The organism is uncultured Pseudomonas sp. (genome assembly GCF_913777995.1).
Taxonomy (GTDB): Bacteria; Pseudomonadota; Gammaproteobacteria; order Pseudomonadales; family Pseudomonadaceae; genus Aquipseudomonas.
In genome coordinates, this window is the sequence record NZ_CAJYVE010000017.1 from 1 (window position 1) to 41,811 (window position 41,811).

Below are 41,811 nucleotides of genomic sequence, written 5' to 3' on the forward strand. Positions count from 1 at the left end.
AAGGGGGTAAGCCGGCAGGGAAGCCGGCTTAGGCGCACTGGGCCAGGGACGGCCCATTGCGCCGACCCCCTGGAATGGCGCCGGAAGGAGGGAAGTCTGCCCGCAGGGCAGACCCAAGCCAGGAGCAGTGGCTTTTGGTTACTTTTGGCCGAAACCAAAAGTAACCCGCCGTAAAGGCGGAAAGGTGACTCAAGGGCACTGATGCAGCGACGGGTGTACCCGCTCCAGATAGCCTTCCATTCGCGAGCAAGCCGCAAGGCGCTTAATCGAACCGTATTGGCTTTAGCCGCGAAAGCGCCAGGCAATTCACTGCATTTGTTGTGGTCATGCGGTCGCTTCGCGGCTGAAGCCGCTCCTATCCAGTCTAACTGACCAGTATTGCGGCTAGCCGCTTCTGCCGAAGCGGGGCTTATGGGGCGGTGAATCGAGCCAGGAAAAAAACCATGTGGACAAGATGATGGCCAGGCGCTTATCGTGCGCGCAGGCCGCCTCATGTGGCCAACGTCGCTCGGACGGTTCCGGGCGCTTACGTCTGCGAGATTCTCATGGCTGACCAAGGTTTGCCGCGCCGCTTTGCGCGCATCGATCGACTCCCTCCCTACGTCTTCAACATCACCGCCGAACTCAAGATGGCCGCGCGTCGTCGTGGCGAAGACATCATCGACCTGAGCATGGGCAACCCCGACGGGGCTACGCCGCCGCACATCGTCGAAAAGCTCGTCACCGTCGCCCAGCGCGAAGACACCCACGGCTATTCCACCTCGCGGGGTATTCCGCGTCTGCGCCGGGCCATTTCCAACTGGTACAAGAAGCGCTACGAAGTCGATATCGACCCGGAGAGCGAAGCCATCGTCACCATTGGCTCCAAGGAGGGCTTGGCGCACCTGATGCTCGCCACCCTCGACCAGGGCGACACCGTGCTGGTGCCCAACCCCAGTTATCCGATCCACATCTACGGTGCCGTGATTGCCGGCGCCCAGGTGCGGTCGGTGCCGCTGGTGCCGGGCGTGGACTTCTTCGCCGAGCTGGAGAAGGCCATTCGTGGCTCGATCCCCAAGCCGAAGATGATGATCCTCGGTTTTCCGTCCAACCCCACTTCGCAATGCGTGGAGCTGGACTTCTTCGAGCGTGTGGTGGCGCTGGCCAAGCAGTACGACGTGCTGGTGGTCCACGACCTGGCCTATGCCGACATCGTCTACGACGGCTGGAAGGCCCCGTCGATCATGCAGATCCCCGGCGCCAAGGACATCGCGGTGGAGTTCTTCACCCTGTCCAAGAGCTACAACATGGCCGGCTGGCGGATCGGCTTCATGGTCGGCAACCCCGAGCTGGTCGGCGCCCTGGCGCGGATCAAGAGCTACCACGACTACGGCACCTTCACCCCGCTGCAGGTGGCGGCCATCGCGGCCCTGGAAGGCGACCAGCAATGCGTGCTGGACATCGCCGAGCAGTACCGCCAGCGCCGCAACGTGCTGGTCAAGGGTCTGCATGAGCTGGGCTGGATGGTCGAGAACCCCAAGGCCTCGATGTACGTGTGGGCGAAGATCCCCGATGCCTACGCGCACCTCGGCTCGCTGGAGTTCGCCAAGAAGCTGCTGGCCGAAGCCAAGGTGTGCGTCTCGCCAGGCATCGGTTTCGGTGAATACGGCGACGACCATGTGCGCTTCGCGCTGATCGAGAACCAGGACCGCATTCGCCAGGCGGTACGTGGCATCCGCGCCATGTTCCGCGCCGATGCCCAGCAGGCGAGCCAGCCGGCTTCCTGATCGACCGGCCTCCTGCGCCGCGCGTGCGGGAGGCCTCTGCTGTAGGGCCGGCTTGAGCCGCGATACTGGTCAGTTGGACGCTCTTCGGCCTTTGTTGAGCGAGCTTGCTCGCGAACAGGTCGGCAAACCCCATGCATCTGCTGTGAACGTGACGCCGCCTTCGCGAGCAAGCTCGCTCCCACGGTCCAACTCACCTGTATTGCGGCTAAAGCCGCTCCTGGCGGCCAGCTGCGCCGATAGCATCGCTCCCCCTCCTTGTATCGCCCGCCCGACTTGTCTGAATACGCCATCGGCATGCTGTGCCCAGTGCTCTGGCGTGCCTGAACAGCCCCCCTGACGAGCTCTTCCAGGCAGCCCGCCGACTGCCGGAAAAGCCCCTGCAGCCGGGCTTTTCGCCGGATCGGGGGTTCGCTTGCGGTTGGTCTCGACGGCCTGGCGTGGCGGATTGTTCCGTGGTCTGTCGCGCATGTCGTAAACGCGCCTTTGCGTGGCGCGCGCAGGCATCTGGATCGCCTTGGCCGGCCCTACCATCGCAGTCACTGGGTAGCCAACCCTCCCGATCAATAATGAAAGGCGCCGCGACGCCGCTGGGGATACGCGATGTTCAGCAAACAAGATCAGATTCAGGGTTATGACGATGCACTGCTGGCGGCCATGAATGCCGAGGAGCAGCGCCAGGAAGACCACATCGAACTCATCGCCTCTGAGAACTACACCAGCAAGCGCGTGATGCAGGCGCAGGGTAGCGGCTTGACCAACAAATACGCCGAAGGCTACCCGGGCAAGCGTTACTACGGCGGCTGCGAGCACGTCGACAAGGTCGAGCAACTGGCCATCGACCGCGCCAAGCAGCTGTTCGGTGCCGATTACGCCAACGTCCAGCCGCACTCCGGTTCGTCGGCCAACTCCGCCGTCTACCTGGCGCTGCTGCAGGCTGGCGACACCATCCTGGGCATGAGCCTGGCCCACGGCGGCCACCTGACCCACGGTGCCAAGGTGTCGTCTTCGGGCAAGCTGTACAACGCCGTGCAGTACGGCATCGACACCACCACCGGGCTGATCGACTACGACGAAGTCGAGCGCCTGGCGGTCGAGCACAAGCCGAAGATGATCGTCGCCGGCTTCTCGGCCTACTCCAAGACCCTCGACTTCCCGCGCTTCCGCGCCATCGCCGACAAGGTCGGGGCGCTGCTGTTCGTCGACATGGCCCACGTGGCCGGTCTGGTCGCCGCTGGCCTGTACCCCAACCCGATTCCGTTCGCCGACGTGGTCACCACCACCACCCACAAGACCCTGCGCGGTCCGCGTGGCGGCCTGATCCTGGCCAAGGCCAACGAAGAAATCGAGAAGAAGCTCAACGCCGCAGTGTTCCCTGGCGCCCAGGGCGGCCCGCTGATGCATGTCATCGCCGCCAAGGCCGTGTGCTTCAAAGAAGCGCTGGAGCCAGGCTTCAAGGCCTACCAGCAGCAGGTCATCGATAACGCCCAGGCCATGGCCAAGGTGTTCATCGAGCGTGGCTACGACGTGGTCTCCGGTGGCACCGACAACCACCTGTTCCTGGTCAGCCTGATCCGTCAGGGTCTCACCGGCAAGGACGCGGACGCCGCCCTGGGCCGCGCGCACATCACCGTGAACAAGAACGCCGTACCCAACGACCCACAATCACCTTTCGTGACCTCGGGCCTGCGCATCGGCACCCCGGCCGTCACCACCCGTGGGTTCAAGCAAGCCCAGTGCATCGCGCTGGCCGGCTGGATCTGCGACATCCTCGACAACCTCGGCGATGCCGATGTCGAGGCCAATGTCGCCGGCCAGGTGGCCGCCCTGTGCGCCGATTACCCGGTCTACCGCTGAGTCAGGAGTCGCCTACCATGCAACGTTATTCAGGCTTCGGCCTCTTCAAGCACTCCCTCAGCCACCACGAGAACTGGCAGCGCATGTGGCGTACGCCCACGCCCAAGCAGGTCTACGATGTGGTCATCGTCGGCGGTGGCGGCCACGGCCTGGCCACGGCCTACTACCTGGCCAAGGAACACGGCATCACCAACGTCGCGGTGATCGAGAAGGGCTACCTGGGCGGCGGCAACACCGCCCGTAACACCACCATCGTGCGCTCCAACTACCTGTGGGACGAGTCGGCCCACCTGTACGAGCACGCCATGAAACTGTGGGAAGGCCTGTCGCAGGACCTCAACTACAACGTGATGTTCTCCCAGCGTGGGGTGTACAACCTGTGCCACACCCTGCAGGACATCCGTGACTCCGAGCGTCGGGTCAGCGCCAACCGCCTCAACGGCGTGGACGGTGAACTGCTCAATACCGAGCAGGTCGCGGCGGAGATTCCGTACCTGGACTGCTCGAAGAACACCCGCTACCCGATCCTTGGCGCCACCGTGCAACGGCGCGGCGGCGTGGCCCGTCACGACGCCGTGGCCTGGGGCTTCGCCCGTGCTGCCGACGCCCTGGGCGTCGACCTGATCCAGCAGACCGAAGTCACTGGCTTTCGCAAGCAGAACGGCGTGTGCATCGGCGTGGAAACCACCAAGGGCTTCATCGGCGCCAAGCGCGTCGGCGTGGTCACGGCCGGTAACTCCGGGCACATGGCCAAGCTGGCCGGCTTCCGCCTGCCGCTGGAATCCCACCCGCTGCAGGCGCTGGTGTCCGAGCCGATCAAGCCGATCATCGACAGCGTGATCATGTCCAACGCCGTGCACGGCTACATCAGCCAGTCCGACAAGGGCGACCTGGTCATCGGTGCCGGTATCGACGGCTGGGTCGGCTACGGCCAGCGCGGTTCCTACCCGGTGATCGAACACACCATCCAGGCCATCGTCGAGATGTTCCCGGTGTTGTCGCGGGTGCGCATGAACCGCCAGTGGGGCGGCATCGTCGACACCTCGCCGGACGCCTGCCCGATCATCTCCAAGACGCCCGTGCCGAACATGTTCTTCAACTGCGGCTGGGGTACCGGCGGCTTCAAGGCCACCCCTGGCTCGGGCAACGTGTTTGCCGCGAGCCTGGCCAAAGGCGAAATGCACCCACTGGCGGCACCGTTCTCCATGGATCGTTTCCACAATGGTGCGCTGATCGACGAGCACGGCGCTGCTGCCGTGGCTCACTAACAGGAGGATTGCGAACATGCTTTATATCTTCTGTCCTCACTGTGGCGAGCATCGCTCCGAAGAGGAATTCCACTCGGCCGGCCAGGCGCACATCCCGCGCCCGCTGGACCCGAACGCCTGCTCCGACGAAGAGTGGGGCGACTACATGTTCTTCCGTGACAACCCGCGCGGCATCCACCACGAGCTGTGGGACCACGCGGCCGGCTGCCGGCAGTACTTCAACGTCACGCGCAACACCGTGACCTACGAAATCCTCGAAACCTATCCGATTGGCGCCAAGCCACAGTTCACCGCCGAGGGAGACAAGGTATGAGCCAGAGCAACCGACTGCCCAATGGCGGCCGTATCGACCGCAGCAAGGTGCTCAACTTCACCTTCAACGGCCAGACCTACCAGGGCTTTGCCGGCGACTCCCTGGCCTCGGCCCTGCTGGCCAACGGCGTGGACGTGATCGGCCGCAGCTTCAAGTACTCGCGCCCGCGCGGCATCTTCGCTGCCGGTGCCGAAGAGCCGAACGCCGTGCTGCAGCTGGGCGCCACCGAAGCCACCCAGATCCCCAACGTGCGCGCCACCCAGCAGGCGCTGTATTCCGGCCTGGTGGCCAGCAGCACCAACGGCTGGCCGAGCGTCAATACCGACGTGATGGGCATCCTGGGCAAGGTCGGCGGCAGCATGATGCCGCCCGGTTTCTACTACAAGACCTTCATGTACCCGCAGTCCTTCTGGATGACGTACGAGAAGTACATCCGCAAGGCCGCCGGCCTGGGCCGTTCGCCAACCGATAACGACCCTGACCGCTACGACAACATGAACCAGCACTGCGACGTGCTGGTGGTCGGTGCCGGCCCTGCCGGCCTGGCCGCTGCCCTGGCCGCCGGCCGCAGCGGGGCGCGGGTGATCCTCGCCGACGAACAGGAAGAATTCGGCGGCAGCCTGCTCGACAGCCGCGAAAGCCTCGATGGCAAGCCGGCCAGCGAGTGGGTTGCCAGCGTGGTGGCCGAGCTGGCTGGGCTGGACAACGTCCTGCTGCTGCCACGGGCCACCGTCAACGGCTACCACGACCACAACTTCCTGACCATTCACGAACGCCTCACCGACCACCTCGGTGACCGTGCGCCGATCGGCCAGGTGCGTCAGCGCATCCACCGGGTACGCGCCAAGCGCGTGGTCCTGGCCACCGGCACCCACGAGCGTCCGCTGGTTTACGCCAACAACGACGTGCCGGGCAACATGCTCGCCGGTGCCGTGTCCACCTACGTGCGCCGCTACGGTGTGGCACCGGGCAAGAAGCTGGTGCTGTCGACCAACAACGACTACGCCTACCGCGTCGCCCTGGACTGGGCCGACGCCGGTCTGCAAGTGGTGGCCATCGCTGATGCGCGCCACAACCCACGCGGTTCGCTGGTCGAGGAAGCCCGCGCCAAGGGCCTGCGCATCCTCACCTCCAGCGCGGTGATCGAGGCGCGTGGCAGCAAGCGCGTAACCGGTGCCCGCGTCGCGGCCATCGACCTGAAAACCATGAAAGTCACCAGCCCCGGCGAGTGGCTGGATGCCGACCTGATTGCCAGTTCCGGCGGCTACAGCCCGGTGGTGCACCTGGCTTCGCACCTGGGTGGCCGTCCGGTATGGCGTGAAGACATCCTCGGCTTCGTGGCCGGCGATGCGCCACAGAAGCGCGTCTGCGTCGGTGGCCTGAACGGCGTGTACAACCTGGGTGACACCCTGGCCGATGGTTTCGAAGGGGGCGTGCGCGCCGCCAGCGAGGCCGGTTTCTCGGCCGTCGAAGGCGTGCTGCCGAAAGCCGTCAACCGCACCGAAGAGCCCACCGTGGCGCTGTTCCAGGTGCCCCACGACAAAGGCACGGCGCGTGCGCCCAAGCAGTTCGTCGACCTGCAGAACGACGTCACCGCCGCGGCCATCGAACTGGCCACCCGCGAGGGCTTCGAGTCGGTCGAGCACGTCAAGCGCTACACCGCGCTGGGCTTCGGTACCGACCAGGGCAAACTGGGCAACGTCAACGGCCTGGCCATCGCCGCCCGCTCGCTGAACGTGACCATCCCTGAGATGGGCACCACCATGTTCCGCCCGAACTACACCCCGGTGACCTTCGGCGCCATCGCCGGCCGCCACTGCGGGCACATCTTCGAGCCGGTGCGTTTCACCGCCCTGCATGCCTGGCACGTGAAGAACGGTGCCGAGTTCGAAGACGTCGGCCAGTGGAAACGCCCCTGGTACTTCCCCAAGAATGGCGAAGACATGCATGCCGCCGTGGCTCGCGAGTGCAAGGCCGTGCGTGACAGCGTCGGCCTGCTGGATGCCTCGACCCTCGGCAAGATCGACATCCAGGGCCCGGATGCCCGCGAGTTCCTCAACCGCGTGTACACCAACGCCTGGACCAAGCTGGACGTGGGCAAGGCCCGCTACGGCCTGATGTGCAAGGAAGACGGCATGGTCTTCGACGACGGCGTGACCGCCTGTGTCGCCGACAACCACTTCGTGATGACCACCACCACCGGCGGCGCCGCCCGGGTGCTGCAGTGGCTGGAGCTGTACCACCAGACCGAATGGCCGGACCTGAAGGTGTACTTCACCTCCGTCACCGACCACTGGGCGACCCTGACCCTGTCCGGCCCCAACAGCCGCAAGCTGCTGGCCGAGCTGACTGACATCGACCTGGGCCGCGAAGCCTTCCCGTTCATGACCTGGAAGGAGGGCAACGTCGCCGGCGTACCGGCACGGGTGTTCCGTATCTCGTTCACCGGTGAGCTGTCGTACGAGGTCAACGTGCAGGCCGACTACGCCATGGGCGTGCTGGAAAAGATCGCCGAGGCCGGCAAGAAGTACAACCTGACCCCGTACGGCACCGAGACCATGCACGTGCTGCGCGCCGAGAAGGGCTTCATCATCGTCGGTCAGGACACCGACGCCTCGATGACCCCCGACGACCTGAACATGGGCTGGTGCGTAGGCCGTACCAAGCCGTTCTCGTGGATCGGCTGGCGTGGCATGAACCGCGAAGACTGCGTGCGCGAGCAGCGCAAGCAGCTGGTCGGCCTGAAGCCGGTGGACCCCAAGCGCTGGCTGCCTGAAGGCGCCCAGCTGGTGTTCGACCCGAACCAGTCGATTCCGATGAAGATGGTCGGCCACGTGACCTCCAGCTACGCGCACAACTCCCTGGGTTATTCCTTTGCCCTGGCAGTGGTGAAGGGCGGTATCAACCGCATGGGCGAGAAGGTCTACGCGCCGCTGGCCGATGGCAGCGTGATCGAGGCGGAGATCGTTTCGTCGGTGTTCTTCGATCCGAAGAACGAGCGCCAGAACGTCGAATGAGGAATGTGGGAGCGGCGCCAGCCGCTCCCACCGGGCAACACAACAGAATTCATAACAGGTGCGTCATGACTACAGTCAACGTATACCAGCAACGCCCCACCACCGGTGCCAAGGCCGAGCAGCCGCTGTACCACGCCGGCCTCGACAAGCTGGTCGGCAAGGGCCACACCAATCCCGGCGTGTCACTGCGCGACAAGAAGCTGCTGGGCCACCTGACCATTCGTGGTAATGGCCACGACGCGGCGTTCGCCGCTGGCGTCAAGCAGGCCCTGGGCCTGGAACTGCCTGGCCCGCTGGGCCTGGTGATCGACGGCGAGCGCTCGCTGCAATGGCTCGGCCCGGACGAATGGGTACTGATCGTGCCGACCGGCGAAGAGTTCGAAGCCGAGAAGCAACTGCGCGCTGCGCTGGACGGCCAGCACATCGCGATCGTCAATGTCAGCGGCGGCTGGTCGATCCTCGAACTGACCGGTCCGAACGTGATCGACGTGCTGAAGAAGTCCACCAGCTACGACGTGCACCCGAGCAACTTCCCGGTCGGCAAGGCCGTGGGTACGGTGTTCGCCAAGTCGCAACTGGTGATTCGCCGGACCGCCGAAGATACTTGGGAGCTGCTGGTACGCCGCAGCTTCTCCGACTACTGGTGGCTGTGGCTGCAGGACGCCGCAGCGGAATATGGCCTGGGCATCAAGGGCTGATTGCCCACGGTGCAATTGACGTCAGCCAGACTCGGTAGGCGTGGCTTCAGCCGCGAAAAGCTCAGCAAAGCCAATCTTCGCGGCTGAAGCCGTTCCTACAGGGGGCGGCGCCTCGCTGTATCTGTTTAAGGAATGACCTTCATGAGCCGTGCCCCCGATACCTGGATCCTCACCGCCGATTGCCCCAGTGTGCTGGGCACGGTGGATGCGGTGACCCGCTACCTGTTCGAGCAGGGCTGTTATGTCACCGAGCATCACTCCTTCGACGACCGGTTGTCTGGGCGTTTCTTCATCCGTGTGGAGTTCCGCCAGCCTGACGGCTTCGACGAGGCCGCGTTCCGTGCGGGCCTGGCCGAGCGTGGCGCTGCGTTCGGCATGCTGTTCGAGCTGACCGCCCCCCACTACCGGCCCAAGGTGGTGATCATGGTCTCGAAGGCCGACCACTGCCTGAACGACCTGCTGTACCGCCAGCGCATCAATCAGCTGTCCATGGACGTGGTTGCGGTGGTCTCCAACCACCCGGACCTGGAACCGCTGGCCAGCTGGCATTCGATTCCCTACCACCACTTCCCGCTGGACCCGAACGACAAGCCGGCCCAGGAAGCCAAGGTCTGGCAGGTCATCGAAGACACCGGCGCCGAGCTGGTGATTCTCGCCCGCTACATGCAGGTGCTGTCGCCAGAGCTGTGCCGCAAGCTCGACGGCAAGGCGATCAACATCCACCACTCGCTGCTGCCCGGTTTCAAGGGCGCCAAGCCCTACCACCAGGCTTACAACAAGGGCGTCAAGCTGGTGGGCGCCACCGCGCACTACATCAACAACGACCTGGACGAAGGCCCGATCATCGCCCAGGGCGTCGAAGTGGTGGACCATTCGCACTACCCCGAGGACCTCATCGCCAAGGGCCGCGACATCGAGTGCCTGACCCTGGCCCGCGCGGTGGGCTATCACATCGAGCGGCGGGTATTTCTGAACGCCAATCGCACCGTGGTGCTCTGAGCGCCAGCCTCTTCTACGCTTGTCACACCTGTTTGCAATCGATCCGTGCCCGTCTGGGCACGTGTCGTTTTTGGAATGCCCGAAGGCGGTGTGACTGCAAGCGTTTTTGCCGATTCGGCGCATTCTTGCCAGCAGGACCCCCAGGGTTGTCAGGTATCGGCAGGCTCGTTCGGCCAATGCAGGCAGCCCTCCCTCGTCAATAACAAATAGAGAGGTGACATGCATGTCTGGAAACCGCGGTGTGGTGTATCTCGGCGCTGGCAAGGTCGAAGTACAGAAAATCGATTACCCGAAAATGCAGGACCCGCGCGGTCGCAAGATCGAACACGGGGTGATTCTGCGGGTGGTGTCCACCAACATCTGTGGCTCTGACCAGCACATGGTGCGCGGTCGCACCACGGCGCAGGTCGGCCTGGTGCTGGGCCACGAGATCACCGGTGAGGTGATCGAGAAAGGCTCGGACGTCGAGAACCTGCAGATCGGCGACCTGGTTTCGGTACCCTTCAACGTGGCCTGTGGCCGCTGCCGCTCCTGCAAGGAAATGCACACCGGCGTGTGCCTGACCGTCAACCCGGCGCGTGCCGGCGGTGCCTACGGCTACGTCGACATGGGCGACTGGACCGGTGGCCAGGCCGAGTACGTGCTCGTCCCTTACGCCGACTTCAACCTGCTGAAACTGCCTAACCGCGACAAGGCCATGGAGAAGATCCGTGACCTGACCTGCCTGTCCGACATCCTGCCGACCGGCTATCACGGTGCTGTCACTGCCGGTGTAGGCCCGGGCAGTACTGTCTACGTGGCCGGTGCCGGCCCTGTCGGTCTGGCGGCCGCTGCCTCGGCCCGCCTGCTGGGCGCTGCGGTGGTCATCGTCGGCGACCTGAACCCGGCGCGTCTGGCGCACGCCAAGGCCCAGGGCTTCGAAATCGCCGACCTGTCCAAGGACACGCCGCTGCACGAGCAGATCGCTGACCTGCTGGGCGAGCCGGAAGTGGACTGCGCGGTCGACGCCGTGGGCTTCGAAGCCCGTGGCCATGGCCATGAAGGCGCCAAGCACGAGGCTCCCGCCACCGTGCTGAACTCGCTGATGCAGGTTACCCGCGTAGCCGGCAAGATCGGTATTCCGGGCCTGTACGTGACCGAAGACCCGGGCGCGGTGGATGCCGCTGCCAAGGTCGGTGCCCTGAGCATTCGTTTCGGCCTGGGCTGGGCCAAGTCGCACAGCTTCCACACCGGCCAGACCCCGGTGATGAAGTACAACCGTGCCCTGATGCAGGCCATCATGTGGGACCGCATCAACATTGCCGAAGTGGTGGGTGTGCAGGTCATCAGCCTGGATGACGCGCCGCGTGGCTACGGCGAGTTCGATGCCGGCGTGCCGAAGAAATTCGTCATCGACCCGCACAAGATGTTCAGCGCCGCCTGATGTGAATAGGGCGGTTCAGCCGCGCGCTCGTCGCGGCTGAACCGCCCCATAGGTGCTCTTGGGCTTTTGTAGGAGCGAGCTTGCTCGCGAAAGGGCCGTTAGCGCCGCAGCATCTGGGGTGAACGTGAGGGACTCATAGCGAGCAAGCTCGCTCCAACAAAAGCTCGTCTAACTGAGTTCCTCGCGGCTGAAGCCACTCCTACCGATGTTCTACAGATTCTGGAATTCCTGCCTGAGCTGCGCGATGCGCGCGTTCTTGTCCAGCCACAGCTGGTTCACCCACTCCTGCACCTGGCTGCGGAAGGCCGGGTCGTTCTCGTAGTCACCCTGCCACAGCGCCGGGTCGAGTTCGCGGGTGCGAATGTCGACGATCACCCTCGGCACCGTACCGCACAGCAAGTCCCAGAAACCTGGGGTCTTGCCTTCTGGATACACCACCGTCACGTCGAGAATGGCATCGAGCTGTTCTCCCATCGCCGCCAGTACGAAGGCCACTCCGCCAGCCTTGGGCTTGAGCAGGTGCTCGTAGGGTGATGCCTGTGCGCGGTGCTTGGCCGGGGTGAAACGCGTACCTTCAAGGTAGTTGACGATAGTCACCGGCTGGCGCTTGAACAGCTCGCAGGCGGCCTTGGTGATTTCCAGGTCCTTGCCTTTGAGTTCTGGATTCTTGGCCAGGAAGGCCTTGCTGTAGCGCTTCATGAACGGATAATCCAGCGCCCACCAGGCCAGGCCCAGGAAAGGCACCCAGATCAGCTCTTTCTTGAGGAAGAATTTGAAGAACGGCGTGCGGCGGTTGAAGACCTGGATCAGCGCCGGGATATCGACCCACGACTGGTGGTTGCTGATCACCAGATAGGAGGTGTCGCGGCGCAGGCCGGCGTCGCCACGGATGTCCCAGCGGGTGGGAATGCACAGGGCGAAGATGCGCTTGTCGATCTCGGCCCAGGTTTCCGCGATCCACATCACCGCCCTGGAACAGTGGTCGCGCATCTCGCCCTGAAACACCAGCTTGAGCAGGGCGAAGACCAGCAGCGGGCCGATCAGCGTCAGGGTGTTGAGCAACAGCAGAAGGGTGACGAAACAGCCGGTGAGCACGCGGCGCATAGCGATCTCTGCGATTCGGTAGGGGCAGTCATGATAAATAGACCGCCTTGAAGCGCCAATGACACAGATGCGCACAAATGTTTCCTGTGCGCGAACCATGTCCGGTGGCGCTGTCTAAAAACGGGCGCCAACCGGGCGCCTGACACCTGCAAGGAGTCCACCACGTGAAGAAGATTCTGGCGCTGTTGTCTGTGCTGGCATTGCCGGCGCTGGCTGCCGAACCGACCCTGTACGGTCGCTACGAATACATCAAGGTCCCTGAAGTGGGCCAGACCTTCAAGGCCAAGATGGACACCGGGGCACTGACCGCCTCGCTGTCGGCCAAGGACATCGAGCTGTTCCAGCGCGATGGCGAGCAGTGGGTGCGCTTCCGCCTGGCGGCCGAAGGCGCGAGCAACCAGGTGTTCGAACACAAGCTGGCGCGCATCAGCAAGATCAAGGCACGCGCCGAAGGCGATGATGAAGACGAGGACAAGGGCGAGATCGATCCGGCCAAGCGCCCGGTCATCGAGCTGAAGCTGTGCCTGGGCAAGCAGCAGCGTACCGTGGAGGTCAACCTGGTGGACCGCAGCCACTTCAACTACCCGCTGCTGATCGGTGCCAAGGCCCTGCGCGAGTTCGACGCCGCAGTGAACCCGGCGCGCCGCTACACCGCCGACAAACCGCAATGCGATTGACGGCCACGCGCTGATCGCGCACCGTTCGCGCACTGTCCACCGGTGCCCGATGCCATGCCGCACATTCTGATCGTCGAAGACGAAGTCGCGATTGCCGATACCCTGGTCTACGCCCTGCAGGGCGAAGGCTTCACCACCACCTGGCTGAGCCTCGGCCAGGCGGCGGTGGAGCACCAGCGTGCCACGCCGGCAGACCTGGTGATTCTCGACGTGGGGCTGCCGGATATCAGCGGTTTCGAGGCCTGCAAGCAGTTGCGACGCTTCACCGAGGTGCCAGTGATGTTCCTCAGCGCCCGCAATGGCGAAATCGACCGGGTGGTGGGCCTGGAAATCGGTGCCGATGACTACGTGGTCAAGCCCTTCAGCCCCCGCGAGGTGGCGGCGCGGGTCAAGGCCATTCTCAAGCGCCTGCTGCCCCGCGAGCTGCCTGTTGCCGTCAATACGCCCGGGGTCTTCGAGATCGACCTGCCGCGTTACCTGATCCGCTACCGGGGCCAGCCGCTGACCTTGACCCGTCATGAATTCCGTCTGCTGCAATGCCTGCTGGATAACCCGCAGCGGGTCTTGAGCCGCGAACAATTGCTCGACGCCCTGGGCGTGCCCTGCGACGCCGGGTACGAACGCAATATCGACAGCCATATCAAGAGCGTGCGCGCCAAGTTGCGCGCCGTGGCCGCCGAGGCCGAGCCGATCCAGACCCATCGCGGCCTGGGTTACAGCTTCAGCCCGGACCATGCCTGAATGTCGCTGAGTATCCGCATCTTCCTGGTCTATGCGGCCTTCATTGCCCTGACCGGTTACTTCGTGCTCAGCACGGTGATGAAAGAAGTACGCCCCGGCGTACGCCAGTCCACCGAGGAAACCCTGGTGGACACCGCCAACCTGCTGGCCGAGATCTTCCGTCGCGACGTGCGCGACGGCACGCTGGGGCAGAGCCGCTTCAACGAGGTGCTCAGGGACTACGGCCTGCGCAAGCCGGGGGCGACCATCTGGGAGCTGCCCAAGGACCAGGTCAACAACCGCATTTACGTGACCGATGCCCGTGGCATCGTGCTGTTGGACTCCAGTGGTGAGGCCGTGGGCCAGGATTACTCGCGCTGGAACGACGTGTACCTGACCTTGCGCGGCCAGTACGGCGCCCGTTCGACACGCAGCGACCCCGACGATCCCAATTCTTCGGTGATGCATGTGGGCGCACCGATCCGCGACCAGGGGCGCATCATCGGCGTGGTGACGGTGGCCAAGCCCAACAGCTCGCTACAGCCCTACATCGAACGCGCCGAACGGCGCCTGCTGTGGTACGGCGGCGGCCTGATGGTCCTGGGGCTGTTGCTGGGCGCGGTGTTCTCCTGGTGGCTCAGTTCGGCACTGCGCCGTCTGACCCGCTATGCCCAGGCCGTCAGCGAGGGCCGTCGCGCCGAGTTACCGCATTACCGTGGCGGTGAGCTGCAGCAGTTGTCTGGCGCGGTGGAACACATGCGCGTGCAGCTCGAAGGCAAGGCCTATGTGGAGCGCTACGTGCACACCCTGACCCATGAGCTGAAAAGTCCCCTGGCGGCCATTCGCGGCGCCGCCGAGCTGCTGCAGGACGAGATGCCGCCCGCGCAGCGCCAGCGTTTCGCCGGCAATATCGAAGATGAAAGTCGGCGCATGCAGCAATTGATCGAACGGCTGCTGAACCTGGCGATGGTCGAGCAGCGCCAGGCGTTGGAAGAGCGGGTCAGCCTGCCGCTGGCCGAGCTGCTCGACGACCTGCTCGGCGCCCGCCAGCTGACCGTGGAGCGCCTGGGCCTGCGCGTCGAGCGGCAGGTTGCGGCTGACCTGGTGCTGCATGGTGAGCGCTTTCTGCTCGGCCAGGCGCTGGCCAACCTGCTGGACAATGCCCTGGACTTCACGCCAGCGGGTGGCCTGCTGCGCATCGAGGCCGTGTCGCGGGCTGGGCAGGTGCGCGTGAGCCTGTTCAACAGCGCCGCGCCGATTCCCGACTACGCACTGCCGCGTCTATGCGAGCGCTTCTACTCGCTGCCGCGTCCGCACACCGGGCGCAAGAGCACGGGCCTGGGTTTGAATTTCGTTGCCGAGGTGGTGCAGCTGCATGGCGGCGCACTGCACATCGACAATGCCGAGGGCGGTGTGCGGGTGGTGCTCGACCTGCCCTGAGCCTGCGACCCGGCAGCGCCAGGCCATGAGTACGCATCTCCACACAAACTCCACGCAGCGCTCACGCTGCGCCCATGCAGCCCTTGCAGACTGTCTCCCATCGCAATCAGGGAGAGTCCCCATGAATCGAAGCCTGGCCATGAAGTTGGGCATGATCGCCTTGTTGATCATGCTGTTGTTGATCCCGCTGCTGATGATCGGCGGCTTGATCGGTGAGCGGCAGTTACAGCGTGACGGGGTGCTGGATGACATCGCCCGCAGCTCCAGTTACAGCCAGCAGATCACCGGCCCGCTGGTGGTGGTGCCGTACCGCAAGACGGTGCGGGTATGGAAGACCCACGCGCAGAACAACGAGCGTTATCAGGAAACCCAGACTGAGCGGGGCGAGTTGGTGTTCCTGCCTGAGCGCTTCGAACTCGATGGCAAGGTCAGCACCGAGCTGCGCTCACGCGGCATCTATGAAGCGCGGCTGTTCCATGCCGACAGCCGTATCAGTGGGTACTTTCAGTTGCCGGAAAAGCTCGGTCTGGAGGAGGGCTTCGATGACTACCGTTTCGAGCGCCCGTACCTGGCGGTGGGGCTGAGCGACGTGCGCGGCATCGAGAATGCCCTGAGCCTGCAACTCAACGACCAGACCCTGGCATTCGAGCCCGGCACCCGGGTGGCCCGCCTGGGCGATGGCGTCAGCGCCGACCTGCCGATGCTCGACGGCCACCAGGCCGCCCGCCTGGCATTCAGCTTCGACCTCAAGCTGCAAGGCACCGGCCAGCTCAGGGTCACGCCGGTGGGCAAGTCCAGCGAGGTCAGCCTGACCGCCGACTGGCCGCACCCGAGCTTCATCGGCAATTACCTGCCTGCGCAGCGGGAGGTTTCGGCGCAAGGCTTCACGGCACGCTGGCAGACCTCGTTCTTCTCGACCAACCTCGAAGAAGGGCTGCGCACCTGCCTGCATACCGAGAACTGTGAAGGACTGTACGGGCGCAGTTTCGGGGTCAGCTTCATCGAGCCGGTGGACCAGTACCTCAAGAGTGACCGAGCGATCAAATACGCTTTGCTGTTCATCGCGCTGACCTTCGCCGGGTTCTTCCTGTTCGAAGTGCTCAAGAGCCTGGCAGTGCACCCGGTGCAATATGCCCTGGTGGGGGCGGCGCTGGCGCTGTTCTACCTGATGCTGCTGTCGCTGTCCGAACACCTGGGCTTCGCCCTGGCCTACCTGGTGTCGGCCGCTGCCTGCGTGACGCTGATCGGCTTCTATGTCAGCCATGTATTGCGTGGCGCGCGCCACGGCGTGGGCTTCGCCGCAGGGCTGGCGGCGCTGTACGGCCTGCTCTACGGGCTGCTGAGTGCCGAGGACTACGCGTTGCTGATGGGCTCGCTGCTGCTGTTCGGCCTGTTGGGCGTGTTCATGGTGCTGACCCGCAAGCTGGACTGGTACGCCATCGCACCGGGTATCAAGAGTCGCACCGGGGAGCAGCCATGATGCGCACGCAAGGCCTGCTGCGCCAGGAGCGGGACCAGGCGCGCCGGTTGCTGGAGGAGCTGCTCGGCCTGCTGCCCGCATCACCACGGGCAGCCTTGCCAGCGGTCAGGCCGAGGGCTGGGTGGCCTGCATCGAAGGGCGTTTGCTGACTTCGAAGTACCAGTTGGCCAGGCGTGGGTAGCTGTTGCGCCAGTTCAGGTCGGGCTGGCGGAAGTCCAGGTAGCCCAGCGCCGCCGCGACGCTGATGGCGGCGATGTCGAAGTTGGCCGACAGCTCGGTGATCGCGTCCTGCTCGAAATAGGTGAGGGTGCGCTCGATCTTGCGCTGCTGGTTGTCGAGCCAGGGCGCCCAGTGCAGCTCGGCGGGGCGCAGGGCGGTTTCGTAGCGGATCAGCAGGGCGGCATCGAGCAGCGCATCGGCCAGCGAGGCCAGGGTCAGGCGCCGCCAGCGGGCCGGGCCGTCGCGGGGGATCAGCGGCGTGCCGTCGTGCTGGTGATCGAGGTAGTCGAGAATTACCCGGCTGTCGTGGATGACGTTGCCGTCGAGCAACAGCAGCGCCGGGATCTTGCCGGCCGGGTTGTCGAGGTTCAGCTCCGCCGAAGGGCTGACCGGAGTCAGCGTGGTGGGCTTGAGGTCGACCTTGTCGAGTTGCCCGGTTTCGCGCAGCAGGATGAGCACCTTGCGGGCGAAGGGGGAGGCCGGGTTGGTGTACAGGGTCATGGCCGGTGCAGACATGGGCGTTCCTCGTATATGACACTCCATAGCCTAGCCAGCCCCTCGTGGCTCTGCAATCGGGCCAGGGTACGGCACTGCACGGTTCAGAAAGAATGTGACAGCGTGCGCCTTTTCCACTGGTTCAACTGTTGCTCCAGACGTGCCGGGCTGTCGAGCTGCTGGCGCCGCGCGTAGCTGAACAGGATCAGCGCCAGTTCGGCGGTCACCAGGGCGTCGGCGCTGGCGTGGTGGCGCTCTTCGGCGTACAGGCCGAAATGACGGGTCCAGTCGTCCAGGCCGGCCTTGCGCAGGTTGGCCTGCTCGCACAGCATCGGTGCCAGGTCGGCGACGTCCAGGAAGCTGTGTTGCAGGCGGTAGTCCAGGCTTTCCTTCAAGGCCCGGCCAAGCATGTGCTGGTCGAACGGCGCGTGGAAGGCCAGCACCGGGCTGTCGCCGAGGAACTCCATGAAGTCCAGCAGGGCCTCCACCGGGTCGCTGCCGGCGGCGATGGCGCTGGGTGCCAGACCGTGAATCAGCACGGCGGGGCTGACCTTGTGGTCGCTGCGCTGCAGGGTGCATTCGAACTGCTGGCCCAGGTCGATGGCGCCGTCTTCGATGACCACCGCGCCGATGGACAGCACCTGGTCGCGGTTCATGTTCAGGCCGCTGGTTTCCAGGTCGAGCACCACCCAGCGCTGCTCGCGCAGCGGGCGCTCGTCCAGCGCGGCACGGGCGGGCAGGGCGGCGAGGCGCTGCTTCTGGGTGTCATCGAGAGTGGGTTTGCTGACGACGGGGCGCAGCCACTGGAACAGGTTCATAGTTGATAGCGCAGGCTGAGGCTGGTTTGCAGGCGCTGGGCCTGGCGAAAGGATTCGCGCAGGATTCGCCGGTCCAGATGGTTGAGGGTGTCCGGGTCGATGCGGTTGGAGTACGGCAGGTTTTGCCGGCTCTGCAGCTGGTGCTGCTGCATGCGGGTCTGCTGAATGAAGTGGTAGGCCTCTTCGTAGGCCGCGCCATCCAGCGGGTCGATGACTTCGCGCTCCACCAGCTGGCGCAGGCGCTCCAGGGTGTTGATGGCGTCGACGCCGTTGGCCAGGGCCAGCAGGCGCGCACCGTCGACGAACGGCGTCAGGCCCTCGGTCTTGAGGTCCAGGGTGTCTTTGTCGCTGCCCTTGCGGGCCAGCACGAAGTCCTTGAAGCGCCCCACCGGTGGCCGCTGACGCAGCGCGTTTTCGGCCAGCATGCGCTGGAACAGGCGATTGTCGGCGACCTGGTCGAGGATCAGGCGACGCAGGTAGGCGCCGCCGCTCTCTTCGCCCCACACCACGCGCAGGTCGAAATAGATGCTCGACGCCAGCAGGTTTTCGGGCGTCGCTTCACGAATGAACGCCGAGAAGCGCCGCGCCCACTCGCTGCGCGACAGGCACAGCTCTGGGTTGCCGGCCATGATGTTGCCCTTGCACAGGCTGAAGCCGCACTGCGCCAGGGCCTGGTTGATGCGCTCGGCGAGCGGTAGCAGGCGGGTGCGGAACTCTGCGGCCTGCTCGGCGTCTGTCGCTTCGAAGAGAATGCCGTTGTCCTGGTCGGTGTGCAGGGTCTGCTCGCGCCGCCCCTCGCTGCCGAAGCACAGCCAGCTGAAGGGAATGCCGGGGTCGCCCTGTTCTTCGAGGGTCAGTTCGATGACCCGGCAGACGGTGTGATCGTTGAGCAGGGTGATGATCTGGGTGATCTGTGTGGACGACGCGCCGTGCGCGAGCATGCGGTCGACCAATTGCACGATGTCGCCACGCAGATGTACCAGGGTTTCGATACGCGGCGCGTTGCGAATGGTGCGCGCCAGGTGCACCAGGTCGACGCGTTGCAGGGAAAACAGGTCGCGTTCGGAGACCACGCCGCACAGGCGCCCGTCGCGCACCAGGCAGACATGGGCGATGTGTCGGCCGGTCATGGCAATGGCGGCGTCGAAGGCGCTGGCGTCCGGGCTCAGGTAGAACGGCGACGGGCTCATGAACTGTTCGATGCCCTGGCTGAAATCGGCGCTGGCATCCGCCACCGCCTCGCGCAGGTCGCGCAGGGTGAAGATGCCCAGCGGCGCCTGACGCTCGTCGACGATCACGATGCTGCCGACCTGTTGCTCGTGCATCAGCTTGACCGCTTCACGCATGGGGGTGCCGGGGCGGCACATGACCGGGTGGCGCATGGCCAGTTCGCCGAGCCGGGTGTTCAGCGAGTACTGGGTGCCCAGGGTCTCTGCCGCGCGTTGCTGGACCTGCTGGTTGACCTGCTCCAGCAGGCTGCTGACCCCGCGCAGGGCGAAGTCGCGAAAGCAGGTGGAAAGGGAAAACAGTTTGATGAAGGCCTGCTTGTTCAGTTGCAGGCAGAAGGTGTCTTCGGCCGCCAGGTGTTCGGTGCGTGTGGCCCGTTCGCCCAGCAGTGCCGCCAGCGGAAAGCATTCGCCGGTGGTGATTTCGAAGGTGGTTTCGGTGCCGCGGCGTGCCGAATGCGGACGCTCGCCCACCACACGTCCCTGCTTGACGATGTGGAAGTGTTCCACAGGGCCGTCGGCGGGCTTGATGATGCTGTCGCCAGCCGCATAGAAGCGCAGTTGGCATTGCTCGACCAGATACGCCAGGTGCGCGCTTTCCATCTGGTTGAACGGAGGAAAGCGTTGCAGGAACTGCATGGTGCCGTGGATGTTTTGCAGGACAGCGGTTTTTCCTGCCTCGGTGAAGGCATCTGCTTTACTCATGTCGTGCACCGCTTTTTTTGTTGTTCATGACCATGGTCGGTCGCTTGTCGTCCAGTGCCCATTGGACGTAAGTCTATAAGGATGCGAGCCGTGCAGGGCTGCCCAAGGAGTGGCGCGCCGGGTGAGTCAACTGCCTGGCAGCGTCACGGTTTGTTATTGAAGGATTGGCAGAATACGCCCAGGCAATGATGAGATTCCAATGACCGATCACGACATTCTCAGCGACGAGGAACTCGACGCCCTCCAGGAAGTGATGCTGACCCAGACCCGTGAGGTCGCGCAGCGGGTGCTCATCGTCGACGATGACCTAGATGCTCGCGAGCTGCTGGCTGAAATTCTCAACCTCCACGACATCAGTTGCATGACCGCGCCCGGCAGTGCCGAGGCGCTTGAAGTGCTGAACAGCCGCGAGTCCATCGGCCTGTTGATCACCGACCTGCGCATGGCGCCCTGCGATGGCCTGGAGCTGATTCGCCGGGTACGCGATTCTGCCCGCGCGGAATTGCCGATCATCATCGTTTCCGGTGATGCCAGCGTGCGCGACGCCATCGATGCGATGCACCTGAGCGTGGTGGATTTCCTGCTCAAGCCGATCAACACCAAGCAACTGGTGAAGCTGGTCAGGCGCGAGCTGGGCATCAATGCCTGACAACCCCCGTAGAAGCGGCTTCAGCCGCGACAAGCTTGCGGGCTGAAGTCGTTTCTACGGAGGCAGTTCCCTAGCGGTTGGCGGCCTTGAACTCGCGGCGCCGACGGTGCAGCACCGGCTCGGTGTAGCCGTTGGGCTGGCGGGTGCCTTCAAGTACCAGTTCCAGCGCGGCCTGGAAGGCGATGTTGCTGTCGAAGTCCGGCGCCAGCGGGCGGTACGCCGCGTCACTGGCATTCTGCCGGTCCACCACCACGGCCATGCGCCGGAAACTCTCCAGCACCTGCTCGCGGCTGACCACGCCATGGCGCAGCCAGTTGGCGATGTGCTGGCTGGAGATGCGCAGGGTCGCGCGGTCTTCCATCAGGCCGACATCGTTGATGTCCGGCACCTTCGAACAGCCCACGCCCTGGTCGATCCAACGCACCACGTAGCCGAGGATGCCCTGGGCGTTGTTGTCCAGCTCGTTGCGCAGCTCGTCGGCACTCCAGTCGGTGTGCGGCGCCAGGGGGATGGTGAGGATGTCGTCCACCGACGCCGGTTCACGGCGCGCCAGTTCCGCCTGGCGGGCGAACACATCGACCTTGTGGTAGTGCAGGGCATGCAGCACCGCCGCCGTGGGTGAAGGCACCCACGCGGTGTTGGCCCCGGCCAGCGGGTGAGCGATCTTCTGCTCGAGCATCGCCGCCATCAGGTCGGGCATCGCCCACATGCCCTTGCCGATTTGCGCACGGCCCTGCAGCCCGCAGCGCAGGCCAACGTCGACGTTGGAGTTCTCGTAGGCACCAATCCATTTCTCGGCCTTCATCTGCGCCTTGCGCACCATCGGGCCGGCTTCCATGGAGGTGTGGATCTCGTCGCCGGTGCGGTCGAGGAAACCGGTGTTGATGAACACCACGCGTTCGCGGGCGGCCTGGATGCAGGCCTTGAGGTTGACCGAGGTGCGCCGCTCTTCGTCCATGATGCCGACCTTCAGCGTGTTACGCGGCAGGCCCAGTACGCCCTCGACGCGCTCGAACAGCAGGTTGGCGAAGGCCACTTCCTCGGGGCCGTGCATCTTCGGCTTGACGATGTACACCGAGCCGCTGCGGCTGTTGGCCCGCGAGGTGTTGCCCTTGAGGTCGTGGATGGCCACCAGGCTGGTGACCAGGGCGTCGAGAATGCCTTCCGGTACTTCCTGGCCGTCACGGTCGAGAATGGCGTCGATGGTCATCAGGTGGCCGACGTTGCGGATGAACAGCAGCGAACGGCCATGCAGGGTCAGCTCACCGCCGTCTGGCGTGGTGTAGCAGCGGTCGGGGTTCATGGTACGGGTGAAGGTCTGCCCGCCCTTGGTCAGCGTCTCGGCCAGGTCGCCCTTCATCAGGCCCAGCCAGTTGCGGTACACCAGGGTCTTGTCGGCGGCGTCTACGGCGGCAATGGAGTCTTCGCAGTCCATGATGGTGGTCAGCGCCGCTTCCAGGAGGATGTCCTTGACCCCGGCAGCGTCGGTCTGCCCGATGGGGCTGCTGGCGTCGACCTGGATTTCCAGGTGCAGGCCATGGTGCTTGAGCAGCACAGCGATCGGTGCGGCGGCATCGCCCTGGAAGCCGACCAGTTGGGCAGGGTCCTGCAGCAGGGTCTGGCTGCCGTCGCGCAGGGCCACTACCAGCTTGCCGTCGATCAGGTGGTAGGCGGTGGCATCGACGTGCGAGCCGTTGGCCAAGGGTACGGCTTGGTCGAGCAGGGCGCGGCCGAAGGCGATGACCTTGTCGCCGCGCACCCGGTTGTAGCCCGGCCCGCGCTGTGCGCCGCCTTCTTCACCGATGGCGTCGGTGCCGTACAGCGCATCGTATAGCGAGCCCCAGCGGGCATTGGCGGCGTTGAGGGCAAAGCGGGCGTTCATCACCGGCACCACCAGCTGCGGGCCGGCCATGCGGGCGATCTCGTCGTCTACGCCGGTGGTGCTGACGTCCACGCTGCCGGGGTCTGGCAGCAGGTAGCCGATGTCCTGCAGAAAACGCTTGTAGGCCGCCGCATCCAGCGGCTGGTCTGCGTGTTCGCGGTGCCAGGTGTCGATCCTGGCTTGCAGCTCGTCGCGCTTGGCCAGCAAGGCGCGGTTCTTGGGAGCCAGCTCGTGAATCAGTGCATCCGCCCCGGTCCAGAAGGCCGCGGCATCGACGCCGGTCCCGGGGACTGCTTCGTTCTGCACGAAGTCGAACAGGATCTTGGCGACCTGCAGGTCGCCGACTTGAACGTATTCAGTCATTGCACTTGCCTCACTCAGCTCAGCGGTGGAGCGCCCGGTTCGCGAGCACGAAAATTGGAAAGGGTTTACTTATGTAGTGCGCGCCGGGGAATACTACATGAGGAATGCGCGCGTGAAAATGCGACCAAATACGTCATTAAACGACTGGATTTTTCCATTGGGTCACGCATGTCGTGGCGACGTCGTGCGTTGATTGGAGTTTTCCCTACTCAAGCCAATGCCGTTCGATGAGACCGGGTAGGAGTGCCTTCAGCCGCGAAGTCATTCATGTTTGTAGCAAATTGAGTGAATTTCCCGGCGATTTCGCGGCTTAAATGATCAGTATTGCGGCTAGAGCCAATACTGGTCAGTTAGGCCGTGGGAGCGAGCTTGCTCGCGAAGGCGGCGTCACGTTCACAGCAAATTCAGCGACTTTGCCCGCTTTTCGCGAGCAAGCTCGCTCCCACAAAGCCGCAAGGCTCTTAATCGAACAGTATTGCGGCTAGAGCCGCTCCCAGTGTGTCAGTTAACCTTCGGCAAAGGCCAGGCCGCGAGGCCTGCCTATACTTGCCGGAAAGTGTGCTGCGCATCCAACAAGAGGAATTGCCTGTGGATCATTTGGTCGTCACCGTGGTTGCCCCTGACAAACCGGGGCAGGTGGAACGCATCGCCCACTGTATCGCCGAACAGGGCGGCAACTGGCTGGAAAGCCGTATGTCGCGCCTGGCCGGGCAGTTCGCCGGGATTCTGCGCGTCAGCGTGCCAGCAGAGCGCCACGCGCAATTGGTGGCCGCGCTGCACGAGTTGTCGGCCCACGACATTCGTGTGCTGCTCGCCGAAGACAGCGAACAGCAACCCGCCGCCAGCATGCCCATCCACATGTCGCTGGTGGGCAACGACCGCCCGGGCATCGTTCGCGACATCACCCGCCTGCTCGCCGGGCAGGGCGTCAACGTGGAGCGCTTGGTGACCGACGTACACACCGCCCCGATGAGCGGCGAGTGGCTGTTTCGCGCCAACGCCGTACTCGGCGTGCCCCACGGCCTGACCCTGGAAGACCTGCAGGCGCACCTGGAAACCCTGGCCGACGACCTGATGGTGGAGCTGCGCGAAGAGGAATGACGCTGTACGGCGCCGAGACGCGAAGCTCGGCGCCGCCGTTATTCAGGTGGGCGTGGCTGCCCGGCGCAGGAGTGCCTGGAAGGGCGCGTCCTGAGTCAGGTCGACATGGCCGCCCAGCGTTTGCTGAAAGGCCGAGATGGCCTGCTCGATGCTGTTTTTGAGCGTCGCATAGGCTATGTCGACCACGGCGCTGGCCTGCGGCCCCAGAGCCCCGCTGATTGATGTATTGGCCCCAAGCCTGGCGGCCTCGAGGCGGGCCTGTTCTTCAGCCTGGTGCAGCGCCGGCAGGCGCGTCGCTTCCTCTTGCTCGCGCTGTGCTCGTTGCCTGGAGTCTTCGAGCTCCAGGCGAGCGCGTTGACGAGCTTCTTCCACTTGCCTGCGGGCCAGTTCACGCGCGGCCTCTTCAGCCTGTTGCTCGGCCAGACGGCGCGCGGCCTCCGCCGCCAGCCGTTCGGCATGCTGACGGGCCATTTCTTCGGCATGGCGTACGGCGGCCAAATGTTCCTCATGGCGCAGCCGCCCGACGATGGGCGCTACGCGCTGGGCGAACTCGTTCAGGAAGCGCGTGGACTCCAGGACAAAGTGGGCATTCTGGATCGACGGCAGAAGACCGATACCCGTGATGCCCTGGTTACGGTGGTGCAGGTAATGTTCGATGCCAGGCTTGGTGTAAGGCTGGTTGCCCAGAAACTGGCGGGCGTCGGCGATATCCTGCGGAGCAAGCTCGGCGTACTTCCTGTGCGCCAGTTGCTCGGCGGCGATACGGTGGCGGTCGACGACGTGTGAGCCGGGCAGGCCAGGGGTGTGCTCGACCAGCGCGCTGACCTCATGTTGCAGGAAATCAGGTAGCTGGCTGAAGTGATGGTGAAATTCTTCCATGAAGTGTGTCCTCGGTGTGATCGTGTGGTGTTGAGTGATTTCAGTGGTCGGAGCTGTCGCTGTCAGGCGCCTTGAAGCCCGGCTTGCCGTTTTGTGCGCGCCAGTCCTTGATGGACTTCAACACACCGTCAGGGCTGTCCTCCTGGTCGGCTGCGGGCCAGAAGATCAGGTCGGAGCCGGCAGGGTGTCCAGTCACTTTCCTGAAATGAGCTACGAACTTCGTTGTATAGCGATCCAGTGCTTTTCCAGACATGCCCTTCGGGGGGCTAAAGAGCGGGTCTATAAGCGCTCGGAACTCTTGTTCTGTATAATCTTCAAGTTTCTCTTTAAGGTTCATTTTTTTGTGCTCGGTGTAGTTCGATGTGTTGTTTGGGTGTCATGATGATCAAGTTATCGATGTCATACACTTCTCCACCTTTAGCGATTTCCTCGATGTGGTGAATCTCAAAGCGATCCCGTCCGCCTACTTTTCCCTGTTCGGATGTATAAGGCGCATTCGTCAATGCCATTCTGCGTATATTCGTCTCATCGAATTGCTGACTAAGCTCAGGATCACGAGAGACTGCCAACCACACCGCTTGCCTGAACTTGTCAAAACTCGCAAAGCGTCGCCCCCTTAGCTGATCCGCGATATGCGCCGGTAACGGCGCGCCCTGGCCATGAGCCGCTTCGCCCAGCCAGGTGCCGGTCACCGGCTGTCCATAGCCCGTGGCAACGCCCGGTAGACGACGCGGGTCCTTGAACAGCAGGTAGGTGTTCGGCAGGCCGGAGCCTGGTGGGAACACCAGGATGTAGTCGTCTGGTGCGAGGGTGACACCGGGCAGGCTGGTGGCCCAGGCCGGTTGTGGCTCCAGGTCCTGGCCGGGGTCGGCAGGTAGCGCGGGCTGCTGGCCGGGAAACCCGGTGGAACTGTCGGCCGGCTTGTGTAGTGGAGTCCAGATCAGTGCCGGTGTCGTGTCGCCGTCACGGATGAACTCATAGGTATTGTTCTGAAGGTTGTGCGTGACGTTTCGCACGCGCACGCGCTGGCCGGCTTCCAGCCCGTCGGCAAGTGTCCAGCGCGTGATGGCGCCGGCGCCTTCGTCGACCTCGACCAGCCGATAAGGAACCGCGATGCTGCCCCGCGTGTTGCCGACATGTTGCAGATCGACCGCGTCGCTCAGGCCCAACTGAGAGACCGGGCTGGCCAGGATCGGGCTGGGCAGCTCGGCGTCTGCCAGGCTGGGTGAGTAGGCCAGCAGGGAAAAGGCCGATGGTCTTTTCAGCGCTTCGCGCGCGGCCTGGTAGAACAGCTGCTTGCCGATCTGCGTGGCCCTGTCCAGGGCGTCGCTGGAGGCTGGAGCGTTTGCCGGGTGGTCCGCCGTTGCAATCAGCGACCACAGGCGATCCAGTACCGTTGGCGCGGGTGGCGCATCGACAGGCAGGCGTTGCGCGGCCTGTGCTGCCTGCCAGGCTTGGGCGTGGCGTGCCGAGAGCGCTGCGCTGCGGTGCTCCAGGTACACCACAGCCTCGGCCAGCAGCCGGGTTTCGTGGGCGTTGTCGTGTGCCTGCAGCCAGGTCTGGTGGGCCTGCTCGACCCGGGCAGCCTCCCCCAGGCTGCGACTGGCCAGGTAGTGCCGGTATTGCTCAGGCGTAACGGTCGCCAGCTCGGCCTGCCAGTGTTGCGCCTTGAGGTTGCGTTGCTGCAGTTCGGCCTGCTTCTGCGCCAGCAGGTAGTTGATCCTGGTTTTCTCCTCCAGGATCGGGTCCGTGGCCGTCGAAGTACCGAACAGGTCGGCCAGGAAAGGTGTCAGTGCATCGAGCTCTGCGTTCAGCTCGGTGGGCTGGTCGACACTGGCTTGCTCAAGGTGGCGGACGAGTTCGGACTGGAACGTTTGAAAGCTGCTGCTGCGGCTATCCAGCGCCTGTTGCCAGGCCTGCTCGCGCTGTGCACGAGCCTGGGCTTCGGCTTCGAGGCGTGCTTGCTCAGCCAGACGGGCCTGTTCGGCTAGACGCGCCTGCTCGGCCAGTCGTGCCTGCTCCTGCGCATGGGCCAGGGCTTCGGCCTCGGCTTGAGCACGAGCCTGCGCTTGCGCGACCGCCTGGGCCATGGCCAGCTTGCGTCTGCGTTTACTGCCTCGTGACGAACCGGTATTGCTGAAGAATCCACCGGATGGTCCGGCGTGGATCATCCAGCCGCCACCTATGTTGCGGCCCGTAGGAAGTGGGTCTGGCTGGTTCGGGGTGATAATGACAGGTGGAAGTTCCAGGGGGGGCCCGGACGTACCATTTCCTTTTTTCATTTCTTTCCATCCTGGAAATATGGCCGTGCGGGTTCGTGGCGCGGAAAGTTATTCCGGACCTTGATAGGCACGTGCCGTATTGATGAGGTTTTATTGATGGCGGACGTATAAAGCCGTTATCCATCGACCGGTTCAGGATGAAATGAATGCGTTGATAAAGTGCGGTACTTAGTTATCTTGTTTTAGCGTCATTTGATGATTAATTGAGTTGGGGGAGCCGCTTTTAATACCAATACTGGTCAATTAGACCGTTGGAGCGAGCTTGCTCGCGATGGCTGCGTCACGTTCACAGCAGATTCATGGAGTTTACTGACCTGTTCGCGAGCAAGCTCCAACAAAAGCCGAAGAGCTCTTAACTGACCAGTATTAGCTTTAGCCGCGAAAGCGCCAGAAGAATCACTGCCCCTGTTGTGAGTTGCCGCACGGGTCGGGACTCATAGGGGCTGAAGAGCGGAGCCAAGGTTATTCAGGCTTTTCCTGCATACCCCTGTGGATAACCTGGGGAGTCAAGGCGTTGCGCCTTGTGGGGCAAGGCTTGGCGGGGATTGGTCAAAAAAACGGCAATTACCCCCCGCTTGTGCACAATTAGCTTGAGCGAGGCTGTGGATAAGCTTGGGGCAAGCCCTTGCAGGTCTTGTTTATCAAGGGCTGCAAGGGTTTGTTCGTTTTTTGATCAGCTGATTTTGCGCAGTGACCACCAGGCATCCACGCTGTACACCGCCAGGCCAGCCCAGATGAATGCGAAGGCCGCCAGGGTGGAAGGCGCCAGGTGTTCGCCATAGACCAGCACCGCCAGCAGCATCACCAGGGTGGGGGCGATGTATTGCAGGAAGCCCAGCGTGGCATACGGCAAGTGACGCGCGGCGGCGTTGAAGCACACCAGCGGCACCAGGGTCACCGGGCCGGCGGCGGCCAGCCAGAAGATCATCGGGCTGTGGACAACTTCAGGGGTCAGGCTGCTGGCCTCCGGGTGCAGCAGCAGCCAGCCCAGTGCCAGCGGCACCAGCAGCCAGGTTTCCACCACCAGGCCGGGCAGGGCGGCTACCGGGGCCTGCTTGCGGATCAAACCGTAGAAGCCAAAGGTCAGCGCCAGGCTCAAGGACACCCAGGGCAGGCTGCCGACGTGCCACACCTGCTGGGCCACGCCCAGGGTCGCCAGGCCAACGGCCAGCCATTGCAGACGGCGCAGCCGCTCACCGAGCAGCAGCAGGCCCAGCAGCACGTTGACCAGCGGGTTGATGTAGTAGCCCAGGCTGGCTTCGAGCATGCGCTCGTTGTTCACCGCCCACACGTAGATCAGCCAGTTGCTGGCGATCAGCGTGCCGCTGAAGGCCAGGATCGCGAAGCGCTGCGGGTGGGCACGCAGTTCGCGGAACCAGCCGGGGTGTTTCCATACCGCCAGCAGCAGCGCACCGAACAGCGCGGACCACAGCGCGCGGTGGATGATGATTTCCAGGGCCGGCACCGACTGGATGAGTTTGAAGTACATGGGGAACAGGCCCCAGATGATGTAGGCCGACAGGCCCAGAATGTAGCCGTGGCGCGGGTTGGCAGTGTGCATTGCAAAGTCCTTGTAACCGACATCTTGTGATTGTGGTGGTGGGCGCCGTCGGCAGGCGCCGGATGGATCAGAAGCGTTTCAGCGGTTCTTCGCGCAGGGCGGCGAGCTGTTCGCGCAGGGCCAGGATGTGGTCGCCCCAGTAGCGCTCGCTGCCGAACCACGGGAAGCTGTGCGGGAAAGCCGGGTCGTCCCAGCGGCGTGCCAGCCACGCGCTGTAGTGCATCAGGCGCAGGGCGCGCAGCGGTTCGATCAGCGCCAGCTGGCGCGGTTCGAAGTCGTGGAACTCGTCGTAGCCGTCGAGCAGTTCGGCCAGCTGGGTCATGCATTCCTGGCGGTCACCGGCGAGCATCATCCACAGGTCCTGCACCGCCGGGCCCATGCGGCAGTCATCCAGGTCGACGATGTGGAAGACTTCGTCGCGGCAGATCATGTTGCCGGGGTGGCAGTCACCGTGCATGCGCAGGTTGTCGTGCGGGGTGACGGCGTAGGCGTCTTCGATGCGCTTGAGCAGGTCGCGGGCCACCGACTCGTAGGCCGGCAGCAGGTCGCGGGGAATGCAGCCGTTGTCGAGCAGGTAGTTCACCGAGTCGTGGCCGAAGTTCTGCACGGCCAGGGTTTCACGGTGTTCGAACGGGCGGGTGGAACCGACGGCATGCAGGCGGCCGAGCAACTGGCCCAGGCGGTACAACTGGTCAAGGTTGCCCGGCTCCGGAGCGCGGCCACCGCGACGGGGGAACAGGGTGAAGCGGAAATCGGCGTGTTCGAACAGGGTACGGCCCTGGTGCTCCAGGGGCGCAACCACCGGCACCTCCACGGCTTGCAGTTCGGCGGTGAAGCGGTGTTCTTCGAGAATCGCCTCGTTGCTCCAGCGCCCGGGGCGGTAGAACTTGGCGATCAGCGGCTGCTCGCCTTCGATGCCTACCTGGTACACACGGTTTTCGTAACTGTTGAGGGCCAGGACCCGGGCGTCGCTGAGAAAGCCGATGCTTTCCACGGCATCGAGAACCAGGTCGGGGGTGAGTGCTGCGAAAGGATGAGACATGCGGGCTCCTATGCGCAACGAACCGCTGCGTAGACCGCTGATGGTAACGCAGGCGGCGGTGTCGTCGCAGCCGATTGGCCGGCACAGGTAGCGGCAAATTCGCCGTTACAGCAGTTCACCCTGTGGGAGCGGCTTGAGCCGCGAAAGACTTCCCGGCTGAAACCGATCCCACAGGTTGGCGAAAGCGGCGTCATGCTCGCATCCGGTGTCGGCTTTTTCGTGAGCAAGCTCGCAACAAAAGCCGGCCTCTTCGCGAGCACGCTGCAACAAGAGCACAGGCGCGCGATTCACCTGCGTGTTCAGGCGCCGATGATGCCGCCGTCGTCGCGGGTGATCGCCATCACCGAGGAGCGTGGCTTGCCGTTGGGCAGGTGCTCGGGGAAGGTCGAGCCGCCGTTCTCGCCCGGGTGCTGGATGCCGACGAACATCGTCTTGTAGTCCGGCGCAAAGCTGATGCCAGTGACCTCGCAGCCGATCGGCCCGACCATGAAGCGGCGAATCTCGCCGCTGCGCGGGTCGGCGCAGAGCATCTGGTTGTTGCCCATGCCGGCGAAGTCGCCCTTGTCGCTGGTGTCGCCGTCGGTGAGGATCCACAGCCGCCCGGCGGCGTCGAAGCCCAGGCCGTCGGGGCTGTTGAACATGTTCTGCGCGGTGACGTTACTGGAACCGCCTTGCGGCGTGCCGGCATGCACGGTCGGGTTGCCGGCGACCACGAACAGGTCCCACTCGAACTCCATGGCCGAGGCGTTATCGCCGGCTTCACGCCAGCGCAGGATCTGCCCGTACTGGTTCTTCGCCCGCGGGTTGGGGCCGCCGACCGGTTGGCCGTCGTCGCCGCGTTTGACGTTGTTGGTCAGGGTGCAATACACCTGGCCATCCTTGGGGCTGACCACGATCCACTCCGGGCGGTCCATGCGCGTGGCCTTGACCACGCTGGCAGCCATGCGGGCATGAATCAGCACTTCGGCCTGGTTGTTGAAGCCGGCGGCGGCGTCCAGGCCGTTCTTGCCGTGGGTCAGCTCGATCCAGCGGCCCTTACCCTTCGGATGGTCCGGGTTGCCGTCGCCGCCATCGAACTGCGCCACGTACAGGGTGCCGTGGTCGAGCAGGTCGCGGTTGGCCTTGGCGTCCTTGTGGTTGATCTTGTCGCGGCTGATGAACTTGTAGATGAACTCGCCGCGCTCGTCGTCGCCCATGTACACCACGGCGCGGCCACCGCGGGTTTCCGCCAGGGCCGCGTTCTCATGCTTGAAGCGGCCCAGGGCGGTGCGCTTGACCGGTGTGGACTTGGGATCGAAGGGGTCGATTTCCACCACCCAGCCGTGACGGTTGATCTCGTTGGGGTTCTTCGCCACGTCGAAGCGTGGGTCGTGCACGTGCCAGTTGATCTCCTTGCTGGCGGCCACCACGCCATAGCGCTTCATGCCGGCGTCGAACTTCTGCTGCGGGTCGCTGCTGCCGAAGCAGTCGGTGAAGTTCTCTTCGCAGGTCAGGTAGGTGCCCCATGGGGTCTTGCCGTTGGCGCAGTTCTGGAAGGTGCCCAGCACATGGCGGCCGCTGCTGTCGGCGGCGGTCTTCAGCCATTCGTGGCCAGCGGCGGGGCCGCTCAGGGTGATCGGCGTGTTGCCGTGGATGCGGCGGTTGTAGCGCGAACCCTGGACGAACTGCCACTGGCCTTTGACGCGCTGGATCTCGATCACCGAGACGCCTTCGGCGGCCAGGGCCTTGCGCACTTCCTCGGCGGAGGTCGGTTCCTTGCCGTGGTCAAAGAGGTAGCGGTAGTTGGTGTATTCGTTATTGATCGCCAGCAGTGCGTGGTCCGGCTTGCCGGGGATCGGGAACAGGCTCATTCCGTCGTTGTTGTCACCGAACTGCACTTCCTGAGCTTCAGCCGTGCCTTTGCCAGAGGGGTCGAAGGCCGGGCCATCGGCGTGCAGCGGCTGGCCCCAGCTGATCAGTACGTTGGCCTTGTAGCCGGGCGGCAGGCTGATGTTGTCGTCGCCGCTGGCCTTGATGCCGGTGAAGCCCAGCAACTGGCTGTTGCCTTCGCTGACACCCACGGCCAGGGCGCTGCGGCTGAGCAGGTCGCCGCCGAGGAACAGCGCCGCACCACACAGGGTTCCGGCGCCGATGAAGCTGCGGCGGGTGAGGCCAACCATCTTCTCGAGGTCGGTGGATTGGTGGTCTTTTAATAGTTTCATCATCACGGCTCCCACGAATATGGCCGTAACATTAAGTGACCGTCATGACGAAATTGTGTCGACCGGGTGACGACAACTCCCCCTACACCACCGTACCCAACAGCACCTGGGCCGGTGCGAACTGCGCGACCACGCCGCTGCCGGCCCTGAGCCCCAGCGAATGCACGCGGGCCGGCGCGGCCAGGGCGCAGAGCACCTGGCCGCCGGGCAGCGCGATGCGCACTTCGCTGGGGCCGCCATGGGCTTCGACCACGGTGTCGATCTCGCCGTGCAGGGCGTTGTAGCCAGCCGCAGGCGCGTGATCGGCGGCCAGCAGGTCGAGCCAGCCGGCCTTGATCAGCGCCATCACTTCGGCGCCGGGACGCAGCTCCAGGCGCTGGCTGCTGTCGTGGGTGATCTGCGCGTCTATCAGGCCACCACCGGCCAGCTCCAGGCTGACCAGGTCGTTGAGGCCCTGGCGCTGAATGTCCTTGATGTGCCCCAGCAACTGGTTACGGGCACTGGTGCGCAGGGTCAGGCGGCTGAGCAGCTCCAGGTCGGCGCCGTCTTCGGCGGCTTCCAGCAGCTGGGTTTGCAGCGCTTGCAGGCGTTGGTACAGGCGCAACACGCGTTCACCTTCCGGCGACAGCTTGGCGCCGCCACCGCCCCGCCCGCCGACGCTGCGCTCCACCAGCGGGTGGTTGGACAGGTTGTTGAGTTCATCGATGGCATCCCAGGCGGCCTTGTAGCTCAGGCCGGCGCTCTTGGCGGCGCGGGTGATGGAGCCCTGTTCGGCGATGTGCTGCAACAGGGCCAGGCGTTGCGGGCGACGGACGATGTACTGGCTTAGCGAGGGCGATAGCGACATGGGTACGGCTGCATGGCGGGTGATGGCGTGAGTCTAGGGTAATCCCGGCTAAAGCCAATACCGTTCGCTTAAGCGGCATGTGGCCCGGTGGGAGCGGCTTTAGCCGCGAAAGCGCCAGGAAAATCACTGCATCTGCTATGAACAGGCGGTCGCTTCGCGGCTGAAGCCGCTACTACCCGGCCAAACTGACCCGTATTGTGTTCAGGGGCGTGGCGGCTTCAGTCCTGCGGCGCAGGGGTACGGGCCAGGCAATAGACGTCGACGCGCCGTGCCCCGGCATCGAGCAACTGGCGGGCGAGGAGTTGCGCGGTGGTGCCGGTGGTGAGTACGTCGTCGACCAGCGCCAGGTGTCGGCCCGCGATGCTCGCCGGGTCCGCCAGAGCGAAGGCCCCGGCGAGGTTGCGGCGCCGCGCCTTGGCGTCCAGGCCCTGCTGGGGCGGGGTGTCGCGCACTCGCTGCAGTTGCCGTTCATCCACCGTCAGGCCCAGCGCCTTGCCCAGCCAGCCGGCCAGCATGGCCGACTGGTTGAAGCCCCGCTGGCGCAGGCGTGCACGGGCCAGGGGCACCGGCAGCAAGGCATCGGGGCGCTGCAGGCCTTCGTCGAAGCGGTGCTGAAGGTACAGGCCCAGCAGGTCGGCGAGCAGCTTGCCCAGCGGCCACTGGCTGTGGTGCTTGAAGCGGGTGATCAGGCGGTCGACGACGAATTCGTAACGCCAGGGTGTGGCGACGGTGGTGAAGGCCGGTGGCCGCTGGTCGCAGGAGCGGCAGCAGGTCGAAGGCGCATCGAGGGGCAGGGCGCAGCGGCTGCACTGCTCGCCAAGCCAGGGCAGTCCGGCTTCACAGGCTACGCAGATGCACAACGTGGTGTCGCTGGGTTCGTCACATAACAAACAGGTCTGTTTGTTTTTTAACCAGATGTAAACCTGATTATATTCGTATGGTTGACAGAGCATGGCCGCTCCCTGACTATGCCGGAAATCTTGCCGGACAACCGTGTCGTGCGTGGGGTCTTTGCCCCGGCGCGTCGTCCATTCCCCTACAAGGAGCCGCCGATGAGCGCCAGCACTACAGCTACCCTGCGTCACGACTGGACTTTAGCCGAGGTCAAGGCGCTGTTTCAGCAGCCGTTCAATGACCTGCTGTTTCAGGCGCAGACAGTGCACCGCGCGCATTTCGACGCCAACCGCGTACAGGTTTCCACGTTGCTGTCGATCAAGACCGGCGCCTGCCCCGAGGACTGCAAGTACTGCCCGCAGTCGGGCCATTACAACACCGGTCTGGACAAGCAGAAGCTGATGGAAGTGCAGAAGGTGCTGGAAGAGGCCGCACGGGCCAAGGCCATCGGCTCCACGCGCTTCTGCATGGGGGCGGCCTGGAAGCACCCTTCGGCCAAGGACATGCCCTACGTGCTGGAAATGGTCAAAGGCGTGAAGGCCATGGGCCTGGAAACCTGCATGACCCTCGGCAAACTCGACCGCGAGCAGACCGAAGCCCTGGCCGAAGCCGGCCTGGACTACTACAACCACAACCTCGACACCTCGCCGGAGTTCTACGGCAGCATCATCACCACCCGTACCTACAGCGAACGCCTGCAGACCCTGGCCTACGTGCGCGACGCGGGCATGAAGATCTGCTCCGGTGGCATTCTTGGCATGGGCGAGTCGCTGGACGACCGCGCCGGCCTGCTGATCCAGCTGGCCAACCTACCCGAGCACCCCGAGTCGGTGCCGATCAACATGCTGGTCAAGGTCCAGGGCACCCCACTGGCCGAGGAAAAGGACGTCGATCCCTTCGACTTCATCCGCACCCTGGCGGTGGCGCGCATCCTCATGCCCAAGTCCCATGTGCGCCTGTCCGCCGGTCGCGAGCAGATGAACGAGCAGATGCAGTCCCTGGCCTTCCTGGCCGGCGCCAACTCCATCTTCTACGGCGAGAAGCTGCTGACCACCGGCAATCCCCAGGCCGACAAGGACATGCAGCTGTTCGCCCGCCTCGGCATCCAGCCCGAAGCCCGCGAAGAACACGCCGACGAGGTGCACCAGGCCGCCATCGAGCAGGCCCTGGTGGAGCAGCGCAACGGCGAACTCTTCTACGACGCCGCCACCGCCTGACCCCTGCCGTTCCCCTCTCCCCCTGGGAGAGGGCCGGGGTGAGGGTAAACCACCGCCCAACCCGCGCTCCAGACCACCCCCTCTCCCCTCGCGAGAGGGCTGGGGTGAGGGGCCTTCCAACGCTACCGAGACTCCCCATGGCCTTCGACCTCGCCGCCCGCCTGGCCCAGCGTCACGCCGAGCACCTCTATCGGCGCCGCCCTTTGCTGGAAGCGCCCCAGGGCCCCGAGGTGGTGGTGGATGGCGAGTCCCTGCTGGCCTTCTGCAGCAACGACTACCTGGGCCTGGCCAATCATCCCCAGGTGATCGCCGCCCTGCGCGCGGGCGCCGAGCGCTGGGGCGTGGGCGGCGGCGCCTCGCACCTGGTGATAGGCCACAGCGGTCCGCATCACCAGGTCGAAGAAGCCCTCGCCGACCTCACCGGGCGGCCACGCGCCCTGCTGTTCTCCACCGGCTACATGGCCAACCTGGCAGCCGTCACCGCCCTGGTCGGGCGTGGCGACACCGTGCTGGAAGACCGCCTCAACCATGCCTCCCTGCTCGACGCCGGCCTGCTCAGCGGCGCGCGCTTCGGCCGCTATCTGCACAACGACCCGGCCAGCCTGGCCACGCGCCTAGCCAAGGCCGAGGGCGACACCCTGGTGGTCACCGACGGCGTCTTCAGCATGGACGGCGATCTGGCCGCCCTGCCCGAGCTCTGCGAGGTCGCCCAGCGCCACGGCGCCTGGACCCTGGTGGACGATGCCCACGGCATCGGCACCCTGGGCGCCAGCGGCGGCGGCATCGTCGAGCACTTCGGCCTGGATCAGGGCCAGGTCCCGGTGCTGGTCGGCACCCTGGGCAAGGCCTGCGGCACCGCCGGGGCCTTTGTCGCCGGCAGCGAGGAACTGATCGAGACACTGATCCAGTTCGCCCGCCCCTATATCTACACCACCAGCCAGCCGCCGGCGGTGGCCTGCGCCACCCTCGCCGCCCTGCAGCTCGTCCGTGAGGAGGGCTGGCGCCGTGAGCTTCTGCACACTTTGATCCAGAGATTCCGCAGGGGCGCGACGGCCCTCGGCCTGGACCTTATGCTCAGCGCCACGCCGATCCAGCCGATCCTGGTCGGCGACAGCGCGCGCGCCCTCGCACTCTCCGCCGCCCTGCGCCGACGCGGGATCCTGGTCACCGCCATCCGACCGCCCACCGTACCGGCCGGCAGTGCCCGCCTGCGGGTGACCCTGACGGCGGCCCATCGCGAAGCGCACGTGGACCTCTTGCTCGACGCTCTGGCCCAGGCCATGGCCGAATTACCGCCTGACGCGGATAAGTGACCGACCAATGCGCGATACCCTGATCTTGCTGCCCGGCTGGGGCCTGGGCAGTGCTCCGCTGGAGCCCCTGCGTGACGAACTCGTCGAGCAGGCCCCCTTTCTCGACGTGCTGATCGAGCCGCTGCCGGCCCTGGCCGACACCCAGGACTGGTTCACCGACCTGGAAGCCCGCATCGCCGAAGGCGGCTGGCTGGCCGGCTGGTCGCTGGGCGGCATGCTCGCCAGCGAATTCACCCTGCGCCGCCCCCAGGGCGTGCACGGTCTCATCACCCTGGCCAGCAATCCCTGCTTCGTCGCCCGCGCCGGCTGGCAGACCGCCATGGCGCGCAGCGTCTTCACCGACTTCTTCGAGGCCTGCTCGCTGGACGCCGAGCAGACCCTCAGGCGCTTCACCCTGCTGGTGGCCCAGGGCGCCCGCGACAGCCGCACCCTCGCCCGCCAGTTGCAGGTGACCCTGCCGGAGATCGAGCCCGAGGTGGTCATCGCCGGCCTGGAGTTGCTGGCACGCCTGGACACCCGCGCCGCCCTGCAGGCCTTCAGCGGTCCCCAGCTGCACCTGTTCGGCGCCCACGACGCCCTGGTGCCGGCCGCGGCGGCCCAGGCCCTGCGCGACGAGCTGCCCAATGCCCAGGTCGAGGTCCTGGAGCACGCCAGCCATGGCCTGCCCCTGGAACGCCCGGACGAGGTGGCCACCCGTATCCGTGAATTCATCTATGCAGGACGCGATGGCTGACGTATTGCCCGACAAGCGCCAGGTGGCGCTGTCCTTTTCCCGCGCCGCCGCGCAGTACGACGGCGCCGCCCTGCTGCAACGCCGGGTCGCCGACGGCCTCTTCGCCCGGCTACCGGTTCTTGACCCGCAACGCTGGCTGGACCTGGGCAGTGGCACCGGCTATTGCAGTCGCGCCCTGGCCCGCCGTCATCCGCAGGCCGAAGGCCTGGCCCTGGACCTGGCGCCCGGTATGCTCCGCCACGCCCGCGCCCAGGGCGCCGGTGCCGGCCACTACCTGACCGCCGACGCCGAACGCCTGCCGCTGCGGGCGGAGAGCTGCGATCTGATCGTCTCCAGCCTGGCCCTGCAGTGGTGTCCGGACCTGCCCAGGGTGCTCGCCGAGGCGCGGCGCATCCTACGCCCGGGTGGCGTGCTGGCCTTCAGCAGCCTGGTCGCCGGCACCCTCGACGAACTGCGCCAGAGCTGGGCCCGGGTGGACGACCAGGTGCACGTCAATCGCTTCCGCCCCCAGACGGCCTATGTCGCCGCCGCCCAGGCCAGCGGCCTGCAGCGGCTAACGCTGGAGGTCGCGCCCGAGCGGCTGCACTTCCCCGATCTGCGCGCCCTGACCCAGCACCTCAAGGCCATCGGCGCCCACAACCTCAACCAGGGACGTCCCCAGGGCCTCACCGGTCGCCAGCGCCTGGCCGCCTTCACCCAGGCCTACGAGAGCCTGCGCGAGCCCGCCGGCCTGCCCGCCACCTACCAGGTGATCCACGTCCTGCTGCGCAAGGAATGACCCCCATGTCCGCCTACTTCGTCACCGGCACCGACACCGAGATCGGCAAGACCACCATCGCCGCCGGCCTGCTGCACCGGGCCCGGCTGCAGGGTCTCGCCACCGCCGGGGTCAAGCCGGTGGCCTCCGGCTGCGAACGGACCGCCGCGGGCCTGCGCAACGGCGACGCCCTGGCCCTGCTCGGCGAGACCTCGCTGCCGCTCGACTACACCGACATCAATCCCTTCGCCCTGGAACCCGCCATCGCCCCGCATCTGGCAGCCCGCGAAGCCGGCATCGACCTCAGCGTCGCCGCCCTGGCCGCCCCGGTGCGGCGGATCCTGGCGCTGCAGGCCGACTTCACCCTGGTGGAAGGCGCCGGCGGCTGGCGCGTGCCCCTGGCCGGCCGGGAGTCCCTGTCCGATCTGGCCCGCGAGCTGGGTCTGCCGGTCGTCCTGGTGGTGGGCGTGCGCCTGGGTTGCATCAACCACGCCCTGCTCAGCGCCGAGGCCATCCTCGCCGACGGCCTGACCCTGGCCGGCTGGGTGGCCAACTTGGTGGCACCGGCCACCCTGCGCCTGGACGACAACCTGGCCACCCTGCACGAACGCCTGCCGGCGCCCTGCCTGGGCACGGTGCCGTACCTGGCCGCGGCCACGCCGGCGGCGGTCGCCGCGCACCTGCGCCTGCCCGGCTGATATCAGTCTTTCGGGCGATGGCCGGTGGGCCAGGCCGGCGGCAGACTGCCCTGTCTGCCGCTGCCGGATCGCCCGAGTGCCTACCTTCAAGTTCCTGACCTGCCTGGGCCTGCTCGGCCTGACCAGCACCACCTGGGCGCTGGACAACCAGACCCGCGTGGAGCAGCGCGGCGAGCGCCTCGGCGCCTTCCTGAGCCAGGCGCCGGATACCCGCCAGGGCACCCTGGAGGTCAGCCAGAGCGGTCGTGCCAGCCAGGCCTATCTCACCCAGAGCGCCTCCCAGGGCGACCGTACCCGCGTCGAGCAGGGCGGCGTGGGCAACTTCACCAATGTCACCCAGGCCGCCGGTGGTGCGCGCGAGGTCAGCATCGACCAGCGCGAAGCCAGCCAGAGCCACGCCTATGTCTACCAGGGCCATGGCCAGCGCAATACGGTGGAGATCGTCCAGCGCGGCCTGCTCGACGAAGCCCTGGTGCGCCAGGGCGGTGACGACCAGCGGCTGCGCATCGAGCAGGAGGGCGCGCGCAACGGGCTGAATCTGTTCCAGGACGGTCGCGACAGCGCGGCGCGACTCAGGCAGGTGGGCGAGGATCATCTCCAGGACGTGCTGAGCCTGGGCACGCGCAACGAGGTCGAGCTGCTGCAGGGCGGCGCCGCCAACCGGGCGGTGGTCGAGCAGCGCGGCGACGACAACCGGGCCGGCGCTCGCCAGGGCGCGCGGCAGCAGGACGTCCAGCTGATCCAGATCGGCAACCGCAACCAGGCGGCGGTGCAGCAGAACGGCCTCGACGCCAGCCCCCAGCGCGTCAGCGCGCGGCAACTCGGCGACGACAATGCCGTCCAGGTGAATCTGACCGGCAATGGCAACCGCCTCGAGCTGCAGCAACAGGGCAATCGCAACAGCGCCGGCGTCCTGATCGGTGGTGAGGATTCGCGCCTGACCCTGACTACCCAGGGCAACGACAACGAGATCAGTGCGGTCGGGGTGGGCGACAACCTCGAGCTGAGCGTCGAGCAACTGGGCGATGGCCATCTGCTGCAGGCAGGACTGGCCAGCGATGCGCGCGTCAGCGTCAGCCAGCAGGGCGCCAGCCAGTACGCCTCCATCAGTCAGGCCGGTGCGGGCAACAGTCTCGACCTGCGCCAGAGCGGGCAGGGCAATCGGGCGACGATCCAGCAATAGCCGGACACAGGCGGTGACAGGGACTGCTGGTTCTTTGGCGTCAAAGCTGCTTCAATAGCCCTTTGACATCACCGTCGAGGACCCTGTCCATGAACGTGACTTCAAGCAATTCGCTCTATGCCGGGGTGCAGGCCTACCAGAACGGTAGCCGCACGGTCGAAAAGGCCGGTGCCGCCCTCGCCTCCCAGACGGCGCGCAACGAACAGGAAGCCCTGGGCGCGACCACCAACAGCCAGGCCGATCTGGCCAGCGAGCTGGTCAATCTGGATGTCGGCAAGTACCAGGCGCTGGCCGGTACCAAGGTCATGCAGGCCTCGCAGGAAACCCTGGGCCGGCTGCTCGATACCCGGGCTTGATCAGAAAGCTTTGAGTAGAAGGGGCGCCCTGAAAGGCGCCCCTTTTGCGTGCTAGCCCAGGCGGAAGCGGGTGGTGTTGGCAGTCAGGGTGCGGCTGCCCGCCTCCAGACCCACCGCCGTGCTCTGCACCGTGCGCGCGTTGCCGAGCAGATCGGCCGCGGCGCCATCGATCTGCTGGATATTGCCACTGACCTGGTCGGCGGTGACCGCCTGCTGTTCGGCGGCGGTGGCGATCTGCACCAGGGTGTCGGAGACGCCCTGCACCGACTCGGCGATCTCTTCCAGCCGCCGCCCCAGCCCGGTGATCGACTGGGCATCGCTGGCGGCCTGGCCGCAGGCCTCCTGCATCAGGGACACGGCCTGGGCCACGGTGCCGCTCAGGCTGCCGACGGTCCCGGCGATCTGCGCCGTGGAGGCCTGGGTGCGCTGCGACAGCGAACGTACCTCGTCGGCGACCACCGCGAAGCCCCTTCCCTGGTCACCGGCCCGGGCCGCCTCGATGGCGGCGTTGAGCGCCAGCAGGTTGGTCTGTTCGGCGATGCCGCGGATGACGTCCACCACCTGCTGGATCTGCCCGGCCTGGGCATTGACCTGGGCCATGGCCGCAGCTGTCTCGTCCAGGCGCTGGTTGAGGCGCTGGATGCTGGCGGTGGTCTGGCGACTGTCGCTCTGGCTGGCCTCGGCGATGCCGCGCATCTGCTCGGCGCGCCCGGCGGCCTCTTCGCAACTCTGCGCCACGCCCTGGGCGGTGGCGGCCAGTTCGGTGGCGGCGGTGGCGATCTGGGTGATCTGCTGGCGCTGGGCTTCGACGGCGCCGAGCGCCGCCTCGGCCTGCTGACCCAGCTCCCCGGACGCCGTGCCCACCTGGCGACTCTCCTGCTCGACCGCCTGCAGACTGCCGCGCAGCTGCACCACGGCCAGGTCCAGCGCGCGGCCGATCTCGGCCAGTTCGTCCTGGCCAGTCACCTGGGCCGAACGGGTCAGGTCGCCGTCACGCAGGCCTTCGGCCAAGTTGGTGATGCGCCGGGCGCTGCCGCGAATGGCGGCCTGCATGCACAGCAGCAGGTAGCAGGTCACCACCAGCAGCAGGCCGAAGCCGGCGGCGATGGCGGCAAAGCTGCGCACGGCATCGGCGCCATAGTATTGCAGCCGTTGGTCCAGATTCTTCAGGGTCTGCTGGCGGAAGGTCTGCAGACCCTGCAGGACCCCGTCCAGGGTGGTTTCGAACTGCTCCGGCTTGAGCGTGATCTCGCCGCCGAACACTCCCTGATCGAGGGTCTTGAGACTGGCGTCCAGCTGGCTGCTGAGCTTCTGGTAATCATCCTTCCAGCCGGCCATGTCGGCGGGCAGCTTGTTGCCGAGCAGCACGGCGACCTTGGCCAGGCTCTCGCTGGAATCGCCGACGCGGGCGCGCAGGTCGCGCAACTGCAGGCGGCTCTGCAGGCTGAACTGGCCGGAGACCACACTGGCCTGACCGACGCTGGCCAGGCGGCCGAGGCGCTCATACAACTCGACCGACTGGGTGGTGCCGATCTGCATCAGCAGGTAGGTTTCCATCCAGGGATCGAGGATGAGGCCGCTGTCCAGGGCGATCTCCTCGCGCAGCGCCTGCACGGCGCCCAGGGCGGCGG

The 41,811-nt window shown here is 65.4% G+C and carries 35 protein-coding genes; 21 read left to right on the forward strand and 14 right to left on the reverse strand.

The window, feature by feature from the left end; all coding sequences use genetic code 11:
• Nucleotides 1-545 precede the first annotated feature (545 nt).
• The 8 genes from alaC (at nucleotide 546) to fdhA (ending at nucleotide 11,338) form a co-directional block, all read left to right on the forward strand.
• Nucleotides 546-1,766 (forward strand): alanine transaminase, encoded by a 1,221-nt coding sequence (gene alaC / locus QZ497_RS07340; RefSeq protein ID WP_295472687.1) that lies wholly within the window; start codon nucleotides 546-548, stop codon nucleotides 1,764-1,766.
• Nucleotides 1,767-2,366: 600 nt separating this feature from the next.
• Complete coding sequence (gene glyA / locus QZ497_RS07345; protein ID WP_295472689.1) at nucleotides 2,367-3,620, forward strand: serine hydroxymethyltransferase; 1,254 nt, start codon at nucleotides 2,367-2,369, stop codon at nucleotides 3,618-3,620.
• A gap of 17 nt (nucleotides 3,621-3,637) precedes the next feature.
• Complete coding sequence (locus tag QZ497_RS07350; protein WP_295472691.1) at nucleotides 3,638-4,888, forward strand: sarcosine oxidase subunit beta family protein; 1,251 nt, start codon at nucleotides 3,638-3,640, stop codon at nucleotides 4,886-4,888.
• Between the two features lie 16 nt (nucleotides 4,889-4,904).
• Nucleotides 4,905-5,201, forward strand: coding sequence for a sarcosine oxidase subunit delta (locus tag QZ497_RS07355; protein WP_295472693.1), 297 nt, complete (start codon nucleotides 4,905-4,907; stop codon nucleotides 5,199-5,201).
• A complete protein-coding gene (locus QZ497_RS07360; protein WP_295472695.1) occupies nucleotides 5,198-8,218 on the forward strand; it encodes a sarcosine oxidase subunit alpha in 3,021 nt (1,006 codons plus the stop codon). The genes QZ497_RS07355 and QZ497_RS07360 overlap by 4 nt, the downstream gene beginning before the upstream one ends.
• Before the next feature lie 65 nt (nucleotides 8,219-8,283).
• Nucleotides 8,284-8,916: a sarcosine oxidase subunit gamma family protein gene (gene soxG / locus QZ497_RS07365; RefSeq protein WP_295472697.1), complete on the forward strand. Its 633-nt coding sequence runs from the start codon at nucleotides 8,284-8,286 to the stop codon at nucleotides 8,914-8,916.
• Between the two features lie 141 nt (nucleotides 8,917-9,057).
• Nucleotides 9,058-9,915 (forward strand): formyltetrahydrofolate deformylase, encoded by an 858-nt coding sequence (gene purU, locus QZ497_RS07370; protein WP_295472699.1) that lies wholly within the window; start codon nucleotides 9,058-9,060, stop codon nucleotides 9,913-9,915.
• Nucleotides 9,916-10,138: 223 nt separating this feature from the next.
• Nucleotides 10,139-11,338, forward strand: a complete 1,200-nt coding sequence (gene fdhA / locus QZ497_RS07375; protein ID WP_295472701.1) for a formaldehyde dehydrogenase, glutathione-independent — start codon at nucleotides 10,139-10,141, stop codon at nucleotides 11,336-11,338.
• A gap of 210 nt (nucleotides 11,339-11,548) precedes the next feature.
• Here the strand turns inward: fdhA and QZ497_RS07380 are convergent, their stop codons facing one another.
• Nucleotides 11,549-12,442 carry an acyltransferase gene (locus QZ497_RS07380; RefSeq protein WP_295472703.1) on the reverse strand — a complete coding sequence of 298 codons (894 nt, stop codon included), beginning with the start codon at nucleotides 12,440-12,442 and terminating at the stop codon, nucleotides 11,549-11,551.
• Between the two features lie 164 nt (nucleotides 12,443-12,606).
• Between QZ497_RS07380 and QZ497_RS07385 the strand changes: the two genes are divergently transcribed.
• From QZ497_RS07385 to creD, 4 genes are all read left to right on the forward strand, one after another.
• Entirely contained in the window at nucleotides 12,607-13,119 is a 513-nt protein-coding gene (locus QZ497_RS07385; protein ID WP_295472705.1) for an ATP-dependent zinc protease, read from the forward strand.
• A gap of 54 nt (nucleotides 13,120-13,173) precedes the next feature.
• A complete protein-coding gene (creB, locus tag QZ497_RS07390; RefSeq protein ID WP_295472707.1) occupies nucleotides 13,174-13,860 on the forward strand; it encodes a two-component system response regulator CreB in 687 nt (228 codons plus the stop codon).
• Entirely contained in the window at nucleotides 13,861-15,279 is a 1,419-nt protein-coding gene (gene creC, locus QZ497_RS07395; RefSeq protein ID WP_295472709.1) for a two-component system sensor histidine kinase CreC, read from the forward strand. It begins immediately after the preceding gene.
• A 121-nt stretch (nucleotides 15,280-15,400) separates the two neighbouring features.
• Nucleotides 15,401-16,759, forward strand: a complete 1,359-nt coding sequence (gene creD, locus QZ497_RS07400) for a cell envelope integrity protein CreD (RefSeq protein WP_295472711.1) — start codon at nucleotides 15,401-15,403, stop codon at nucleotides 16,757-16,759.
• Between the two features lie 105 nt (nucleotides 16,760-16,864).
• On the opposite strand, the gene QZ497_RS07405 is transcribed toward creD, so the two are convergent.
• The 3 genes from QZ497_RS07405 to QZ497_RS07415 form a co-directional block, all read right to left on the reverse strand.
• Nucleotides 16,865-17,494, reverse strand: a complete 630-nt coding sequence (locus tag QZ497_RS07405) for a glutathione S-transferase family protein (RefSeq protein ID WP_295472713.1) — start codon at nucleotides 17,492-17,494, stop codon at nucleotides 16,865-16,867.
• An 83-nt stretch (nucleotides 17,495-17,577) separates the two neighbouring features.
• Complete coding sequence (locus QZ497_RS07410) at nucleotides 17,578-18,291, reverse strand: 3'-5' exonuclease (RefSeq protein ID WP_295472715.1); 714 nt, start codon at nucleotides 18,289-18,291, stop codon at nucleotides 17,578-17,580.
• Nucleotides 18,288-20,222, reverse strand: a complete 1,935-nt coding sequence (locus QZ497_RS07415) for a DUF294 nucleotidyltransferase-like domain-containing protein (protein ID WP_295472717.1) — start codon at nucleotides 20,220-20,222, stop codon at nucleotides 18,288-18,290. Before QZ497_RS07415 ends, QZ497_RS07410 begins: the two co-directional genes overlap by 4 nt.
• Before the next feature lie 199 nt (nucleotides 20,223-20,421).
• Between QZ497_RS07415 and QZ497_RS07420 the strand changes: the two genes are divergently transcribed.
• On the forward strand, nucleotides 20,422-20,871 hold the full coding sequence (locus QZ497_RS07420; RefSeq protein WP_295472719.1) for a response regulator: 450 nt from the start codon (nucleotides 20,422-20,424) through the stop codon (nucleotides 20,869-20,871).
• 70 nt (nucleotides 20,872-20,941) lie between these two features.
• On the opposite strand, the gene QZ497_RS07425 is transcribed toward QZ497_RS07420, so the two are convergent.
• Nucleotides 20,942-23,116, reverse strand: coding sequence for a malate synthase G (locus QZ497_RS07425; RefSeq protein WP_295472721.1), 2,175 nt, complete (start codon nucleotides 23,114-23,116; stop codon nucleotides 20,942-20,944).
• Between the two features lie 588 nt (nucleotides 23,117-23,704).
• Between QZ497_RS07425 and QZ497_RS07430 the strand changes: the two genes are divergently transcribed.
• Entirely contained in the window at nucleotides 23,705-24,217 is a 513-nt protein-coding gene (locus QZ497_RS07430; protein ID WP_295472723.1) for an ACT domain-containing protein, read from the forward strand.
• A 42-nt stretch (nucleotides 24,218-24,259) separates the two neighbouring features.
• Here QZ497_RS07430 and QZ497_RS07435 read toward each other — a convergent pair whose 3' ends face one another.
• The 8 genes from QZ497_RS07435 to QZ497_RS07470 form a co-directional block, all read right to left on the reverse strand.
• Nucleotides 24,260-25,096, reverse strand: coding sequence for a hypothetical protein (locus QZ497_RS07435; protein WP_295472725.1), 837 nt, complete (start codon nucleotides 25,094-25,096; stop codon nucleotides 24,260-24,262).
• A 40-nt stretch (nucleotides 25,097-25,136) separates the two neighbouring features.
• Nucleotides 25,137-25,433, reverse strand: coding sequence for a bacteriocin immunity protein (locus tag QZ497_RS07440; RefSeq protein ID WP_295472727.1), 297 nt, complete (start codon nucleotides 25,431-25,433; stop codon nucleotides 25,137-25,139).
• A complete protein-coding gene (locus tag QZ497_RS07445) occupies nucleotides 25,423-27,267 on the reverse strand; it encodes an S-type pyocin domain-containing protein (protein WP_295472729.1) in 1,845 nt (614 codons plus the stop codon). Before QZ497_RS07445 ends, QZ497_RS07440 begins: the two co-directional genes overlap by 11 nt.
• Nucleotides 27,268-28,051: 784 nt before the next feature.
• Entirely contained in the window at nucleotides 28,052-28,939 is an 888-nt protein-coding gene (gene rarD / locus QZ497_RS07450; protein ID WP_295472730.1) for an EamA family transporter RarD, read from the reverse strand.
• A 67-nt stretch (nucleotides 28,940-29,006) separates the two neighbouring features.
• Nucleotides 29,007-29,981, reverse strand: a complete 975-nt coding sequence (locus QZ497_RS07455) for a serine/threonine protein kinase (RefSeq protein WP_295472731.1) — start codon at nucleotides 29,979-29,981, stop codon at nucleotides 29,007-29,009.
• 299 nt (nucleotides 29,982-30,280) lie between these two features.
• Nucleotides 30,281-32,182 carry a PhoX family phosphatase gene (locus tag QZ497_RS07460; RefSeq protein ID WP_295472733.1) on the reverse strand — a complete coding sequence of 634 codons (1,902 nt, stop codon included), beginning with the start codon at nucleotides 32,180-32,182 and terminating at the stop codon, nucleotides 30,281-30,283.
• A gap of 82 nt (nucleotides 32,183-32,264) precedes the next feature.
• Nucleotides 32,265-33,029 carry a TOBE domain-containing protein gene (locus tag QZ497_RS07465; protein WP_295472744.1) on the reverse strand — a complete coding sequence of 255 codons (765 nt, stop codon included), beginning with the start codon at nucleotides 33,027-33,029 and terminating at the stop codon, nucleotides 32,265-32,267.
• Between the two features lie 218 nt (nucleotides 33,030-33,247).
• Complete coding sequence (locus QZ497_RS07470; RefSeq protein WP_295472745.1) at nucleotides 33,248-33,982, reverse strand: ComF family protein; 735 nt, start codon at nucleotides 33,980-33,982, stop codon at nucleotides 33,248-33,250.
• A 99-nt stretch (nucleotides 33,983-34,081) separates the two neighbouring features.
• Between QZ497_RS07470 and bioB the strand changes: the two genes are divergently transcribed.
• The 7 genes from bioB to QZ497_RS07505 all read left to right on the forward strand — a co-directional run bounded on the left by bioB (nucleotide 34,082) and on the right by QZ497_RS07505 (nucleotide 40,180).
• Complete coding sequence (bioB, locus tag QZ497_RS07475; protein ID WP_295472746.1) at nucleotides 34,082-35,140, forward strand: biotin synthase BioB; 1,059 nt, start codon at nucleotides 34,082-34,084, stop codon at nucleotides 35,138-35,140.
• Nucleotides 35,141-35,277: 137 nt separating this feature from the next.
• Complete coding sequence (bioF, locus tag QZ497_RS07480; RefSeq protein WP_027597422.1) at nucleotides 35,278-36,453, forward strand: 8-amino-7-oxononanoate synthase; 1,176 nt, start codon at nucleotides 35,278-35,280, stop codon at nucleotides 36,451-36,453.
• A gap of 7 nt (nucleotides 36,454-36,460) precedes the next feature.
• Nucleotides 36,461-37,186 (forward strand): alpha/beta fold hydrolase, encoded by a 726-nt coding sequence (locus tag QZ497_RS07485; protein WP_042134626.1) that lies wholly within the window; start codon nucleotides 36,461-36,463, stop codon nucleotides 37,184-37,186.
• Nucleotides 37,167-37,964 carry a malonyl-ACP O-methyltransferase BioC gene (gene bioC / locus QZ497_RS07490; protein WP_295472756.1) on the forward strand — a complete coding sequence of 266 codons (798 nt, stop codon included), beginning with the start codon at nucleotides 37,167-37,169 and terminating at the stop codon, nucleotides 37,962-37,964. The genes QZ497_RS07485 and bioC overlap by 20 nt, the downstream gene beginning before the upstream one ends.
• A gap of 5 nt (nucleotides 37,965-37,969) precedes the next feature.
• Entirely contained in the window at nucleotides 37,970-38,641 is a 672-nt protein-coding gene (bioD, locus tag QZ497_RS07495; protein ID WP_295472750.1) for a dethiobiotin synthase, read from the forward strand.
• Nucleotides 38,642-38,717: 76 nt separating this feature from the next.
• Nucleotides 38,718-39,824 (forward strand): hypothetical protein, encoded by a 1,107-nt coding sequence (locus QZ497_RS07500; RefSeq protein WP_295472752.1) that lies wholly within the window; start codon nucleotides 38,718-38,720, stop codon nucleotides 39,822-39,824.
• An 89-nt stretch (nucleotides 39,825-39,913) separates the two neighbouring features.
• Nucleotides 39,914-40,180 carry a hypothetical protein gene (locus QZ497_RS07505; RefSeq protein ID WP_027597417.1) on the forward strand — a complete coding sequence of 89 codons (267 nt, stop codon included), beginning with the start codon at nucleotides 39,914-39,916 and terminating at the stop codon, nucleotides 40,178-40,180.
• Between the two features lie 51 nt (nucleotides 40,181-40,231).
• Here QZ497_RS07505 and QZ497_RS07510 read toward each other — a convergent pair.
• Nucleotides 40,232-41,811, reverse strand: a 1,580-nt coding sequence (locus QZ497_RS07510) for a methyl-accepting chemotaxis protein (RefSeq protein ID WP_295472755.1), incomplete at its 5' end; no start/stop codon positions are given.

Excerpts from the sequence above, each read along its gene's own strand:
- alaC (WP_295472687.1), top strand. The coding sequence starts at position 546 with ATGGCTGACCAAGGTTTGCCGCGCCGCTTTGCGCGCATCGATCGACTC.
- glyA (WP_295472689.1), top strand. The coding sequence starts at position 2,367 with ATGTTCAGCAAACAAGATCAGATTCAGGGTTATGACGATGCACTGCTG.
- QZ497_RS07350 (WP_295472691.1), top strand. The coding sequence starts at position 3,638 with ATGCAACGTTATTCAGGCTTCGGCCTCTTCAAGCACTCCCTCAGCCAC.
- QZ497_RS07355 (WP_295472693.1), top strand. The coding sequence starts at position 4,905 with ATGCTTTATATCTTCTGTCCTCACTGTGGCGAGCATCGCTCCGAAGAG.
- QZ497_RS07360 (WP_295472695.1), top strand. The coding sequence starts at position 5,198 with ATGAGCCAGAGCAACCGACTGCCCAATGGCGGCCGTATCGACCGCAGC.
- soxG (WP_295472697.1), top strand. The coding sequence starts at position 8,284 with ATGACTACAGTCAACGTATACCAGCAACGCCCCACCACCGGTGCCAAG.
- purU (WP_295472699.1), top strand. The coding sequence starts at position 9,058 with ATGAGCCGTGCCCCCGATACCTGGATCCTCACCGCCGATTGCCCCAGT.
- fdhA (WP_295472701.1), top strand. The coding sequence starts at position 10,139 with ATGTCTGGAAACCGCGGTGTGGTGTATCTCGGCGCTGGCAAGGTCGAA.
- QZ497_RS07380 (WP_295472703.1), bottom strand. The coding sequence starts at position 12,442 with ATGCGCCGCGTGCTCACCGGCTGTTTCGTCACCCTTCTGCTGTTGCTC.
- creB (WP_295472707.1), top strand. The coding sequence starts at position 13,174 with ATGCCGCACATTCTGATCGTCGAAGACGAAGTCGCGATTGCCGATACC.
- creC (WP_295472709.1), top strand. The coding sequence starts at position 13,861 with ATGTCGCTGAGTATCCGCATCTTCCTGGTCTATGCGGCCTTCATTGCC.
- creD (WP_295472711.1), top strand. The coding sequence starts at position 15,401 with ATGAATCGAAGCCTGGCCATGAAGTTGGGCATGATCGCCTTGTTGATC.
- QZ497_RS07405 (WP_295472713.1), bottom strand. The coding sequence starts at position 17,494 with ATGTCTGCACCGGCCATGACCCTGTACACCAACCCGGCCTCCCCCTTC.
- QZ497_RS07410 (WP_295472715.1), bottom strand. The coding sequence starts at position 18,291 with ATGAACCTGTTCCAGTGGCTGCGCCCCGTCGTCAGCAAACCCACTCTC.
- QZ497_RS07415 (WP_295472717.1), bottom strand. The coding sequence starts at position 20,222 with ATGAGTAAAGCAGATGCCTTCACCGAGGCAGGAAAAACCGCTGTCCTG.
- QZ497_RS07420 (WP_295472719.1), top strand. The coding sequence starts at position 20,422 with ATGACCGATCACGACATTCTCAGCGACGAGGAACTCGACGCCCTCCAG.
- QZ497_RS07425 (WP_295472721.1), bottom strand. The coding sequence starts at position 23,116 with ATGACTGAATACGTTCAAGTCGGCGACCTGCAGGTCGCCAAGATCCTG.
- QZ497_RS07435 (WP_295472725.1), bottom strand. The coding sequence starts at position 25,096 with ATGGAAGAATTTCACCATCACTTCAGCCAGCTACCTGATTTCCTGCAA.
- QZ497_RS07440 (WP_295472727.1), bottom strand. The coding sequence starts at position 25,433 with ATGAACCTTAAAGAGAAACTTGAAGATTATACAGAACAAGAGTTCCGA.
- QZ497_RS07445 (WP_295472729.1), bottom strand. The coding sequence starts at position 27,267 with ATGATCCACGCCGGACCATCCGGTGGATTCTTCAGCAATACCGGTTCG.
- rarD (WP_295472730.1), bottom strand. The coding sequence starts at position 28,939 with ATGCACACTGCCAACCCGCGCCACGGCTACATTCTGGGCCTGTCGGCC.
- QZ497_RS07455 (WP_295472731.1), bottom strand. The coding sequence starts at position 29,981 with ATGTCTCATCCTTTCGCAGCACTCACCCCCGACCTGGTTCTCGATGCC.
- QZ497_RS07460 (WP_295472733.1), bottom strand. The coding sequence starts at position 32,182 with ATGAAACTATTAAAAGACCACCAATCCACCGACCTCGAGAAGATGGTT.
- QZ497_RS07465 (WP_295472744.1), bottom strand. The coding sequence starts at position 33,029 with ATGTCGCTATCGCCCTCGCTAAGCCAGTACATCGTCCGTCGCCCGCAA.
- QZ497_RS07470 (WP_295472745.1), bottom strand. The coding sequence starts at position 33,982 with ATGCTCTGTCAACCATACGAATATAATCAGGTTTACATCTGGTTAAAA.
- bioB (WP_295472746.1), top strand. The coding sequence starts at position 34,082 with ATGAGCGCCAGCACTACAGCTACCCTGCGTCACGACTGGACTTTAGCC.
- bioF (WP_027597422.1), top strand. The coding sequence starts at position 35,278 with ATGGCCTTCGACCTCGCCGCCCGCCTGGCCCAGCGTCACGCCGAGCAC.
- QZ497_RS07485 (WP_042134626.1), top strand. The coding sequence starts at position 36,461 with ATGCGCGATACCCTGATCTTGCTGCCCGGCTGGGGCCTGGGCAGTGCT.
- bioC (WP_295472756.1), top strand. The coding sequence starts at position 37,167 with ATGCAGGACGCGATGGCTGACGTATTGCCCGACAAGCGCCAGGTGGCG.
- bioD (WP_295472750.1), top strand. The coding sequence starts at position 37,970 with ATGTCCGCCTACTTCGTCACCGGCACCGACACCGAGATCGGCAAGACC.
- QZ497_RS07505 (WP_027597417.1), top strand. The coding sequence starts at position 39,914 with ATGAACGTGACTTCAAGCAATTCGCTCTATGCCGGGGTGCAGGCCTAC.